General features: G+C 72.4%; 54 protein-coding genes and 4 tRNA genes (2 of these 58 only partly in view). 51 read left to right on the top strand and 7 right to left on the bottom strand.

What is annotated here, in order from left to right:
• On the top strand, positions 1–534 hold the 3' portion of the coding sequence (gene menD / locus GGQ55_RS05805; RefSeq protein WP_179715534.1) for a 2-succinyl-5-enolpyruvyl-6-hydroxy-3-cyclohexene-1-carboxylic-acid synthase. It extends 1158 nt beyond the left edge of the window; only the last 534 of its 1692 coding nucleotides appear in the window; its start codon lies beyond the left edge, outside the window; its stop codon occupies positions 532–534.
• On the opposite strand, the gene GGQ55_RS05800 is transcribed toward menD, so the two are convergent.
• Positions 531–1415, bottom strand: a complete 885-nt coding sequence (locus GGQ55_RS05800) for a DNA polymerase beta superfamily protein (protein ID WP_218859176.1) — start codon at positions 1413–1415, stop codon at positions 531–533. The genes menD and GGQ55_RS05800 overlap by 4 nt on opposite strands.
• A gap of 49 nt (positions 1416–1464) precedes the next feature.
• A complete protein-coding gene (locus GGQ55_RS05795) occupies positions 1465–2727 on the bottom strand; it encodes an isochorismate synthase (RefSeq protein ID WP_179715533.1) in 1263 nt (420 codons plus the stop codon).
• A gap of 35 nt (positions 2728–2762) precedes the next feature.
• Between GGQ55_RS05795 and GGQ55_RS05790 the strand changes: the two genes are divergently transcribed.
• From GGQ55_RS05790 to GGQ55_RS05695, 20 genes are all read left to right on the top strand, one after another.
• Positions 2763–3485, top strand: a complete 723-nt coding sequence (locus GGQ55_RS05790; RefSeq protein ID WP_179715532.1) for a demethylmenaquinone methyltransferase — start codon at positions 2763–2765, stop codon at positions 3483–3485.
• A gap of 9 nt (positions 3486–3494) precedes the next feature.
• Positions 3495–3641: a hypothetical protein gene (locus GGQ55_RS05785; protein ID WP_179715531.1), complete on the top strand. Its 147-nt coding sequence runs from the start codon at positions 3495–3497 to the stop codon at positions 3639–3641.
• A 15-nt stretch (positions 3642–3656) separates the two neighbouring features.
• Positions 3657–4328 (top strand): phosphoribosyltransferase, encoded by a 672-nt coding sequence (locus GGQ55_RS05780; protein ID WP_179715530.1) that lies wholly within the window; start codon positions 3657–3659, stop codon positions 4326–4328.
• A 112-nt stretch (positions 4329–4440) separates the two neighbouring features.
• Positions 4441–5724: a geranylgeranyl reductase family protein gene (locus GGQ55_RS05775; RefSeq protein WP_179715529.1), complete on the top strand. Its 1284-nt coding sequence runs from the start codon at positions 4441–4443 to the stop codon at positions 5722–5724.
• Positions 5725–5821: 97 nt separating this feature from the next.
• Positions 5822–6184, top strand: coding sequence for an NADH-quinone oxidoreductase subunit A (locus GGQ55_RS05770; RefSeq protein WP_179715528.1), 363 nt, complete (start codon positions 5822–5824; stop codon positions 6182–6184).
• 13 nt (positions 6185–6197) lie between these two features.
• Positions 6198–6890 (top strand): NuoB/complex I 20 kDa subunit family protein, encoded by a 693-nt coding sequence (locus GGQ55_RS26745; RefSeq protein ID WP_179715527.1) that lies wholly within the window; start codon positions 6198–6200, stop codon positions 6888–6890.
• Positions 6887–7627 (top strand): NADH-quinone oxidoreductase subunit C, encoded by a 741-nt coding sequence (locus tag GGQ55_RS05760; RefSeq protein WP_179715526.1) that lies wholly within the window; start codon positions 6887–6889, stop codon positions 7625–7627. The genes GGQ55_RS26745 and GGQ55_RS05760 overlap by 4 nt, the downstream gene beginning before the upstream one ends.
• A 13-nt stretch (positions 7628–7640) precedes the next feature.
• Entirely contained in the window at positions 7641–8963 is a 1323-nt protein-coding gene (locus tag GGQ55_RS05755) for an NADH-quinone oxidoreductase subunit D (RefSeq protein ID WP_179715525.1), read from the top strand.
• Complete coding sequence (gene nuoE, locus GGQ55_RS05750; protein ID WP_179715524.1) at positions 8963–9970, top strand: NADH-quinone oxidoreductase subunit NuoE; 1008 nt, start codon at positions 8963–8965, stop codon at positions 9968–9970. The genes GGQ55_RS05755 and nuoE overlap by 1 nt, the downstream gene beginning before the upstream one ends.
• 4 nt (positions 9971–9974) lie before the next feature.
• Entirely contained in the window at positions 9975–11303 is a 1329-nt protein-coding gene (gene nuoF, locus GGQ55_RS05745) for an NADH-quinone oxidoreductase subunit NuoF (RefSeq protein WP_179715523.1), read from the top strand.
• A complete protein-coding gene (locus tag GGQ55_RS05740) occupies positions 11300–13765 on the top strand; it encodes an NADH-quinone oxidoreductase subunit G (protein ID WP_179715522.1) in 2466 nt (821 codons plus the stop codon). The genes nuoF and GGQ55_RS05740 overlap by 4 nt, the downstream gene beginning before the upstream one ends.
• Positions 13762–15246: an NADH-quinone oxidoreductase subunit NuoH gene (gene nuoH / locus GGQ55_RS05735; protein ID WP_179715521.1), complete on the top strand. Its 1485-nt coding sequence runs from the start codon at positions 13762–13764 to the stop codon at positions 15244–15246. The genes GGQ55_RS05740 and nuoH overlap by 4 nt, the downstream gene beginning before the upstream one ends.
• Entirely contained in the window at positions 15239–15856 is a 618-nt protein-coding gene (gene nuoI, locus GGQ55_RS05730; protein WP_179715520.1) for an NADH-quinone oxidoreductase subunit NuoI, read from the top strand. The genes nuoH and nuoI overlap by 8 nt, the downstream gene beginning before the upstream one ends.
• Positions 15853–16728 (top strand): NADH-quinone oxidoreductase subunit J, encoded by an 876-nt coding sequence (locus tag GGQ55_RS05725; RefSeq protein ID WP_179715519.1) that lies wholly within the window; start codon positions 15853–15855, stop codon positions 16726–16728. The genes nuoI and GGQ55_RS05725 overlap by 4 nt, the downstream gene beginning before the upstream one ends.
• Entirely contained in the window at positions 16725–17024 is a 300-nt protein-coding gene (gene nuoK, locus GGQ55_RS05720; protein WP_179715518.1) for an NADH-quinone oxidoreductase subunit NuoK, read from the top strand. The genes GGQ55_RS05725 and nuoK overlap by 4 nt, the downstream gene beginning before the upstream one ends.
• Before the next feature lie 17 nt (positions 17025–17041).
• Positions 17042–18946: an NADH-quinone oxidoreductase subunit L gene (gene nuoL, locus GGQ55_RS05715; RefSeq protein WP_179715517.1), complete on the top strand. Its 1905-nt coding sequence runs from the start codon at positions 17042–17044 to the stop codon at positions 18944–18946.
• Positions 18947–19012: 66 nt separating this feature from the next.
• Positions 19013–20674, top strand: coding sequence for an NADH-quinone oxidoreductase subunit M (locus tag GGQ55_RS05710; RefSeq protein ID WP_179715516.1), 1662 nt, complete (start codon positions 19013–19015; stop codon positions 20672–20674).
• Positions 20674–22215, top strand: a complete 1542-nt coding sequence (nuoN, locus tag GGQ55_RS05705; RefSeq protein ID WP_179715515.1) for an NADH-quinone oxidoreductase subunit NuoN — start codon at positions 20674–20676, stop codon at positions 22213–22215. Before GGQ55_RS05710 ends, nuoN begins: the two co-directional genes overlap by 1 nt.
• A complete protein-coding gene (locus tag GGQ55_RS05700; protein WP_179715514.1) occupies positions 22215–23273 on the top strand; it encodes a polyprenyl synthetase family protein in 1059 nt (352 codons plus the stop codon). The genes nuoN and GGQ55_RS05700 overlap by 1 nt, the downstream gene beginning before the upstream one ends.
• Positions 23274–23293: 20 nt before the next feature.
• The gene (locus GGQ55_RS05695) at positions 23294–24472 is read left to right on the top strand and encodes a PQQ-dependent sugar dehydrogenase (protein WP_179715513.1); all 1179 of its coding nucleotides are present in this window, start codon (positions 23294–23296) and stop codon (positions 24470–24472) included.
• 32 nt (positions 24473–24504) lie between these two features.
• On the opposite strand, the gene GGQ55_RS05690 is transcribed toward GGQ55_RS05695, so the two are convergent.
• Together GGQ55_RS05690 and GGQ55_RS05685 are read right to left on the bottom strand one after the other, a co-directional pair.
• On the bottom strand, positions 24505–25605 hold the full coding sequence (locus GGQ55_RS05690; RefSeq protein WP_366488807.1) for a 2-oxoacid:ferredoxin oxidoreductase subunit beta: 1101 nt from the start codon (positions 25603–25605) through the stop codon (positions 24505–24507).
• On the bottom strand, positions 25602–27524 hold the full coding sequence (locus GGQ55_RS05685) for a 2-oxoacid:acceptor oxidoreductase subunit alpha (protein WP_179715512.1): 1923 nt from the start codon (positions 27522–27524) through the stop codon (positions 25602–25604). The genes GGQ55_RS05690 and GGQ55_RS05685 overlap by 4 nt, the downstream gene beginning before the upstream one ends.
• A 187-nt stretch (positions 27525–27711) precedes the next feature.
• On the opposite strand from GGQ55_RS05685, the gene htpX reads away from it, so the two are divergent.
• Together htpX and GGQ55_RS05675 are read left to right on the top strand one after the other, a co-directional pair.
• Entirely contained in the window at positions 27712–28581 is an 870-nt protein-coding gene (htpX, locus tag GGQ55_RS05680; protein WP_179715511.1) for a zinc metalloprotease HtpX, read from the top strand.
• 75 nt (positions 28582–28656) lie between these two features.
• On the top strand, positions 28657–29697 hold the full coding sequence (locus GGQ55_RS05675) for an MBL fold metallo-hydrolase (RefSeq protein WP_179715510.1): 1041 nt from the start codon (positions 28657–28659) through the stop codon (positions 29695–29697).
• Between the two features lie 143 nt (positions 29698–29840).
• On the opposite strand, the gene GGQ55_RS05670 is transcribed toward GGQ55_RS05675, so the two are convergent.
• Complete coding sequence (locus GGQ55_RS05670; protein ID WP_179715509.1) at positions 29841–30332, bottom strand: YajQ family cyclic di-GMP-binding protein; 492 nt, start codon at positions 30330–30332, stop codon at positions 29841–29843.
• Between the two features lie 91 nt (positions 30333–30423).
• Between GGQ55_RS05670 and GGQ55_RS05665 the strand changes: the two genes are divergently transcribed.
• Positions 30424–30505: transfer RNA gene (locus tag GGQ55_RS05665), tRNA-Tyr, on the top strand.
• 52 nt (positions 30506–30557) lie between these two features.
• Here the strand turns inward: GGQ55_RS05665 and GGQ55_RS05660 are convergent.
• On the bottom strand, positions 30558–31001 hold the full coding sequence (locus tag GGQ55_RS05660; protein ID WP_179715508.1) for a pilus assembly protein TadG-related protein: 444 nt from the start codon (positions 30999–31001) through the stop codon (positions 30558–30560).
• Between the two features lie 153 nt (positions 31002–31154).
• On the opposite strand from GGQ55_RS05660, the gene GGQ55_RS05655 reads away from it, so the two are divergent.
• The 9 genes from GGQ55_RS05655 to GGQ55_RS05615 all read left to right on the top strand — a co-directional run bounded on the left by GGQ55_RS05655 (position 31155) and on the right by GGQ55_RS05615 (position 39425).
• Positions 31155–31439, top strand: a complete 285-nt coding sequence (locus tag GGQ55_RS05655) for a hypothetical protein (protein WP_179715507.1) — start codon at positions 31155–31157, stop codon at positions 31437–31439.
• Positions 31436–33493 (top strand): hypothetical protein, encoded by a 2058-nt coding sequence (locus tag GGQ55_RS05650; protein ID WP_179715506.1) that lies wholly within the window; start codon positions 31436–31438, stop codon positions 33491–33493. Before GGQ55_RS05655 ends, GGQ55_RS05650 begins: the two co-directional genes overlap by 4 nt.
• Before the next feature lie 568 nt (positions 33494–34061).
• Positions 34062–36602: a putative bifunctional diguanylate cyclase/phosphodiesterase gene (locus GGQ55_RS05645; RefSeq protein ID WP_179715505.1), complete on the top strand. Its 2541-nt coding sequence runs from the start codon at positions 34062–34064 to the stop codon at positions 36600–36602.
• Positions 36603–36673: 71 nt separating this feature from the next.
• Positions 36674–36746: transfer RNA gene (locus GGQ55_RS05640), tRNA-Thr, on the top strand.
• Between the two features lie 15 nt (positions 36747–36761).
• A tRNA-Met gene (locus GGQ55_RS05635) sits at positions 36762–36835 on the top strand.
• Positions 36836–36929: 94 nt separating this feature from the next.
• Positions 36930–37094 carry a 50S ribosomal protein L33 gene (rpmG, locus tag GGQ55_RS05630; RefSeq protein ID WP_116451031.1) on the top strand — a complete coding sequence of 55 codons (165 nt, stop codon included), beginning with the start codon at positions 36930–36932 and terminating at the stop codon, positions 37092–37094.
• Between the two features lie 62 nt (positions 37095–37156).
• On the top strand, positions 37157–37603 hold the full coding sequence (locus GGQ55_RS05625; protein ID WP_179715504.1) for a MaoC family dehydratase N-terminal domain-containing protein: 447 nt from the start codon (positions 37157–37159) through the stop codon (positions 37601–37603).
• On the top strand, positions 37600–38007 hold the full coding sequence (locus tag GGQ55_RS05620) for a MaoC family dehydratase (RefSeq protein ID WP_366488802.1): 408 nt from the start codon (positions 37600–37602) through the stop codon (positions 38005–38007). The genes GGQ55_RS05625 and GGQ55_RS05620 overlap by 4 nt, the downstream gene beginning before the upstream one ends.
• Positions 38008–38012: 5 nt before the next feature.
• A complete protein-coding gene (locus GGQ55_RS05615; RefSeq protein WP_366488800.1) occupies positions 38013–39425 on the top strand; it encodes a M1 family aminopeptidase in 1413 nt (470 codons plus the stop codon).
• A gap of 3 nt (positions 39426–39428) precedes the next feature.
• Here the strand turns inward: GGQ55_RS05615 and GGQ55_RS05610 are convergent, their stop codons facing one another.
• A complete protein-coding gene (locus GGQ55_RS05610) occupies positions 39429–40679 on the bottom strand; it encodes a pyridoxal phosphate-dependent aminotransferase (RefSeq protein WP_179715503.1) in 1251 nt (416 codons plus the stop codon).
• A gap of 181 nt (positions 40680–40860) precedes the next feature.
• On the opposite strand from GGQ55_RS05610, the gene GGQ55_RS05605 reads away from it, so the two are divergent.
• The 18 genes from GGQ55_RS05605 to GGQ55_RS05520 all read left to right on the top strand — a co-directional run.
• Positions 40861–40936, top strand: a tRNA-Trp gene (locus tag GGQ55_RS05605).
• A 64-nt stretch (positions 40937–41000) separates the two neighbouring features.
• Positions 41001–41534 carry a preprotein translocase subunit SecE gene (secE, locus tag GGQ55_RS05600; protein WP_179715502.1) on the top strand — a complete coding sequence of 178 codons (534 nt, stop codon included), beginning with the start codon at positions 41001–41003 and terminating at the stop codon, positions 41532–41534.
• Between the two features lie 41 nt (positions 41535–41575).
• Positions 41576–42478 (top strand): transcription termination/antitermination protein NusG, encoded by a 903-nt coding sequence (gene nusG / locus GGQ55_RS26740; protein WP_179715501.1) that lies wholly within the window; start codon positions 41576–41578, stop codon positions 42476–42478.
• A gap of 51 nt (positions 42479–42529) precedes the next feature.
• Positions 42530–42961, top strand: coding sequence for a 50S ribosomal protein L11 (gene rplK / locus GGQ55_RS05590; protein WP_179715500.1), 432 nt, complete (start codon positions 42530–42532; stop codon positions 42959–42961).
• 44 nt (positions 42962–43005) lie between these two features.
• Positions 43006–43767: a 50S ribosomal protein L1 gene (rplA, locus tag GGQ55_RS05585; RefSeq protein ID WP_436277824.1), complete on the top strand. Its 762-nt coding sequence runs from the start codon at positions 43006–43008 to the stop codon at positions 43765–43767.
• A gap of 159 nt (positions 43768–43926) precedes the next feature.
• On the top strand, positions 43927–44556 hold the full coding sequence (locus GGQ55_RS05580; RefSeq protein WP_179715499.1) for a DUF6919 domain-containing protein: 630 nt from the start codon (positions 43927–43929) through the stop codon (positions 44554–44556).
• Between the two features lie 261 nt (positions 44557–44817).
• Entirely contained in the window at positions 44818–45450 is a 633-nt protein-coding gene (rplJ, locus tag GGQ55_RS05575) for a 50S ribosomal protein L10 (protein WP_179715498.1), read from the top strand.
• A 17-nt stretch (positions 45451–45467) separates the two neighbouring features.
• Positions 45468–45863, top strand: coding sequence for a 50S ribosomal protein L7/L12 (rplL, locus tag GGQ55_RS05570; RefSeq protein WP_179715497.1), 396 nt, complete (start codon positions 45468–45470; stop codon positions 45861–45863).
• 320 nt (positions 45864–46183) lie between these two features.
• Entirely contained in the window at positions 46184–47350 is a 1167-nt protein-coding gene (locus GGQ55_RS05565) for an ABC transporter ATP-binding protein (protein ID WP_366488798.1), read from the top strand.
• Positions 47347–48162, top strand: coding sequence for an MlaE family ABC transporter permease (locus tag GGQ55_RS05560; protein ID WP_246323767.1), 816 nt, complete (start codon positions 47347–47349; stop codon positions 48160–48162). The genes GGQ55_RS05565 and GGQ55_RS05560 overlap by 4 nt, the downstream gene beginning before the upstream one ends.
• Positions 48162–49031: an MlaE family ABC transporter permease gene (locus GGQ55_RS05555; protein ID WP_179715496.1), complete on the top strand. Its 870-nt coding sequence runs from the start codon at positions 48162–48164 to the stop codon at positions 49029–49031. The genes GGQ55_RS05560 and GGQ55_RS05555 overlap by 1 nt, the downstream gene beginning before the upstream one ends.
• Before the next feature lie 7 nt (positions 49032–49038).
• Positions 49039–50430, top strand: a complete 1392-nt coding sequence (locus GGQ55_RS05550; RefSeq protein WP_179715495.1) for an MCE family protein — start codon at positions 49039–49041, stop codon at positions 50428–50430.
• Entirely contained in the window at positions 50427–51479 is a 1053-nt protein-coding gene (locus GGQ55_RS05545) for an MCE family protein (protein WP_179715494.1), read from the top strand. Before GGQ55_RS05550 ends, GGQ55_RS05545 begins: the two co-directional genes overlap by 4 nt.
• Positions 51479–52513 carry an MCE family protein gene (locus tag GGQ55_RS05540; RefSeq protein WP_179715493.1) on the top strand — a complete coding sequence of 345 codons (1035 nt, stop codon included), beginning with the start codon at positions 51479–51481 and terminating at the stop codon, positions 52511–52513. Before GGQ55_RS05545 ends, GGQ55_RS05540 begins: the two co-directional genes overlap by 1 nt.
• Positions 52513–53754 (top strand): MCE family protein, encoded by a 1242-nt coding sequence (locus GGQ55_RS05535; protein ID WP_179715492.1) that lies wholly within the window; start codon positions 52513–52515, stop codon positions 53752–53754. Before GGQ55_RS05540 ends, GGQ55_RS05535 begins: the two co-directional genes overlap by 1 nt.
• Positions 53751–55004 (top strand): MCE family protein, encoded by a 1254-nt coding sequence (locus GGQ55_RS05530; protein WP_179715491.1) that lies wholly within the window; start codon positions 53751–53753, stop codon positions 55002–55004. The genes GGQ55_RS05535 and GGQ55_RS05530 overlap by 4 nt, the downstream gene beginning before the upstream one ends.
• Positions 55001–56281 (top strand): MCE family protein, encoded by a 1281-nt coding sequence (locus GGQ55_RS05525; RefSeq protein ID WP_179715490.1) that lies wholly within the window; start codon positions 55001–55003, stop codon positions 56279–56281. The genes GGQ55_RS05530 and GGQ55_RS05525 overlap by 4 nt, the downstream gene beginning before the upstream one ends.
• Positions 56282–56333: 52 nt before the next feature.
• Positions 56334–56745, top strand: partial view of a hypothetical protein gene (locus GGQ55_RS05520; RefSeq protein WP_179715489.1) — the 5' portion only. It continues 359 nt past the right edge of the window; 412 of the gene's 771 nt are visible here — the first part of the coding sequence; its start codon is at positions 56334–56336; its stop codon lies beyond the right edge, outside the window.

The raw sequence follows: 56745 nt of genomic DNA, 5'->3' as shown, positions 1-56745 counted from the left end.
GGATCGCTGCTCGTGCTCGGCTCGTCGACGCCGGTCCGCGACGTCGACCGGCTGGCCGTGCCCCGCGGCGACGTCACGGTGCTGGCCAACCGCGGCGTCGCCGGCATCGACGGCACGATCTCCACCGCGATCGGCGCGGCCGCCGTGCACGGCGGCCGCGCGTTCGCCCTGCTCGGCGATCTGACGTTCCTGCACGACGCGACCGGGCTGCTCGTCGGTGAGGGGGAGTCGCGGCCGGACCTCACGGTCGTCGTCCGGGACGACGACGGCGGCGGGATCTTCGCCCAGCTGGAGCCCGGCGAGGACCGGCACGCGACCGACTACCGGCGGGTGTTCGGCACCCCGCACGGCCGCGACCTGGTCGCGGTGGCCGAGGCGATGGGCTGGCCCGCGACGGCGGTGTCGACGCCCGACGAGCTGCGCGCCGCCCTGGCGCTCGGCGGCCCGCGGGTGGTCGTCGTCCGCACCGACCAGCGCGAGGAGGCGCGGCTCGCGCGCGAGCTCCGCGACGCCGCCGTCGACGCCCTCCGCTAGCCGCCGAGCGCCGCCCAGTACGCCAGGTACGAGCGGTGCAGCCAGTCGTCCACCCACGCCCGGTCGGGCTCGGGCGGGACGGCGCTGCCGGTCTGGAGCGCCGTCAGCCTCGCCTCGACGTCGGCGATCGCGGCCAGCACCTCGGGCAGCGCTATCTCGCCGCGGCGGACCGACCGCAGGTACGTCCGATCCGGCTCCGGGATGGGCAGGGTGATCTGCCCGGTGCTGAGCAGCTCGATGCCCTGCAGGCCCAACCGCAGCGCGTGCATCGCGAACTTCGAGTCGTACCCGTGCGCGGCGACCAGTTCCGGCCGGTTGGTCTTCGCGCCGACCTCCCCGGTCATCGCCGCCCGCTGCGCCTGCAGGTAGCCCAGGAACCGCCCGCCGGCCCGCTGCGAGACGAACCGGTCGGCGTGCGCCACGAGCTCGGCGCCGCACGCGTCGCGGAACACGACCTCGTCGTCCGGGACGAAGAGCAGCAGCAGGATCGACGGGTTGCCCTCGCAGGCCAGCCGGGCCCACTTGCGCGCCGAGTAGACGACGACGTCCAGATCACCCGCACCCGAGCGGTTGGCCAGCCCGCCGGGCCGGTCCCAGGCGGTGTGCCGGTGGTACTGCTGGAACCGGACGGTGGCGTGCGAGCCGGCGCCGGCCGGCACCTGTGCCAGACCGGTGACGAACGCGGCCGGCTCCAGGCACACGCCCATCTCGTCGCGGTCGTCCTGGCCGCTGATCGACGTGCCGTGCACCCCGGAGCCGACCTGCGCGCGCAGACCCGTGCCGGCCTCGGCGATCCGCCGCGCCTCCTCGGAGGCGTGCGGGTGGGCGTAGCCGGGCGGCAGCGAGCGGTCGCCGAGGATCACGGCGGGACGGCGGGTCACCCGGGCACTGTGCCTGCCCGGGGCCGTCCCGTCGCGGCATTTCCGCCGGTCAGCCCTCGAGGGCGGCCTGGAAGGCGGCGAACTTCACCTGGGTCTCGGCCAGCTCGGCGGCCGGGTCGGAGCCGGCGACGATGCCGCAGCCGGCGAACAGCCGCGCGGTGCACGGGTCGGCGGGGGAGATCTCGGCGCAGCGCAGCGCGAGCCCGAACTCGCCGTCCCCGCGGGCGTCGACCCAGCCCACCGGACCGGCGTAGCGGCCGCGGTCCATGCCCTCCAGCTCGCCGATCAGCGCGACCGCCGCCGCGGTCGGCGTGCCGCCGACCGCGGCGGTGGGATGCACGGCACCGATCAGCTCCAGCAGCCCGGCCCGGCTGCGCGGTCCGGTGCGCCGCTGGGTGCCGGTCACGTCGGTGGCCAGGTGCCGGACGTTGGCCAGGGTCAGGAGCTCCGGCTCCTCGGGAGCGCTGAGCGAGCTGCAGTACGGGGCCAGCGCGCCGACCAGGGAGTCGACGGCCAGCGCGTGCTCGGCGCGGTCCTTGGCCGACCCGAGCAGCGCCGCGGCCAGCCGCTCGTCCTCGGCGCCCGCGCCGCGCGGGGCCGTGCCGGCGAGCACCCGGGCCGAGAGCTCGCGGCCGGTGCGCCGCAGCAGCAGCTCCGGCGTCGCGCCGAGCAGCCCGTCGACGGCGAAGGTCCAGCAGTCCGGGAAGCGGTCGGCGAGGCGCCGCAGCAACCGCCGCGGGTCGAGGGGCTCGTCGGCCGCCACGATCAGGTCGCGGGCGAGCACGACCTTGGCCAGGTCACCGGCGGTGATCCGCTCGACGGCGGCCGCCACGGCGGCGCACCAGCGCACCGGGTCGAGCTCGCCGTCGGCGTAGCGCAGCCGGCCCGCGCCGCCGTCCGGCACCGGCCGGGGGGAGGGCAGCCGCCGCGAGCCGGCGCTGGTCACCCACGTGACGCCGTCCCGGCGCCCGACGACGACCTCGGGGACGACGAACACCGACGTCCCGGCCACCGGGTCGAAGGCGATGCTGGCGAACAGCACCGGACCCGAGCCGGGCACGCCGACGTGGTCCTCGACGGTCAGCTCGCCGGTGTAGGCCGACCACCAGGCCGCGGCGTCGGCGAGGGCGCCGGGACCGGTGACCTCCAGCCGGGCGGCCTCGCCCCAGCCGACCAGACCCTCGCCGCGGCGCACCCAGGACAGCGCGCCCTCGGCGGGCAGGTGGGCGAGCAGGTCGTGCGCGTCGTCGACCTTCCGGGAGACGAGCGTGCGCGCGGCGGCATCCGGCGAGGTCACGGCAGCCGCAGTCACGGGCCCAGCGTAGGAGCACGGGTAGCGTCCGTGCCGTGGGAGATCGTGGAGAGACCGCGCACACCAGTGGTGTGCGGGCGGGGCTGGACAAGCAGCCGGCCGAGGTCGCCGCGATGTTCGACCGGGTCGCCCGCCGCTACGACCTCACCAACACGGTGCTCTCCGGCGGCCTCGACGCCGGCTGGCGGCGCGCCACCCGCGAGGCGCTCGACCCGCGCCCGGGGCAGGTGATCCTCGACGTCGCCGCCGGAACGGCGGTCTCGACGGTGGAGCTCGCCGGCACCGGCGCGACCGCGATCGCCCTCGACTTCTCGCAGGGGATGCTCCGCGCCGGGGCCTCCCGCCCGGTGCCCAAGGTGGCCGGCGACGCGATGCGGCTGCCGCTGGCCGACGAGAGCGTCGACGGCGTCGTCATCTCCTTCGGCCTGCGCAACGTCGCCGATCCCGACGCCGCGCTGCGCGAGTTCCGGCGGGTCACCCGCCCCGGCGGCACGCTCGTGGTCTGCGAGTTCTCCAGCCCGACCTGGTCGCCGTTCCGGACCGTCTACACCGAGTACCTGATGCAGGCCCTGCCGCGCATCGCCCGCGCGGTGAGCAGCAACCCGGAGGCCTACGTCTACCTGGCCGAGTCGATCCGCGCCTGGCCCGACCAGCCGGCGCTCGCGGCCCGGCTGCAGGGTGCCGGCTGGTCCGACGTCGGCTGGCGGAACCTGACCGGCGGCATCGTCGCGCTGCACCGGGGCTACCGCCGGGGCTAGCGTCTCCGCATGACCTTGCCGCCACCCGAGCCTCCGGGCGGGCCGCAGCCGCCGACGCCGATCGACCCGTTGCCGCCGCCGGCCCCCGCACCCTCCCCGGTGCCCGACCCGGCCGACCCGATCGCGCCGCCGCCGTCCGGGCCGCAGCCCGTCTGAGCCGCGGCGCGGGCGATGAGCGGGCACCCGCCGTTCGCCGACCGACGCGACGCCGGCCGCGCGCTCGGCGCCGCGCTCGCCGGGCGGCTGGGCGAGGCCGCCGACGTCGTCGTCCTCGGCCTGCCGCGCGGGGGCGTGGTCGTCGCCGCGGAGGTCGCCGCCGCCCTGGGCGCCGCCCTGGACCTCGTCGCGGTCCGCAAGCTCGGCCTGCCCTGGCAGCCCGAGCTGGCCATGGGCGCCATCGCCGCCGCCGGGGACGCGGTCGAGGCGGTGCGCACCGATCAGGTCCTCGCGCGGGCGCACGTCGCCCCGGCGGCCTTCGAGGAGGTCCGGCAGCGCGAGCTCACCGAGCTGCGCCGCCGCGAGCAGGCCTACCGGGGGATCCGGCCGCCGGTCCCGCTGGCCGGCCGGACCGTCGTGGTGGTGGACGACGGCCTGGCCACGGGGGCCACGATGCGCGCGGCGGTGGCCGCGGTCCGCCGGTCGCACCCCGCCCGCGTGCTCGTCGCCGTCCCGGTCGGGTCGCCGCACACCTGCGCCGAGCTGGCCGCCTCGGTCGACGACGTGGTCTGCCTCTGGACGCCGGCGTCGTTCTCCGCGGTGGGGCAGGGCTACGGCGACTTCGGTGCGACCAGCGACGACGAGGTCCGGGAGGCCCTGGCGACCGGTGCGTCAGGCGGGAACTGAGCGACGAGTTCCCGGGGGCAGTGTTCGCTTCGTCACGTTGTCGGCCTAGACTCGGACGACGGACTTTGTGAACCATTTCACAAGCTCGCCCGAGACCCAGGGGGACCGCACCGTGCCGACGACCGGACGACAGACGGCCGCGCCCGAGCGCGCCGACGTCGTCGTCGTGGGAGCCGGTCCGGCCGGGTCGGCCGCGGCCTGGACGCTGGCCACCGCGGGACTCGACGTCGTCGTCCTCGAGAAGGCGCTGTTCCCGCGGGAGAAGGTCTGCGGCGACGGGCTGACCCCGCGCGGGGTCAAGCAGCTCGACGAGATGGGCATCGACACCTCACCGGCCGCGGGCTGGGTCCGGCACAAGGGGCTACGGGTGTTCGGCGGTGGTCAGGTCGTCGAGGTCGACTGGCCGACGCTGGGCAACTGGCCGGGCTACAGCCTGGTCTGCCAGCGCCGCGACCTCGACGCGATGCTCGCCCGGCACGCCGCCGCGGCCGGGGCGCGGGTGCACCACGAGGTCACCGTCACCGAGCCCCTCCTGGACGACGCCGGGCGGGTCGCCGGCGTGCGGGCGCAGGCCGGCCCCGGCAAGGAGTCGGCCGAGTGGCGGGCGCCGCTGGTGATCTCCGCCGAGGGGCTCTCCGGCCGGCTGGCCAAGTCGCTCGGCCTGGTCCGCCGGACCGACCGGCCGCTGGGCGTCGCCGTCCGCCGCTACATCGCGACGCCGCGGACCCACGACGACTACCTCGACATCTCCTTCGACCTGTCCGCCGACGGCCCCGACGCCGACTCCATGCCCGGCTACGGCTGGTCGTTCGGCATGGGTGACGGGACGGCGAACGTCGGCTTCGGCCTGCTCGACACCCGCCGCTCCGACGGCGACCACCGCGAGGTCTTCCGCCGGTGGCTGACCACCCTGCCGCCGGAGTGGCAGCTCGACGAGCAGCACGCGGTCACCCCGGTGCGCGGCGCGGGGCTGCCCATGGCGCTCAACCGAGGGCCGGCCTACACCCGCGGCCTGCTGCTGGCCGGCGACGCCGCGGGCACGGTCAACCCGTTCAACGGCGAGGGCATCAGCTACGCGATGGAGACCGGGCGGACCGCCGCCGAGACCGCGGTCGCCGCCCTGGCCCGCCCCGTCGGACCGGCGCGCGAGGAGGTGCTGCGGCGCTACCCCGAGCGGCTGCGCGAGGAGTACGGCGCGCACCACCGCCTCGGCACCGTGTTCCTCGCCCTGCTGGCCCGGCCCGACCTGGTCCGCTTCGCCACCACCCACGGGCTCAAGCGGCCGGCTCTCGTCCGCGGTGCGCTACGGCTCATGGGCAACCTCAGCGACGGCCGCCGCGGCGACGGGGTCGACCGCGCGCTCGCCGTCCTGCACCGACTGGCCCCGGCGGTATGACCGTGGCCGAACTCACACACCGGATACATGTCGACACGCAGCGTGCAACCAGGTCCGTTGTGCGAAACGTGATCGTCCTCACCGTAGGGTGCCGCTGATGCTCTCCCTCTACGTCCCGATCCTCGGGCTGTTCGCCCTGGGCGCGGCGTTCGCGCTCTTCTCGGTCACCGTCGCCCCGTTCGTCGGGCCGCGCCGGTACAACCGGGCGAAGCTCGAGGCGTACGAGTGCGGGATCGAGCCGGTCGACCAGCCGCTGGGTGGCGGCCGGTTCCCGATCCGCTATTACCTGACGGCGATGCTCTTCATCGTCTTCGACATCGAGATCGTCTTCCTCTACCCCTGGGCGGTCACCAACGACGCCCTCGGGGTGTTCGGACTGGTCGAGATGGTTCTGTTCATCGCCACCGTCTTCATCGCCTACGCCTACGTCTGGCGTCGCGGCGGCCTCGACTGGGACTGACAAGGGGCATCCGATGGGTCTCGAGGAAAAGATCCCCGGCGGCGTCCTGCTGACGACCGTCGAGAAGCTGGTCAACTGGACGCGCAAGTCGTCGCTGTGGCCGGCCACGTTCGGCCTGGCCTGCTGCGCCATCGAGATGATGGCCACCGGCGCCGGCCGCTACGACCTGGCCCGCTTCGGCATGGAGGTCTTCCGCGCCTCGCCGCGGCAGGCCGACCTGATGATCGTCGCCGGCCGGGTGAGCCAGAAGATGGCGCCGGTCCTGCGGCAGATCTACGACCAGATGCCCGAGCCCCGCTGGGTGCTGGCCATGGGCGTGTGCGCCAGCTCCGGCGGCATGTTCAACAACTACGCGGTCGTGCAGGGTGTCGACCACATCGTGCCGGTGGACATGTACCTGCCCGGCTGCCCGCCGCGGCCGGAGATGCTCACCGACGCGATCCTCAAGCTGCACCACAAGATCATGAACGAGCCGCTCGGCCCCAAGCGGGCGCGGCAGCTGGCGCGGGAGCAGGAGGAGGGCACCGCCCAGGACCTCCTGGTCGAGATGCCCTCGACCGTGCGCGCCGACAAGAAGCTGCGCAAGGCGTACGAGGAGGCGGCGGCCGAGGGCCGCACCGGCCAGTTCCTCATCGAGCAGCGCAACGGCAACGCCGTCCTGCTGCCCGAGGAGCGCCCGACCGGGCTCGGAAAGGCATGGCGATGACGGGTCCGGGCGACCGCAGCGGGCGCGACGACGCGGCAGAGGGCGCCAACGCGCCGAGCGGCGGCTTCCGCAAGGGCGCCTTCGGTGTCAGCGGCAGCGGCGACACCTCCGGCTTCGGCGGCCTGGTCCGCGTCGAGCCCGGCGGCGCGGTCGCGCTGCACTCCACCGACCGGCCCTACGGCGGCTACTTCGACGAGGTCACCGACGCGCTGATCGAGGCCGTCGGCCAGGCCACCTACGACGCGGCGGTGCTGCGCGTGCTCGTCGACCGCGGCGAGATCACCTACTTCGTCGTCCGCGAGCACCTGCTCACGCTGGCGCAGGCGCTCCGGGACGACGAGGCGCTGCGCTTCGAGCTGCTCTCCAGCGTCTCCGGCGTCGACTACCTCGACAGCGGCGGCCCGGTGGCGACGCCGGACCGCCCGCGGCTGCACGTCGTCTACCACCTGACGTCGATGACCTACCGCCGCCGGATCCGGCTCGAGGTCGCCGTCACCGCCGAGGACCCGCACGTCCCCTCGGTGACCGGCATCTACCCGACGGCCGACTGGCAGGAGCGCGAGACGTTCGACATGTTCGGCGTCGTCTTCGACGGCCACCCGTCGCTCACCCGGATCCTCATGCCCGACGACTGGGACGGGCACCCCCAGCGCAAGGACTACCCGCTCGGCGGCGTCCCGGTCGAGTACAAGGGCGCCACGATCCCGCCGCCGGACACGCGGCGCGCCTACCGGTGAAGAAGGTCCAGCCATGACCACCACGTCCGACCCGTACGCCGGCTCGTACGAGACCACCGAGGGCCGCGTCTACACCGTCACCGGCGGCGACTGGGACAGCACCCTCGGGGCCGACCCGATCGAGGCCGAGCGGCTCGTCGTCAACCTCGGCCCGCAGCACCCGTCGACGCACGGTGTCCTCCGGCTCGTCCTCGACCTCGAGGGCGAGACCGTCACCAAGGCGCGGGTGGTCATCGGCTACCTGCACACCGGCATCGAGAAGAACACCGAGTACCGCACCTGGACGCAGGGCACGACCTTCGTGACGCGGATGGACTACCTGTCCCCGCTGTTCAACGAGGCCGGCTACTGCCTGGCGGTCGAGAAGCTGCTCGGCATCGAGGCGCCGCAGCGGGCGCAGACCATCCGCGTGCTCGTGATGGAGCTCAACCGGATCGCCTCGCACCTGGTGGCCCTGGCCACCGGCGGCATGGAGCTCGGCGCCCTCACCGGCATGACCAACGGCTTCCGCGAGCGGGAGATCGTCCTCGACCTGCTCGAGGAGATCACCGGGCTGCGGATGAACCACGCCTACATCCGCCCCGGCGGACTGGCCCAGGACCTGCCCGAGGGCGCCGTCGAGCACATCCGCGAGTTCCTGCGGATCTTCCCGGCGCGCGTGGCCGGCCTGCACAAGTTGCTCACCGGCCAGCCGATCTGGCAGCGCCGGCTCAAGGACGTCGGTTATCTCGACGTCACCGGCTGCGTCGCGCTCGGCATGACCGGCCCCATCCTGCGGGCCGCCGGCCTGCCCTGGGACCTGCGCAAGGTCGAGCCCTACCTCGGCTACGAGACCTACGACTTCGACGTCCCGACCGCCGACACCGCCGACGCCTGGGGCCGCTACCTGGTCCGGGTCGCGGAGATCAGCGAGTCGCTGCGGATCATCGAGCAGGCCGTCGACCGGCTCGAGCCCGGCCCGGTCATGGTCGAGGACAAGAAGATCGCCTGGCCCGCGCAGCTGTCCCTGGGCGCCGACGGCATGGGCAACTCCCTCGACCACGTCCGGCACATCATGGGCCAGTCGATGGAGGCCCTGATCCACCACTTCAAGCTGGTCACCGAGGGTTTCCGCGTGCCGGCCGGCCAGGTCTACGTGCCGATCGAGTCGCCCCGCGGCGAGCTCGGCTACCACGTGGTCAGCGACGGCAGCACCCGCCCGTGGCGCGTGCACGTGCGCGAACCCAGCTTCGTCAACCTGCAGGCGACGGCCGCGATGAGCGAGGGCGGCATGATCGCCGACGTCATCGCCGCGATCGCCTCGATCGACCCCGTCATGGGTGGAGTGGATCGCTGATGAGTGCACTGCCAGGATCGGCCGAGGGGACGGCGGTCACCGGGCTCGACTCGAGCCCGGTCGACCCGGCTCCCGCCGACCTCGACCCCATCCCGGCCCGCGCGGTCGCGGAGGCGCGCGAGATCATCGCCCGCTACCCGCAGCCCCGCTCGGCGCTGCTGCCGATGCTGCACCTGGTGCAGAGCTACCAGGGCTACGTCACCCCGGAGGGCGTGCGGTTCTGCGCCGACCAGCTCGGCCTCACCATGGCCGAGGTCGGCGCGGTCGCGACCTTCTACACGATGTACAAGCGCCGCCCGACCGGCCGGCACCTGGTCAGCGTCTGCACCAACACGCTGTGCGCCGTCCTCGGGGGCCAGCGGATCTTCGACGCGCTGGCCGACGACCTAGGCGTGCACCACGACGAGACCGCCGCCGACGGCTCGATCACCCTCGAGCACGCCGAGTGCCTCGCAGCCTGCGACTACGCGCCCGTGGTCACCGTCGACTACGAGTTCTACGACCAGCAGGACGTCGAGAGCGCCCGCGAGCTGGTGGCCGCGCTGCGCCGCGGTGAGAAGCCGAGCCCCACCCGGGGGGCGCCGCTCACGGACTTCCGCGGCATCTCCCGCCAGCTGGCCGGCTTCTCGCAGCACGCCGACGCGGCCGCGGCCGACGCCGCGGTCGACGCGGACGACGAGCTCGGCCCGACGCTGGTCGGGCTCCGGCTGGCCGCCCAGCGCGGCGAGTCGGCGCCGTTCCTGCCGGGCGCGGACAAGCCGACCGAGCCGGTCGGACCCTTCGGCGCCGTCCGTCCCGCCGGGCCCGGCCAGACGACGGAGCAGAAGGCGGCCGACACCGCGCAGGCGGCGGCCGGCACCCCCGCCGAGCGCTCCGGCGCCGCCCAGGCGCACCCCGACGCCCCCGAGCCGGCCGGCCGAGCGCTGGCCGACAAGGACGACGGCACCGAGACCCCCGCAGGCAGCGAGCCGGGCACCTCCGGCCAGGGCCCCCGGAAGAAGGGCTGACCTCATGCCCCTGACACCCGTGCTCACCTCGCGCTGGGACGCCGACAAGTCGTGGCGGCTGGCCACGTACGAGGACCTCGACGGCTACGTCGGTCTGCGCAAGGCGCTGACCATGACCCCGGACGAGATCGTCACCATGGTCAAGGACTCCGGCCTGCGCGGCCGCGGCGGCGCCGGCTTCCCGACCGGCATGAAGTGGAGCTTCATCCCGCAGCCGAAGCCGGGGGAGACCCCCACCGGGCCGGCGGCGATGCCCAAGTACCTCGTCGTCAACGCCGACGAGGGCGAGCCGGGCACCTGCAAGGACCTGCCGCTGATGATGGCCGACCCGCACTCGCTCATCGAGGGCGTGATCATCGCGGCGTACGCCATCCGCTCGCACTTCGCCGCCATCTACGTGCGCGGCGAGGCGGTGCACGCCCACCGCCGCCTGGTCGCCGCCGTCCGCGAGGCCTACGACGCCGGCTACCTCGGCCGCGACGTCCTGGGCTCCGGCTTCGACCTCGACCTCGTCGTGCACGCCGGCGCCGGCGCGTACATCTGCGGCGAGGAGACCGCGCTGCTCGACTCGCTCGAGGGCTACCGCGGTCAGCCGCGGCTCAAGCCGCCGTTCCCGGCCGTGGCCGGGCTCTACGGGGCGCCGACGGTGATCAACAACGTCGAGACGCTGGCCAGCGTGCCGTTCGTGATCCGCGGCGGCTCCGACTGGTTCAAGGAGTTCGGCCCGGAGAAGTCGCCCGGCCCGAAGATCTACTCGCTGTCCGGTCGCGTCGTCCGTCCCGGCCAGTACGAGGCCCCCATGGGGACGACGATGCGCGAGCTGCTGGAGATGGCCGGTGGCGTTCGCCCGGGGCACGAGCTGAAGTTCTGGACGCCGGGCGGCTCCTCGACGCCGTACTTCACCGCCGAGCACCTCGACGTACCGCTGGACTTCGACTCGGTCGCCGCGGCCGGCTCGATGCTGGGCACCACGGCGCTCATGGTCTTCGACGAGACCGACTCGATCGTCGAGGCGACGCTGCGGTTCACCGAGTTCTACGCGCACGAGAGCTGCGGCAAGTGCACCCCGTGCCGCGAGGGCACGTACTGGCTGGTCCAGATCCTCGAGCGGCTGGTGCACGGCCAGGGGACGGCGGCCGACCTCGACCTGCTCATCGACACCTGCGACAACATCCTGGGCCGCGCGTTCTGCGCCCTGGGTGACGGCGCGACCAGCTGCATCGCCAGCTCGCTGAAGTACTTCAAGGACGACTACGTCGCCCTGCTGCCGCCGGAGGAGCAGGCCCGGCTGGGCCGCTCGCTCCGCCTCGAGCCCGTCGGAGCCGCCTCATGACCACGCCGACGTCCCCGGTCCCTGCTCCGGCGTCGCCGCCCGGCGCCCCTGGAGCGCACACCCCGCCGGACGCGGTGCACTGCACGATCGACGGCTTCGAGGTCGCCGTCCCCAAGGGGACGCTGATCATCCGGGCCGCCGAGATGATCGGCGTGCAGATCCCGCGGTTCTGCGACCACCCGCTGCTCGAGCCCGTCGGTGCCTGCCGCCAGTGCCTGGTCGAGGTCGAGGGCCAGCGCAAGCCGGTCGCCTCCTGCACCATGCCGGTCAGCGAGGGCATGGCGATCAAGACGCAGCTGTCCAGCGAGGTCGCCGACAAGGCGCAGCAGGGCACCATGGAGCTGCTGCTGATCAACCACCCGCTGGACTGCCCGGTCTGCGACAAGGGCGGCGAGTGCCCGCTGCAGAACCAGGCGATGAGCAACGGCCGTACCGAGAGCCGGTTCATCGACGTCAAGCGCACCTACCCGAAGCCGCTGCCGATCTCCTCGCAGGTGCTGCTCGACCGCGAGCGGTGCGTGCTGTGCGCCCGCTGCACCCGCTTCTCCCAGCAGGTCGCCGGTGACCCGTTCATCGAGCTGTTCGACCGCGGGGCGCTGCAGCAGGTCGCGATCTACGAGGACGAGCCCTTCGAGTCCTACTTCTCCGGCAACACCACGCAGATCTGCCCGGTCGGCGCGCTCACCAGCTCCGCCTACCGCTTCCGCGCCCGCCCGTTCGACCTGCGCAGCGAGCCGAGCGTCTGCGAGCACTGCGCCTCCGGGTGCGCCCAGCGCACCGACTACCGCCGCGGCACGGTCCAGCGGCGACTGGCCGGCGAGGACCCCGCGGTCAACGAGGAGTGGAACTGCGACAAGGGGCGCTACGCGTTCCGCTACGCCACCTCGAACGAGCGGCTCATGACCCCGCTGGTCCGCCGGGACGGCGTCCTCGAGCCGGCGTCCTGGCCCGAGGCGTGGGCCGCGGCCGCCGAGGGCCTGCGGCAGGCACGCGAGGACGGCGGGGTCGGCGTGCTGCCCGGCGGCCGGCTGACCCTCGAGGACGCCTACGCCTACGCGAAGTTCGCCCGCCTCGCGCTGCACACCAACGACGTCGACGCCCGCGCCCGGGCGCACTCGGCCGAGGAGCTGGCCTTCCTCGAGGCCGAGGTCGCCGGCACCGGTCCGGCGACCGGTGCGGTGACCTACGACGACCTGGCGGCGGCCCCGACCGTGCTGCTCGTGGCCTTCGAGCCCGAGGAGGAGTCGCCGATCGTCTTCCTGCGGCTGCGCAAGGCCGTGCGCAAGGGCACCCTCGCCGTCTTCGACCTCGCGCCGTTCGCCACCCGCGCCGCCGAGAAGCTGCAGGCCACCGTGCTCGCCACGCTGCCCGGCCAGGAGGCCCGCTCGCTGGCCGCCCTGGCCGACGGCTCCTGGGGCGGCGCGGCGGTCGATGCGCTGCGCCGGCCGGGTGCGATCGTGCTGGTGGGCGAGCGGCTGGCCGAGATCCCCGGCGGTTTCTCCGCCGTCGCCGCCCTCGCCCGCGCGACCGGCGCCCGCGTCGGCTGGGTGCCGCGGCGGGCCGGCGAGCGCGGCGCGGTCGAGGCCGGCGCACTGCCGACCCTGCTCCCCGGTGGCCGCAGCGTCGCCGACCCGGTGGCCCGCGCCGACGTCGCCGCCCGCTGGGGCGTCGACCCGGCCGAGTTGCCGGCCCGGCCCGGCCGCGACGTCACCGGCATCCTCACCGCCGTCCGCGACGCGGAGCTCTCCGGCCTGGTGGTCGGTGGGGTCGACCCCCTCGACCTGCCCGACCCGGCGCTGGTCGAGGAGGCGCTGCTCTCGGCGCAGTTCGTGGTCAGCCTCGAGATGTTCCCCAGCCGCGTGACCGAGTTCGCCGACGTCGTCCTGCCGGTCGCGGCTGCGCCGGAGAAGGCGGGCACGTACCTCGACTGGGAGGGCCGCCCGCGGACCTTCGACGCCACGCTGCACGGCACCGGCGCGCTGCCCGACGCCCGCGTGCTGCAGGGCCTGGCCGACGAGCTGGACGTGGACCTGCGCCTGGTCGACCCGCTGTTCGCCCGCGCCGAGCTCACCGCGCTGGGCGTCGCCCGCGGCGAGGCCGCCGCGCCGAGGCTGGCCGCGCCCGCCGGGCCGGAGCTGGCCGAGGACCAGGCGGTGCTCGCCTCCTGGCGGCAGCTGCTCGACCTCGGCACGCTGCAGCGCGACGAGCCGGCGCTGGCCGGCACCGCGCGTCCCCCGGTGGCCCGCCTCGGCAAGGACGCCGCCCGCCGGCTCGGCCTGGCCGACGGCGACCGGCTGACCGTCACCGGCCCGGCCGGCGCGATCAGCCTGCCGGTCCTCATCACCGAGATGCCCGACCAGGTCGTCTGGCTGCCGATGCGCTCGCCCGGCAGCGAGGTCCGCTCGCAGCTGGGCACCGGGCCCGGCGGCGTCGTGACCGTGAGCGCAGGAGGTGCCGCGTGAACGTCCTCGCCAGCCGGAACCAGCCGACGCTCGCCGACTTCGGGCACGACGTCTGGTGGATCGTGCTCATCAAGGTCGTCGGGATCTTCGTGGTCCTCGTGGTGATGACGCTGTTCGCCATCGTCTTCGAGCGCAAGGTCGTCGCGCGCATGCAGCAGCGGATCGGCCCCAACCGGGTCGGCCCCCGCGGCTACCTGCAGAGCCTGGCAGACGGGCTGAAGCTGGCGTTCAAGGAAGACATCATGCCGGCGCTGGCCGACAAGCCGGTCTACTTCCTAGCCCCGGTGATCTCCGCCGTCCCGGCCTTCCTCGCCTTCTCCGTCGTCCCGCTCGGGCCGGAGGTGAGCCTGTTCGGGCACTGGACGCCGCTGCAGCTCACCGACGCCCCGATCGGCGTCCTCATCGTCCTGGCCTGCTCGGCGATGGGCGTCTACGGCATCGTGCTGTCGGGCTGGTCGTCCGGTTCGACCTACCCGCTGCTCGGCGGGCTGCGCAGCGCCGCGCAGATGGTCAGCTACGAGATCGCGATGGGCCTGTCCATCGTCGCGGTGTTCCTCTACGCCGGCTCCATCTCCACCTCGGAGATCGTCGCCGCCCAGGCCGACGGCACCGAGCTGAACTTCTTCGGCGCGCACGTGACCGGCCCGAGCTGGTACGTGATCCTGCTGCCGGTCTCGTTCGTCATCTACTGCATCGCCGTCGTCGGGGAGACCAACCGGGCCCCGTTCGACCTCCCCGAGGCCGAGAGCGAACTGGTCGGCGGCTTCCACACCGAGTACTCGTCGCTGAAGTTCGCGCTGTTCTTCCTCGCCGAGTACATCAACATGGTCACCGTCTCGGCGCTGGCCGCGACGCTGTTCCTCGGTGGCTGGCGGGCCCCGTGGCCGATCTCGATCTGGGACGGCGCCAACACCGGCTGGTGGCCGATGCTCTGGTTCTTCCTCAAGGTCGTCGTCGCGCTGTTCGTGTTCATCTGGCTGCGCGGGACGCTGCCCCGGCTGCGCTACGACCAGTTCATGCGCTTCGGCTGGAAGGTGCTCGTGCCGACGGCGCTGGTCTGGATCGTGGTCGTCGCCGCGATCCGCACGATCTCCCGCGAGGGGAACCTGCAGACCGGCGAGGTGGCCCTGTACGTCGGCCTGCCGGTGGCGATCGTCGTCCTGGTCGCGCTGCTGCTCGCCGGCCGGACCAGCAACGCCGGCGCCCGCAAGATGGCCGCCGCCGCGGCGGCCGGGTCGGTGCACGTCACCGAGCCCGAGGCCGAGCCGCAGGTGCTCCCGCCGACCGGGCCGCGGCGCCGCGCGAGCGGGCCGAGCCGGGCCGAGGGCGGCTTCCCCGTCCCGCCGATGGACCTCGTCGTCCCGCCCTCGCCGCGGCTGCGCAGCCGCGAGCCGGTCGGGGCCACACCCGGCTCTGTCGTCGGCACCGGGCGACGCGGCACCACGACCACCACCGCTGCGGGGGAGAACGACGATGACTGACACCACCCCGGCGCGCCGGAGCGGCGGCGAGGTCGCCCGTCCCGGCAGGGACGCCAAGCCCCCGCGGCGCAGCGTGCTGCCCGCGCCCGGGCAGGGCTTCGGCCTCACCTTCGCGCAGATGTTCAAGAAGGTGACGACGGAGGAGTACCCGTTCGAGCCCAAGGTGACCAAGCCGCGCTACCACGGGCGGCACGTGCTCAACCGGCACCCCGACGGGCTGGAGAAGTGCGTCGGCTGCGAGCTGTGCGCGTGGGCCTGCCCGGCCGACGCCATCTACGTCGAGGGCGGGGACAACACCGAGGACGAGCGCTACTCGCCCGGTGAGCGCTACGGGCGCGTCTACCAGATCAACTACCTGCGCTGCATCTTCTGCGGGCTGTGCATCGAGGCCTGCCCGACCCGCTCGCTGACGATGAGCAACGACTTCGAGCTGGCCGACGACAACCGGCGCGACCTGATCTACACCAAGGAGCAGCTCATGGCGCCGCTGCTGCCCGGCATGGAGGCCCCGCCGCACCCCATGCGGCTCGGGGACGACGAGAAGGACTACTACGTGCGGACGCCGAACCCGGCCAACCCGGCCGAACCGGTCGTGGGGGAGAAGGTATGAGCGTCCTCGCCGCCGCCGCCGACACCTCGGTCCAGCTGGGCAACGGCGAGGCCGTCACCTTCTGGATCCTCGGCCCGCTCGCGCTGATCGGCGCCCTCGGCATGGTGTTCAGCCGCAACGCCGTCCACTCGGCGCTGTTCCTCGTCGTGACGATGCTCTGCCTGGGCGTCTTCTACGTCGTGCAGGAGGCGCCGTTCCTCGGCGCGGTGCAGATCATCGTCTACACCGGCGCGATCATGATCCTTTTCCTGTTCGTGCTCATGCTGGTCGGCCGCGACTCCTCCGACTCGGTCATCGAGACGCTGCGCGGCCAGCGGGTGGCGGCCACCGTGCTCGGCATCGGCTTCGCCGGCCTGGTCGGCGCGGGCATCGCCGAGGCCACCCGCGACACCCCGGCCACCGGGCTCGACGCCGTCCAGGGCGGCGACGTCAACAACATCGAGGCGATCGCCGCGCTGCTGTTCACCCGCTACCTGCTGGCCTTCGAGGTGACCAGCGCGCTGCTGATCACCGCCGCCGTCGGGGCGATGGTGCTCGCGCACGCCGAGCGCGAGCCCGGTACACGGCGCTCGCAGAAGGAGCTGTCGAAGGCACGCTTCCTCACCGACCGGCCCGGCACGCACAACGGGCCCGGGGTGTTCGCCCGCGGCAACTCGGTCGCCGCGCCGGCGCTGCTGCCCGACGGCCGCTACGCCGAGGAGAGCTTCGCCACCGGCATCGACCCGCAGGACATCGACCAGCTGCCGCGACCCGGCGGCCGCCGCGAGCTCGGCAGCCCGGACGACGCGCTCGGCACGCTCGAGGGCACCCCCAGCGCCGTGCCCGGCGGATACGGCGGCGGCAACCTCGACGAGGGGGAGAACCAGCGATGACGCTCTCGCACTACCTGGTGCTCGCGGCGATCCTGTTCACCGTCGGCGCGGTCGGCGTGCTGGTCCGCCGCAACGCGATCGTCGTCTTCATGTGCGTCGAGCTGATGCTCAACTCGGTCAACCTGACGCTGGTCACCTTCGCCCGCGCCACCGGGACCATCGACGGCCAGATCATCGCCTTCTTCGTGATGGTCGTCGCCGCCGCCGAGGTCGTCGTCGGGCTCGCGATCATCATGTCGATCTACCGGACCCGGCGCTCCGCCTCGGTCGACGACGCCAACCTCCTCAAGTACTGAGCGGACGGGACCCCTCGATGAATGCCGTGCCCGCCACCGGGCTGCTGTCCGCCTCCTGGGTGCTCATCGCGCTGCCGCTCGCCGGCGCCGCGGTGCTGCTGCTCGGCGGCCGGCGCACCGACCGCTGGGGCCACCTGCTCGGCACCGCGACCGTCGTCGTCGCCTTCGTCATCGCCCTGGTGAGCGTGTTCCAGCTGGCCGGCACCGACGGCCGCACGGTGGGGGTGGACCTGTTCACCTTCATCTCGGCCGGCACGCTCGACATCAAGCTCGGCCTGCTGCTCGACCCGCTGTCAATGGCGTTCTGCCTGCTGATCACCGGTGTGGGCGCGCTGATCCACATCTACTCGATCGGCTACATGGCGCACGACCCCGGCCGCCGGCGGTTCTTCGCCTACCTGAACCTGTTCGTCGCGGCGATGCTGCTGCTGGTCCTGGGCAACAGCTACCTGGCCCTCTACGTCGGCTGGGAGGGCGTCGGTCTGGCGTCCTACCTGCTCATCGCGTTCTGGTACACCCGCCCGGCCGCGGCCACCGCCGCCAAGAAGGCGTTCATCATGAACCGCGTCGGCGACGTCGGGCTGGCGCTGGCGATCTTCATCATGTTCGCCCAGTTCGGGACGACGTCGTTCGCCGGCGTGCTCGGCTCGGCGGACCTGCTGGCCGGCGGCATCGCGACCGCCCTGGGCCTGCTGCTCCTGCTCGGCGCGTGCGGCAAGTCCGGCCAGTTCCCGCTGCAGGCGTGGCTGCCCGACGCCATGGAGGGCCCGACCCCGGTCTCGGCGCTCATCCACGCCGCGACCATGGTCACCGCGGGGGTCTACCTGATCTGCCGGTCGGCGCCGATCTACGACCAGTCGCCGACGGCGCGCACCGTCGTCCTCGCGGTCGGCGCGATCACCCTGCTGATCGGCGCGATCGCCGGCTGCGCCTACGACGACATCAAGAAGGTGCTGGCCTACTCGACGGTCAGCCAGATCGGCTACATGTTCCTCGCGGCGGGCCTCGGGCCGGTCGGCTACGTCGCGGCCCTGGCGCACCTCTACGCGCACGGCTTCTTCAAGGCCGGGCTGTTCCTCGGCGCCGGATCGGTCATGCACGGCATGAACGACGAGGTGAACATGCGCCGCTTCGGCGGGCTGTGGAAGCGGATGCCGGTCACCTTCTGGACCTTCGCCCTCGGCTACGTCGCGCTGATCGGCCTCATCCCGTTCTCGGGCTACTGGACCAAGGACGCGATCATCGAGGCCACCATCGACCGCGGCGACGTGTGGGGGTGGATCCTCGGCGGCGTCGCCGTCCTCGGGGCCGGGCTCACCGCCTTCTACATGACCCGGCTGATGCTCATGACCTTCTTCGGCCGGCCGCGGTGGGAGGATGGCGTGCACCCGCACGAGTCCCCGCAGGTGATGCTCTGGCCGATGATCGTGCTGGCCGTCGGGTCGGTGGCCGCCGGGTTCCTGCTCGTGCAGGCCTTCCCGCTGTCGGACTGGATGCAGCCGGTGTTCGGGTCGGAGCAGGAGGGCGAGCACGTCATCGCGCCGCTGGCCTTCGGCATCGGCATCACCGTGGTCGCCGTCCTGGGCGTCCTGCTGGCCTGGCTGTTCGTCGGCCGGCGGGAGGTGCCGGTGGTCGCCCCGGCGCGGGTCACGCCGCTCGTCCGGGCCGCGCGCACCGGCCTCTACGCCGACGCGATCAACGAGTCGCTGTTCATGCGCCCCGGCCAGTGGCTGACCCGGGCGCTGGTCTTCTTCGACAACCGCGGCGTGGACGGCGCGGTGAACGGCCTGGCCGCCACGATGGGCGGCTCGTCGTCCCGGCTGGGCCGGCTGCAGACCGGGTTCGTGCGCAGCTACGCGCTCGGCATGCTCGGCGGCGCCGTCATCGTCGCGGGCGCCCTGCTGGCGGTGACCGCCGGATGACCGTCTCCCTGATCACCGGAAGGGCACGCACCGTGGCTGACGAGCCGAAGCTTGCGGAGGCGAGCAATGAGTGATTTCCCCTGGCTCGTCGTCATGGTGGCGCTGCCGGCCGTGGCCGCGGTCGGCGTCGCGCTGCTGCCGAAAGGCAGCGACGAGACGGCCAAGCAGATCGCGCTGGGCACCAGCCTCGTCGTCCTGCTGCTCACGATCCTGGCCACCGTCGCCTTCGACCCCGACGGGCCGCGCTTCCAGCTGACCACCTCGGTCTCGTGGATCCCCGTGTTCGGCGTGGACTTCGCCCTCGGCGTCGACGGCATCGCGCTGGTCATGCTGCTGCTGATCGCCGTCCTGGTGCCGATCGTGGTCGGCGCCTCGTGGCGCGACAAGCCCACCGGCCGGCGCTCGATGCGGACGTTCTTCACCTGGCTGCTGCTGCTCGAGTCGGCCATGATCGGCGTCTTCGCCGCCACCGACGTCTTCCTCTTCTACGTCTTCTTCGAAGTCATGCTCATCCCGATGTACTTCATGATCGGGAGTTTCGGCGGCCCCCGCCGGCAGTACGCCGCGATGAAGTTCTTCGTCTACAGCCTGGTCGGCGGGCTGGTCATGCTCGCCGCGGTGATCGGGCTGTACGTGGTGAGCACCGACGCGCTGGGCCACGGCACGTTCTCCTTCGCCCAGCTCAACCAGATCTCGATCGACGCGGGCGTGCAGCGGCTGCTGTTCCTCGGCTTCTTCCTCGCCTTCGCGATCAAGGCGCCGCTGGTGCCGCTGCACACCTGGCTGCCCGACGCCGGTGCCGAGGCCCCGATCGGCGGCGCGGTGCTGCTCGTCGGCGTCCTGGACAAGGTCGGCACCTTCGGCTTCCTCCGGTACTGCCTCCCGCTGTTCCCCGAGGCCTCCCGCGAGTTCGCCCCCTGGATCCTCGGCCTCGCCGTGGCCGGGGTGCTCTACGCGGCGCTGCTGGCGATGGGGCAGAGCGACATGAAGCGCCTGGTCGCCTACACGTCGGTCTCGCACTTCGGCTTCATCGCGCTGGGCATCTTCGCCTTCACCACCGAGGCGGCCACCGGCGCGGTGCTGTACATGGTCATGCACGGCATCACGATCGCGCTGCTGTTCATCGTGGTCGGGATGCTCATCTCGCGCGGTGGCTCGCGGCAGGTCGGCGACTACGGCGGCGTGGCCCGGTTCGCCCCGCTGCTGGCCGGCACCTTCCTGATCGCGGGCCTGGCCACGCTGTCGCTGCCGGGCACCAACAGCTTCGTCGCCGAGTTCCTGACGCTGATCGGCGCCTACCCGGTGCGGCCGGTGTACACGATCCTCGCGACGGTCGGCATCATCCTGGCCGCGATCTACGTGCTGCTCCTGTACCAACGGACGATGCACGGGCCGGCGCGCGGCGTGCTGCTGCAGACCGACCCCGCGGTGCCCACCGAGCCGCTGTCCGCCGGTTCCGGCGCCCACGACGGACACGGCGGGACGGCCACGCTGACCGCTCCGGCGCCGGCGGCGGCCCGGCTGAAGATCGCCGACCTCGACCGCCGCGAGCTCGTCGTCGTCGCGCCGCTGCTCGCGCTGATCATCTTCCTCGGCGTCTACCCGCAGCCGCTGATCGACCTCATCCGCCCCGCGGTGAGCGCCACGATCAGCGACGTCGGCGGCCAGGACGGGATCACCCCGCACACCACCGATGCCCGACCGACCTCCGAGCAGGGAAACAACTGATGCCGGACATCACCGCGCCGTCCATCTCGGTGGCGGCCCTCGCGCCGCTGATCTTCGTCTTCGGCGCCGCCGCCGTCGGCGTCCTGGTCGAGGCGTTCGCCCCGCGCGAGCAGCGGCACGCGATCCAGGTGAGCGTCGCGCTCGTCGGCACCCTCGGCGGGCTGGCCGCCACCCTGTGGCTGTCCGGCACCAACAAGGTCACCGCCGGCGACGCGCTCGCCATCGACAGCGCCGGGCTGTTCCTGCAGGCGATGCTGACCGCGTTCGGGGCGCTGTCGATCCTGCTGTTCGCCGAGCGGGCGCTCGACCCGGCCCGGTCGGCGTTCGTGGCGATGGCCGCGGTCCCGGCCGGCAGCCCCCGCGACCGCGAGCTGCTCACCAGCACCCGGGTGCAGACCGAGGTCTACCCGTTGGCGACCTTCGCGCTCGGCGGCATGATGCTGTTCGTCACCGCGAACGACCTGCTGATGATGTTCGTGGCGCTCGAGGTGCTCAGCCTGCCGCTGTACCTCATGTGCGGCCTGGCCCGCCGCCGGCGGCTGCTGTCGCAGGAGGCGTCGGTCAAGTACTTCCTGCTCGGCGCCTTCGCCTCCGGGTTCTTCCTCTACGGCCTCGCACTGGTCTACGGCGCGACCGGCAGCGTGCGGCTGTCGACGATCCGCGCCGCGGCCACCGACGACACCGGCATCCTGCTGGTCCTCGGTCTCGCGCTGCTCGTCGTGGGCCTGATGTTCAAGGCCAGCGTCGCGCCGTTCCACACCTGGACGCCGGACGTCTACCAGGGCGCGCCGACGCCGGTGACCGCGTTCATGGCCGCCTGCACCAAGGTCGCCGCCTTCGGCGCGATCCTGCGGCTGCTCTACGTCGCCTTCGGCACCAGCGAGTGGACCTGGCGGCCGATCATCTACGGCATCGCGATCGTCTCGATGGTCGTCGGCGCCGTCCTCGGCCTCACCCAGACCGACCTCAAGCGGATGCTGGCCTACTCCTCGATCGCGCACGCCGGGTTCATCCTCACCGGCGTGCTCGGGCTGGGCTCCGGTGCCAACGGGTCCGGGCTCTCCTCGACGATGTTCTACCTGCTCACCTACGGCGTGACGACGCTGGGCGCGTTCGCCGTCCTCACCCTCGTCCGGGACGGCGACGGCGAGGCCTCGCACCTGTCGCAGTGGGCCGGCCTGGCCCAGCGCTCGCCGCTGACCGCCGCCGTGATGAGCCTGTTCCTGCTCGCGCTCGCCGGGATCCCGCTCACCAGCGGCTTCACCGGCAAGTTCGCGGTGTTCCGGTCGGCCATCCAGGCCGGTGCCTGGCCGCTGGTCGTGGTGGCCGTGCTCGCCAGCGCGGTGGCCGCGTTCTTCTACCTGCGCGTGATCGTGCTCATGTACTTCTCGCCGCTGGCGGCGGACGGTCCGACGGTCGGCGTGCCCGGCCTGGGGACGACGATCGTCCTGGCCATCACGGTCACGGCGACACTCGTCCTGGGGATCCTGCCCGGGTCCGTGCTCGACCTGGCCGATCAGGCGGCTAGATTCGTCGGTTGATGACCGGAGCCGACACCGCCCTCGACGGCGGCACCGCCACCGAGGGGAGACACCGGATCTCCACACCGGCCTCGACGATCGGTTCCTGGCTGCCCGAGGGACCCCTGGGCAGCTCGCTGTCCGAGGGCCTGGTCCGGGTCGAGGCGGCGCTCGGCGCGGCCGTCGGCAGCGAGCACCCTTTCGTGCACGAGGCCGCCGGGCACCTCATGTCCGCCGGGGGCAAGCGGTTCCGGCCGATGCTCGCGCTGCTCGCCGCTCAGCTCGGCGACGCCACGGCGCCGGAGGTGGTGCGCGCCGCGGTCGTCTGCGAGCTGACCCACCTGGCGACGCTGTACCACGACGACGTCATGGACGAGGCCGCCGTCCGCCGCGGCGCCCCGAGCGCCAACAGCCGCTGGGGCAACAGCATCGCGATCCTCACCGGCGACCTGCTGTTCGCCCGCGCCTCCGACCTGCTCGCCGATCTGGGGCCGGACGCCGTCCGGATCCAGGCCCGCACCTACGAGCGGTTGGTGACCGGCCAGCTGCGCGAGACGGTGGGCCCGCAGGCGGGCGAGGACCCGATCGCGCACTACCTCGAGGTGCTGGCCGACAAGACCGGCTCGCTGGTGGCCACCAGCGCCCGGTTCGGCGCCTCCTTCGCCGGGGTCGGGCAGCCGCTGGTCGAGGCGCTGACCGCCTTCGGCGAGGAGGTCGGGGTGGCGTTCCAGCTCTCCGACGACCTGCTCGACATCGTCAGCGCCGACGGCACCTCCGGGAAGTCGCCCGGCACCGACCTGAGGGAGGGCGTGGCGACCCTGCCGGTGCTGTTCGCCCTCGCCGGCGACGACCCGGCCGAGGAGCGGCTGCGCGCGCTCGTCGCCGGGCCGATCACCGAGGCCGACGAGCACGCCGAGGCGCTCGCCCTGCTGCGGGCCTCGGACGCGCTGGCCCGGGCCACCGAGGTGCTGCGCGAGTACGCCGACCGCGCCCGCCGCCGTCTCGACGGCGTCCCGGAGGGCGACGTCCGCGACGCGCTCTCGGCACTCTGTGACTACGTCGTGACCCGTACCAGCTGAATTCCGCGCATGCTGGGGGCGTGCGCTCCCTGTTCGGCCTGGTCGCGGCTGCGGTGCTGGTCGCGGGCTGCACCGCGGAAGCCTCCGGTGAGGGTGCGCCCAGCGACCTGCCCGCCCCGACGTCGCCGCCGTCGGACGCGCCGGCGCTCGACGTCGCCGTGGTCGCCGACGGCCTGGACCACCCCTGGGACGTGGCCCAGGCCCCGGACGGCACGCTGCTGCTCGACGAGCGCGCCGGCGGCCTGACCGCCGTCCTGCCCGACGGCACCGTGCGGCCGCTCGACGCCGACTTCGACGACCTGTTCGCCCGCGGCGAGACCGGGCTGATGGGGCTGGTGCTCGACCCCGACTTCGACCACAACCGCCGCTTCTACACCTGCCAGGGGCGGCAGGCCGAGGAGACGCCCGACATCGCGGTGATCGCCTGGACCGTCGACACCGCCTGGCGCTCGGCCACCCGCATCGCCGACCCGCTGCTGGGCGGGATCCCGGTCAACTCCGGGTCGGGCCGGCACGGCGGGTGCCGGCTCCGCTTCGCCACGGACGGCTCCCTGCTGGTCGGCACCGGCGACAACGCGGTGGGCAGCAACCCGCAGGACCGCGACACCCTGGCCGGCAAGGTGCTGCGGATCGACGCCGGCACCGGGCAGCCCGCCGTCGGCAACCCGTTCCCCGGCCCCGGGCCGTCGGCCTACATCTGGAACTACGGCCACCGCAACGTGCAGGGGCTGGCGCTGCGACCGGGGACCGACCAGGTCTACAACGTCGAGCAGGGCACCTCGCGCGACGACGAGGTCAACCTCGTCGAGAAGGCCGCCAACTACGGCTACGACCCGGACGGCGCCGACGGCGGCTACGACGAGAGCGTCCCGATGACCGACCTCGACCTGCCGGACTCGGTCGCGGCCGTGTGGTCCTCCGGGGAGTCCACGATCGCCACCTGCGGCGGCACGTTCCTCGACGGCGACCAGTGGGGCGGCTACGACGGCCTGATGCTGCTCGGCGTGCTCAAGGACCAGGGGGTCCTCGCGCTGCGGCTCGCCGACGACGGTCACCTGCTCGAGCAGTTCCGGCTGCCCGAGCTCGAGGGTACGCACGGGCGGATCCGCACCGTGCAGCTCGGCACCGACGGCGACCTCTACGTCACCACCGACAACGGCGAGGACGACCAGCTGCTACGGGTGACCCCGAAGAGCTGAGCGCAGTCGGGGGACGGCACGTGGCCGCGGTGTCATCCGGAGGATGACGTTGTCACGGTCCAGGTGTCGTTGCCGGCGAGCAGGGCGGCGAGGTCGCCGGGCTCCTGCGTCCGGGCCTCGTCCAGCTGGTCAGCCATCATCCGGTCGTAGGTCGGCCGCGAGACCTTCCGGAACACGCCCATCGGCGTGTAGCGCAGGTCCTGCGAGGACAGCCGGGACAGCGCGAAGGCGTACGACGGGTCTTCGCGGGTGGCGTCGTGGACGACGATCTGCGCCGGGTCGACCTGGTTGGTCTCAGCGATGCGCAGGCCGCCGACCTCGTCGCGGACCACGCACGAGGCGCCGTCCGGGCCGAACACGAGCGGCTCGCCGTCCACCAGGGGGATGGTCCACTGCAGGCCGGTCGTCGGGTCCTTGAGCAGCTCGAAGGCGCCGTCGTTGAAGATGTTGCAGTTCTGGTAGATCTCCACCAGCGCGGTGCCCTGGTGCTCCGCGGCCTGGCGGAGCACCTCGGTCAGGCCCTTGCGGTCGGAGTCCATCGCGCGGCCGACGAACGTGGCGTCGGCGCCGATCGCCAGCGACACGGGGTTGAACGGGGCGTCGATCGAGCCCATCGGCGTCGACTTCGTGATCTTGCCGACCTCGCTGGTGGGCGAGTACTGGCCCTTGGTCAGCCCGTAGATCCGGTTGTTGAACAGCAGGATCGTCAGGTTCACGTTGCGGCGCAGCGCGTGGATCAGGTGGTTGCCGCCGATGGACAGCGCGTCGCCGTCGCCGGTGACCACCCAGACCGACAGGTCCGGCCGGGAGGCGGCCAGCCCGGTCGCGATCGCCGGCGCCCGGCCGTGGATCGAGTGCATCCCGTAGGTGTTCATGTAGTACGGGAAGCGCGAGGAGCAGCCGATGCCCGAGACGATGACCATGTCCTCGCGGGCGATCCCGAGCGAGGGCAGGAAGCTCTGGACCGCGTTGAGGATGACGTAGTCACCGCACCCGGGGCACCAGCGGACCTCTTGGTCGGTCTTGAAGTCCTTGGCCTTGAGCTCGGTCTGCTTGTCGCCGCCGGTCGCGGCGGCGATCGGGTCCGAGCCGGGCATGCCGAGGTCGTGCACGTGGGTCGGCGTCGTGGTCACTGGATGCCTCCGGTGCTGTCGATGACGTCCTGCAGGACCGAGGCCAGCTCGGCGGCGCGGAAGGGCAGCCCGCGCACCTGCGTGTGGCTCTGGACGTCGACGAGGTACTTGGCGCGCAGCAGCAGCGCGAGCTGCCCGAGGTTCATCTCGGGGCAGACCACGCGGTCGTACTGGGCGAGGATCTTGCCGAGGTCGGCCGGCATCGGGTTGAGGTGGCGCAGGTGGATCTGCGCGATCGAGCGGCCGGAGTTGCGCACCTGCCGGCAGGCCGCGCCGATCGGGCCGTACGTCGAGCCCCAGCCGATCACCGCCACCTTCGCGTCGCCGGCCGGGTCCTCGACCTCGGTGGGCGGCAGGGAGGCGGCGATGCCGTCGACCTTGGCCTGGCGGGTCCGGACCATGAAGTCGTGGTTGTCCGGGTCGTAGGAGATGTTGCCGGTGCGGTCGGCCTTCTCCAGCCCGCCGAGCCGGTGCTGCAGGCCGGCCGTGCCCGGGACGGCCCAGGCGCGGGCCAGGGTCTCGGGGTCGCGCAGGTAGGGGAGGAACTCGCCCTCGGCACCGTTGGGCTCGGTGGCGAAGTCGACCCGCAGCTCGGGCAGGCCGGCGACGTCCGGCACCGCCCACGGCTCGGCGCCGTTGGCGAGGTAGCCGTCGGACAGCAGGATCACCGGGGTGCGGTAGGTCAGCGCGATCCGCGCGGCCTCCAGCGCGGCGTCGAAGCAGTCGCCGGGGGAGCGGGGCGCGACCACCGGCAGCGGGGCCTCGCCGTTGCGGCCGAACATCGCCTGCAGCAGGTCCGACTGCTCGGTCTTGGTCGGCAGCCCGGTCGAGGGGCCACCGCGCTGGACGTCGACGACGATCAGCGGCAGCTCGAGCATGACGGCCAGGCCGATCGCCTCGGACTTCAGCGAGATGCCCGGGCCGGACGTCGTCGTCACGCCCAGCGCCCCGCCGAACGAGGCGCCGATCGCGGCGGAGACGCCGGCGATCTCGTCCTCGGCCTGGAAGGTGCGCACGCCGAAGTTCTTGTGCTTGGACAGCTCGTGGAGGATGTCCGACGCCGGCGTGATCGGGTAGGCGCCGAGGAACACCGGCAGGCCCGAGCGCTGCCCGGCCGCCACGATCCCGTAGGCCAGCGCCTGGTTGCCGGAGATGTTGCGGTAGGTCCCCGGGCTCATCGGCGCGGGCTTGACCTCGTAGGAGACCGCGAAGGCCTCCGTCGTCTCGCCGTAGTTGTAGCCGGCGCGGAACGCGGCGATGTTGGCCGCGGCGATCTCGGGCTTGCGGCGGAACTGCCGCTCGAGGAAGCGGATCGTGCCCTCGGTCGGCCGGTGGTACATCCAGCTGAGCAGGCCGAGCGTGAACATGTTCTTCGAGCGCTCCGCCTCCTTCTTGCCCAGGCCTGAGTCGGCCAGCGCGTCGAGGGTGAGGCTGGTCAGCGGCACGCTGACGACCTGCCAGCCCTCGAGGGAGCCGTCCTCCAGCGGGTTGGCCGCGTAGCCGACCTTGGCGAGGTTGCGCGGGGTGAACTCGTCGGCGTCGACGATGAGCAGGCCGCCGCCGGGGAGGTCGGCCAGGTTGGCCTTGAGCGCGGCCGGGTTCATCGCGACCAGCACGTCCGGCGCGTCGCCGGGCGTCATGATGTCGTGGTCGGCGAAGTGCAGCTGGAAGGAGCTGACGCCGGGCAGAGTCCCCGTCGGTGCGCGGATCTCGGCCGGGAAGTTCGGCAGCGTCGACAGGTCGTTGCCGAAGGACGCCGTCTCGCTGGTGAACCGGTTGCCGGTCAGCTGCATGCCGTCACCGGAGTCGCCGGCCAGCCGGATGACGACCCGGTCGAGGGTGACGACGCTCTTGACCAGGCCCCCGGGGGCCGAGCCGTTCGCCGTCGCGGAACCGTCGGGCGTGCTCGTGCTCGTCATCTGTCACCAACCTCCACCTGGCGAGGTTACGTGCGCGTGTCCACGCGTGGACGTGTGGCCGGACACCCCGATCGTGACTTCGGACGCAGGTGCGCCCGAACGGGTGCCTCGCCAGGGCTCCCCTCGTCCGGGGGAGGAGCCGCTGCCGCCCGGGAACGGCGGTCCCGACGGTCGCGTTGGTCCGGGCGTGCAGCGCTGGAACAACGGATTCAAGACCGCCCTGCTGCTGGGGCTCATGGGTGCGCTCATCCTCGCCGTGGGTGCTCTCGTCGGCGGTCCGCGCGGCCTCTTCATCGCACTCGTCATCGCGCTGGCGGTCAACGGTTTCGCCTACTTCAACTCCGACAAGCTGGCGCTGCGCGCGATGCGCGCCTTCCCGGTCACCGAGACCCAGGCACCGCAGATCTACTCGATCGTCCGCGAGCTGGCCACCGAGGCCCGGCAGCCGATGCCCCGGCTGTACGTCAGCCCGGCGCCGCAGCCCAACGCCTTCGCCACCGGCCGCAACCCGCGCAACGCCGCCGTCTGCTGCACGCAGGGCATCCTCGAGCTGCTCGACCGGCGCGAGCTGCGCGCCGTTCTGGCCCACGAGCTCTCGCACGTCTACAACCGCGACATCCTGATCAGCTGCGTCGCCGGGGCGATGGCCACGATCATCACCTACGCGGCGCACCTGGCGATGTTCGCCTCGCTGTTCGGTGGCCGGTCCGACGACCGGGACGGCGGCAACGCGCTCGGCAGCCTGCTGCTGATCGTGCTCGGCCCGATCGCGGCCGCGGTCGTGCAGCTCGCCGTGAGCCGCAGCCGCGAGTACCAGGCCGACGCCTCGGGTGCCGGCCTCAGCCACGACCCGCTGGCCCTCGCCAGTGCGCTGCGCAAGATCGAGCGCGGCGCCCAGGCGCTGCCGCTGCCGCAGGACGACCGGCTGGTCACCCAGAGCCACCTGATGATCGCCAACCCGTTCCGGGCGCAGGGCCTGGCCACCCTGTTCTCCACCCACCCGCCGATGGAGCAGCGCATCGCGAGGCTCGAGGCGATGGCCAGGGACATGGGGTGAGGGCCCCCTCGCCCCCCACCCCTCGCACGCTCGGGGCGGGCCGCTACGAGGGAGCCGACCACTAGGTTCTGGCGCATGTGCAGCGGCGACGAACCGGTCGGGACGACGGCTCCGCGCGCCGCGCCCGGCCCGGCGGTCGACCCGATCGCCCTGGAGCCGGTCGACGAGGTGGTGATCACCACCCTCGTCGACAACCTCTTCGACGCCCTGCTCACCGGGCGCGACGGGGTCGCCCGGGTGCCGATGTCCACCGGCCTCGTGAGCGCCCCCCAGTTCGAGGACGGCGCCACGGTCGCGGGGCTGCGCGCCGAGCACGGCTTCTCGGCGCTGGTCACCGTCCGCCGCGGGACGACGAGCACCACGCTGCTGTTCGACACCGGCGTCTCGCCCGACGGCATGGTCGACAACGCCGACCGGCTGGGCGTCGACCTCGGCGACGTGCAGGGCGTCGTCCTCAGCCACGGGCACTGGGACCACACCGGCGGCCTCGCCGCGCTCGCCGGGCGCCGGGGCGGCCTGCCGATGACGCTGCACCCGCTGGTCTGGACCCGGCGGCGGCTGGCGGTGCCCGGCGCCGACCCCGTCGAGCTGCCGACGCTCTCCCGCCGGGCGCTGGAGGCCGAGGGCTTCGCCGTGGTGGAACGCCGGCAGCCCTCGCTGCTGGTCGACGGCTGCGTGCTCGTCACCGGAGAGGTGGACCGGACGACGGACTTCGAGCGAGGCATGCCGCCCCCGCACCAGGCGTGGGACGGCGCCACGTGGCAGCACGACCCGCTGGTGCTCGACGACCAGGCGCTGGTGGTGCACGTGCGCGGGCGGGGACTCGTCGTCCTGACCGGGTGCGGTCATGCCGGCGCGGTGAACATCGCGCGGCACGCGATGCGGCTCACCGGGGTCGACCGGCTGTCCGCGCTGCTCGGCGGCCTGCACCTGTCCGGCCCGGCGTTCGAGCCGATCATCGCGCCGACGGTCGCGGCGTTCACCGAGCTCGCGCCCGATCTCGTCGTCCCGGGGCACTGCTCGGGCTGGCGGGCCCAGCACGCGCTGGCCGCGGCGCTGCCCGACGCCTTCGTGCCGAGCAGCGCCGGGACGCGCTACACGCTGGCCGCCGCCTGACCGAGGACCTTTCTGGATCCGCAATCTTGTGCACCACTCGAACGCGGACGACCCTCGGGACCGGCCGAGCTTTTTAGCAGTGGGGAGTACGGCCGTGGTGCCGTCCCCACTGTTGGTGGCGGGGACGGCACCACCTCGCACCCCTACCGGTAGTTGTCGAACTGCAGGGCGACGTCGAGGTCCTTGCCGCGCAGCAGCTGCTGCACCGCCTGCAGGTCGTCGCGCTTCTTGCCGCTGACCCGCAGCTGGTCACCCTGGATCTGCGCCTGCACGCCCTTCGGGCCCTCGTCGCGGATGATCTTGGCGATCTGCTTCGCCTTGTCCGAGGCGATGCCCTGCTTGATCGTCGCGGCGATCTTGTAGCTCTTGCCGGAGGACTGCGGCTCGCCGGCGTCCAGCGACTTCAGCGAGATGCCGCGCTTGATCAGCTTCTCCTTGAAGACCTCGAGCGCGGCGGTGACCCGCTCCTCGGTGTCGGCCTGCAGGGTGACCCCGTCCTCGCCGGCCCAGGCGATGCTGGCGTTGGTGCCGCGGAAGTCGAAGCGCTGGGAGAGCTCCTTGCCGGCCTGGTTCAGGGCGTTGTCGACCTCCTGGTGGTCGACCTTGCTCACGATGTCGAACGACGAGTCGGCCATGGCCTCTGTCTCCTCCGCTCTGGGGACGCGCCCCCTGGCACCTCGGGGGAGCGGTCCACCGCTCTTGTACGCTGCTCCGGTACCACCGCACGGCGGGTTGCCCGAGTGGCCAAAGGGAGCGGACTGTAAATCCGTCGGCTCAGCCTACGAAGGTTCGAATCCTTCACCCGCCACGCCTCGGTACGACGGCCCCCGACCGGTTCCGGTCGGGGGTCGTCGCCCTTCTCAGGGGATCGTCGGCGCGCGGGCGCTGGCCACGGCGGTGCGCTCCAGCGGCTCGCCGCCGAGGAACAGCCAGCCGAAGGCGATGTCGGCGTACCTGGTGCAGCGGACGGTCACCTCGACCCCGTCGGTGTCCACCGACCACGCGTCGAGGGCCGCGCGGCCACCGGCCAGCTGGTCGGCGACCGCGGCCTGCGCCGTCGTCCGGCTCAGCGGCAGGTGCGCGCCCACGCCCGCGGTGTAGACGACCTCCTCGTCCGCGCGGTCGGCCGCGGCCAGCGCGGCGCCGTCGCAGATCGACTGCACCTCCTGCTGCTCGAGGAAGGCGTCGGACGCGGCGATCGCGCCGAAGACCATCAGGGCGGCGACGAGCCAGCAGACGAGGACGAAGGGGAGCGTCGAGCCGCGCTCGCCGTCCCGTTCCGAGACACCTCCGTCCGCTCGCACGCGGGGGAGCGTAGAGGGTCGCCGGCGTCGTCCCCAGGTTGTGGACAGCACCTGTGGACGATGTGGACGGGAGACCACCCGTCCCGGTGAACGGCGGGTTCGCCCTGTGGACGACGCCGGAGCGGGATTCCCTTTCCGGTCACACTCCGGCCCATGACGATCGAGGTCCCGCCCGAGCAGCTCTACGCGCTCGCCGATGCCCTGCGCGCTCAGGGCGACGAGGCTGACGACGTCGCTGCACGGCTGGCCGGGGTGCGCGATGCCGAGGGGCCGCTCGCCGCGGCCGCCGGCGCGTTCCTCGAGGCGCACCGGGTGGCCGGCTGCGCCGTGGCGGGGGAGCTGCGCTGGCTGGGCGGGACGATCGCCGCCACCGCCGACTCGTGGTCGGGGCTGGACGGGTCGCTGCTGGCGCCGCGGGGCGAGGCGGTGCCCCGGTGAACCTGCCGGCACCCGTCCCGCTCGACCCGCCGCCCGGGGACCCGTCGGCGCTGGCCGACCTCGTCTCGGTGGTGACCGGTGCCGCGTTCGGCATGGGCGTCCTCGACGCGCACCTGGCCGGTCCGGCGACCTCGGCGCCCGGCTGGCTCGGCGCGGACGCCACCGCGGCCGCCGAGCAGGTGGTCACGGTGTCGGACCTGGTGCGGCGCCTGCACGAGACGCTGACCGCGGCGGAGCAGCGCCTGCGGCTGCACGCCCAGGTGCTCGACGACGCCCGGACGCGGATCGCCGCGCTGCGCCGCGACCAGGCCGAGGACTTCGCCGTCGCGTGGACACGGGTCGGGCAGTCCGACCCCGCGCTCGCGCAGCCGGTCATCCGGGAGCTGGAGGAGGCCGAGACCGATCGGCGCCGGGCGCACGCCGCGGCCGTCGCCGACGTGCTCGACGACGCCACGGCCACCGCGCAGGTGCTCGACGGCGCCACCACCGGCCTCGGCGGCACCGGCGCGCCGGGGCAGGAGGCCGCGGTGCTGGCGAACGTCGCGGTGCTCCTGCCCGGCTGGGGCGACGGCGAGCTGATCGCGCGTGCGTGGGCAGCGGCACGGGCTCTGGACGGTCCTGTGACCGCTGACGACATCGATGCGATCGCCCGCGAGGGTCTGCCGTTCGCCGGCGCCGCTACGTATGCCGGAGCGCTGCTGGCCGACCTGGACGAGGACGGGGTCCGCTGGCTGCTGGTGCACCTGGGGCAGGCGACCGAGCCGTCAGGGATCGTGGCCCAGTGGCTGGCCACCGCCTTCGGCGCCGCCAGTTCCCTCGGTGCGGCGAACGGCCCGCTCCGGGACGTCCTCGACGCGCGCTACATCGACCCCGCGTCGACCGATGGGACAGCCGACGAGGTCGTCTTCGGCCTCACTGCTCTGCTCGCCGCCGTGCCGGCGACCGCGGGAGGAGTGCGGAACGAGACGGCCGCTGCCTGGGGCGTGCAGATGCTGGGCCGTGAACGCCAGCAGGGCGTCACAGCCACCGACCGGCTGCGCAGGTGGGGGAGAGATCCGGTGACGGTCGTCGTCGACCGGCTGGCGGCGGCAGGCGACCGGGACGCAGCCGCGGTTCTCCTCGGCGGTCGGGAGGCATGGGACGCCTTGCTCGCCCGCTCGTGGGACGACGACGGCGCGGCCTTCGCCACACTCGTGCGGGATGCCGCGGCCGCTGGTCCGGCCGGCGAGGCCGCGGTCCGGTCCGGCCTCCAGGCGCTGGGGACCGGCCTGTCCCCGACCGACGTCGATGTCGCCTGGACCGTCGACCGGACGACGGCCGCGGAGCTGTCCCCGGCCCTCGGGGACGCGGTCGCCGCCCACCCTGGCGTCGTCACTGACGCTCTCGCCGCAGCCGGAGCGGGGCAGCAACTGTCCCCGACCGAAGACGCTGCCCTCCGGGGACTCGGATACCTGACCCTCGACGTCGCCACCGCGGCAATCGTGCAATCGGCCATCGACCAGGTGACAGGGGCTGAGCCGCTGGACCTGGCGGGGACGGATCCCACGACGCCTGCCAGGGCGGTGGCCATCCGCAGTGCGTTCGTGGCCACCCGGGAGTACGCCCAGCGGCTGGACCACGCGATCGACGGGTACCTCGCGATGTCCGACGCAGTCGACCGCCAGTTCAGCTACGACGTGTCCCTGCGGTTCCCCGTCTTCGCGTTCAGCAAGATCGCTGGACTGTTCCCCGGCACGTCCGGGCCCGCAAGCCTCGTCGAGGCGCTCGTCCAGGGCGGGGCCTCGCTGGTGAACGCGGACGGCAGTTGGGCGCTGGCTCCTGACAACGGGTTGGTCTTCGACCGCGAGGACGCAGCTGCCGCCGTAGCGCCGCTCGCCCCTGGCGCCGACCCCGCGACAGAGGAGCTGCTGGCCCGGCAGGCTCGGGCCGCCTTCGACCGGACCGCGCAGTTGCTCGGGCACCCCGAGCCGCCGGCCCCGCCTGACGAGTCAGTGCCGGACGACCCGGTCGACCTCAAGCGCACTCAGCTCGACCACGTGCCCGGTCACGACTGACGGCGGCGACACGCCGGACAGAGCCCTCGGGCCCTTCCCAACCGTCTCGCGGATGACACCGCTGTCTTTTCGCACGTACAGGCGTCGAAAGCTCGAAAACGGGGCGACGGACCCGCCGACGCGCGCCGTCACACCAGCCCCATATACCCCCGAAACGGTGACGTCTCGTCTGAGTTTGGTCACACAAAGTGACGGCACGACAGGGAGTCACACCATCGTGATCCTCGATGCTTGTCCCAAGGAGTGACGGGAAGCAATGTTCCCGGCGCGGTCCGTACCGAACGACGCTCTGCCCCCGCGCGTGGTGACTGCCGCACCACAGCAGTCAGTCATGCCTGAGGAGGCGTCATGAGCACGAAGCAGCAGCGCGGTGGACGTTGGAGCCGCGGCGGTCGTTGGAGCCGTGGGGGCCGCTGGAGCTGACGCTCGCGGTTTCCTGACGGAATTCGGAGGGGGCAGGCGGTCGACGACCGCCTGCCCCCTCCGAGTTGCTAGAACCGTGGCAGCGGGCCCTCGCGCTGTTAGCCTCGGCGCCACCTCTTCCCCTCCCCCAGAAGCGGGTTCTCCTTTGGCCGAATCGGAGTTGCGGGCGCCCGCGCGCGCCCAGGCGACGCGCAATCCGTGGACGGCCACCCTCCTCGCCTGCGCCCTGGCGGTGCCGGCGTTCGTCTACGTGCTGGCCGCCGACCGGCGCCCCGTCGCGGTGCTGCCGCTCATCGGTGTCTGCCTCGTCTTCGTGGTGACCGAATCGGTCCCGTTGCACTTCGAGTTCCGCGCGCAGACCTTCTCCTGGTCGGCGAACGAACTCGCCCTCGTCGTGGCGCTGCACGAGATCGGTGGCGCGTGGAGCGTCGTGGCGCGACTGGTCGCGCTCGCCGGCGTGCTGACCATCCAGCGCTACCCGGCGGTCAAGTACGGCTTCAACCTGGCGAACGCGGTCATCGAGATCGCCGTCGCCGTCGCGATCCTGGAACTGCTCTACGACGGACCGATCACGTCGCCGCTGACGTGGCTGTCCTACCTGCTCGCGGCGATGGGCGCCGACGTCGTCGGCGGTCTGCTCATCGCCGTCGCCATCTCGCTGACCCAGGGCTACCCCGGCCGGACGCTGTGGTCGACGCTGCTGGTCCCGATCGTGGTCGTCGCGCCGATGTGCGTCGTCGTCGGGCTGGCCGCCGTCCTGCTGCTCAGCCAGACGCTGTGGGCCTGGCTGCTGATCGTGCCGCTCGTCGGCGTCCTGGGCCTGCTCTACCGGCGCTTCGGGCAGGTGACGCGCGAGGGCGACACCCTGGAACGGGTCTACGACTTCGCCCGGCGGGTCGAGCAGATCCCCGCCGACGAGGACGGCGCCCGCCAGCTGGTCTTCGCCGTCCGCGACCTGCTCAACGCGGAGAAGGTCGCCCTCTGGCTGCCGCCCTACCTCGACGAGGAACCCCGCCTGGTCGTCGCCGCCGAGGACGGCGCCGTCTGGTACGACGGCCCCGGTGACCCGGACGACGTCTTCCGCCGGCGCGCCGTCGACGCGGCGGCCGAGGGGCCGGTGCACGCCTCGCTGGCCCGCTCCGACGACGTCGAGGTGTCCGCGCTGGGACGCCGTGGCGCCTCGGACCTGATCGGCGCGGCGATCGTCACCGCCGCCGGGGAGCCGGGCTATCTCGAGGTCTGCGACCGCCGCAGCGACGTCGTCACCTTCGCCGAGGGTGACCGGGCCGCGCTGGAGAGCGTGCTCACGCACGTCAACGCCGCGATCCGGCAGCAGCAGCTGCTCACCCAGATCCGCTACGACGCCGACCACGACCGGCTGACCGGCCTGCCCAACCGCCAGCGGCTGGCCTCGGAGATCGACGGCCTCCTCGCCGCCGACCCCGTGGCCGCACGGGTGGGGCTCATCCTCGCCGCGCTGGACAACTACACCGAGGTCACCGACACCCTCGGCCACGCGGCCAGCGACGAGCTGCTGCTCGTGACCGCCGGGCTGCTCCGCGAGCACGCCCCGCCGCAGGCCATGCTCGCCCGCATGGAGGGCGAGCAGTTCGCCGTCCTGCTGCCCGGGCTGTCGCTGGCCGCCACCGAGCGCGCCGCCCGCCGGCTGCGCGAGGCGGCCTCCACCCGCGCCCGGGTGGCCGGGCTGGACCTGGAGGTCACGCTGTCGATCGGCGTGGCCGCCGCACCGGTGCACGGCGCCGACGCCGGCACGCTCATGCAGCGCGCCGACGTCGCCCTGCTGGCCGCGTCCGGCTCCAGCGGCGTGGCCAGCTACCACCCGGTGCTGGACCAGCAGAGCCTGCGCCGGCTGCAGCTGGGCACCGAGCTCGAGCAGGCCATGGCCGACGGGCACATCTCCGTCGTCTTCCAGCCGATCATCGACGCCCGGAGCTCGGACATCGTGTCGGTGGAGACGCTGGTCCGCTGGGCGCACCCCCGCTACGGCGCCATCCCGCCGGACGACTTCATCCACCTGGCCGAGCAGATCGGCCGGATCGGGCCGCTGACCGACCACGTCCTGGACCTCGCGCTGGCCCGCTGCCGGCGCTGGCTGGACCAGGACATCGCGCTGTCGGTGGCGGTCAACCTCTCCGCCCGCTGCCTCACCGAGCCCGACCTGGTCGAGCGGGTGCGCCGAGCGCTGCGCCGCCACGGCGTGCCGGGGGAGCTGCTCACCCTCGAGCTCACCGAGGGCAGCGTCATCGACGACACGGTGCGCAACAGCTCCGTCCTCGCCGACCTGCACGCCCTGGGGCTGCGGCTGTCCATGGACGACTTCGGCACCGGCTACTCGTCGCTGTCCCAGCTGCGCCAGCTGCCGATCGACGAGGTCAAGATCGACAAGTCCTTCGTGCTGGGCATGTCGACCAGCCAGGGCGAGTCGTTCATCGCCCGGTCGATCATCGAGCTGGCGCACAACCTGGGCCTGCGGGTCGTCGCCGAGGGCGTCGAGGACGAGCTGACCCGCAACCTGCTGGCCGAGATGGGCTGCGACAAGCTCCAGGGCTTCCTGGTCAGCCGGCCGCTGCCCGACGAGCGGCTGGAGAGCTGGCTGCTGGCGCGCACCGGGGTCCGCTCCGCGGCGCCGGGCGCCACGCACCGCCGCCTGTTCGTCCGGACCTGACGGGGATCACAGCGGGTCCTCGAACAGCGGCCGAGAGGCGTCGGGTACAGTTCTCCTCGCCCAGTCGGCACGCCCCTTTAGCTCAGTCGGCAGAGCGTCTCCATGGTAAGGAGAAGGTCTACGGTTCGATTCCGTAAAGGGGCTCTGGACAGCACTCACGGCGGTGTAGCTCAGCCAGGCAGAGCAAGCGGCTCATAATCGCTGTGTCACCGGTTCAAATCCGGTCACCGCTACTCACGGACCCCCTCGGGGGTCCGTCGTCGTGTCGGCAATCCCGTCGGCACGCGGACCGCTCGCCGGTCCGACCGGCAAGGCTAGGAGCGCACCGTGGCAGCCACCGACATCCGTCCGAAGATCACCCTGGCCTGCCAGGAGTGCAAGAACCGCAACTACATCACCCGCAAGAACCGGCGCAACGACCCCGACCGGCTCGAGCTGATGAAGTACTGCCCCAAGGACCGCAAGCACACCTTGCACCGCGAGACCCGCTGACGCGGATCTCTGGCACCGCAGACACCCGCTGACCCAGCGGCCGTAGCGGAGAGGGCGGGAGCATGGCGCTGGACCCAGGACTGGTCGGGCGCAGCTACCCGCCCTCTGCCGTCTACGAGGTCGGCCGGGCCAAGATCGCCGAGTTCGCCGCCGCGATCGGTGATCCGGACCCCGTCTACCGGGACGCCGAGGCCGCCCGCGCCGCCGGCCACCCCGACGTGATCGCGCCACCGACGTTCGCCATCGTGGTCAGCCTCGACGCCGCCACCAGCGTGCTCGACGACCCCGAGGTCGCCATCGACTACAGCCGCGTCGTCCACGGCGAGCAGCGCTTCACCCACCACCGCCCGATCCGGGCCGGTGACCGGCTCGTGGCACGGACGACGATCGAAACCGTCAGGCACGTGGGCGGAAATGATCTGCTCACCACGCGGGTCGACCTGGCCACCGAGGATGGCGAGCCGGTGTGCACCGCCACCTCGATGCTCGTCGCGCGGGGGGAATCGTGACCGTCGAGGTGGGCACCGAGCTGCCCGAGCAGACGTTCCGGGTCACCCGCGCCGACCTGGTCCGCTACGCCGGGGCCTCGGGCGACTTCAACCCGATCCACTGGAACGAGCGCGTGGCGACGTCGGTCGGCCTGCCGAACGTCATCGCCCACGGCATGTTCACCATGGCGCTCGCCGGGCGCGCGGTCACCGCCTGGACCGGCGACGCCGCCGCCCTGACCGAGTACCAGGTCCGGTTCGGCCGGCCGGTCGTCGTCCCGGACGACGACGCCGGCGCCGAGGTCACCGTGCGCGGCAAGGTCGGCGCGGTCCTCGAGGACGGGCGGGTCCGGGTCGACCTGACCGTCACCAGCGCCGGCGAGAAGGTGCTCTCCCTCGCCCGCGCCGTCGTCGCCCTGCCGTGAGCCGGGTGCGGGCAGCGGCGGCCGCGGCCGCCCTGCTGGCGCTGACCGGCTGCACCTCGTTCACGTCCGTCCTGGACGGCTCCTCGCCGGCCGCGGCGTCGTCGTCCGCCCCCGCGCCGCAGGGGTTCGTCTGCCCCGCGCAGCGCGCGGAGCCCGACCCGCACCGACCGGTCATCGACTACGAGTTCCGGCTGGCCGACGACCGGGCGAGCGTGACCGGCACCGAGACCGTCACCTTCACCCCGGACCGGCCCACCGACCGGCTGGTCTTCCGGCTGGTGCCCAACGGACCCGGGTCGGCCGAGGCGGGCAACCGCCTGGTCGTCGACGAGATCCACGGGGACGACGTCGACCGGGCCGGCTACCTCCCGGCCGAGGCCGCCGACCCGGGTGGCCTGTACGAGGTCCGGCTGGACGGCGAGCTGGCCGCGGGGGAGTCGACGACGGTGGCGCTGGACTTCACGCTCACCCTCGGCGAGGGCACCTTCGACCGGTTCGGCACCGACGACGGCCTGGCCTGGTGGGGGAGCGGCGCCCCGCTGCTGGCCTGGGAGCCCGGCCTCGGCTGGGACGAGGACCCGTTCGTCCCCCTGCTCGGTGAGACCGCCAGCAGCACGGTCGCCGACACCACGATCAGCGTCTCGGTGCCCGAGGACCTCACCGTGCTCATGACCGGCGACCAGCAGCCGCCGTCGGCCGCCGCGGACGGCCGGCGCACGTGGACCTCCACCGAGCCGGTGGCTCGCGACGTCAGCGTGGTCGTGGGCGAGTTCACCACCGAGGAGCGCACCACGCCAGACGGCGTGCGGGTGACCGTCGGCGTCCTGCCCGGCGGCGACCTCCCGCTCGACCGGCTGGCCGACTGGACCGTGCAGGCGATCGCCGACCTCGAGGCCCGGTTCGGCGCGTTCCCGTACCGGACGCTGACCGTGCCGCTGCTGCCGGACTACGGCGGTGGCATCGAGTACCCCAGCAACATCCAGCTGGCCGCGGCGGACCAGGACGTGCTGGTCCACGAGGTCGCGCACATGTGGTTCTACGGCATGGTCGGTGACGACCAGTTCCGCGACCCGTGGCTGGACGAGGCGTTCGCCACTTACGCCGAGTCGGTCGACTTCGCGCCCCAGCCGGGCTACGTCCAGCGCGCGCTGCGGCTGCCCGGGGACGTGGGTGCGTCCATCGACCAGTTCGCCGATGACGGAGACTACTTCGGCATCGTGTACGGCAAGGGCGGCGCGGCGTTGCTGGCCGCCCGCGACGCCGCCGGGGCCGACGCGTTCGACCAGGCGATGCGCTGCTACATCGACGCCAACGCCTGGACGATCGCGACCCCGTCCGACGTCGCGGCCGCGTTCTCGCGCTTACCCGCGGCGGTCGACGTCCTCGTGGACGCCGGAGCGCTGCGCAAGACCCGGTAGGGGTCAGCCGGCCGAGCCGAGCAGCCGCTGCAGCCGGCCCACCCCCTCGGCCAGGTCGTCGTCGCCCAGCGCGTAGGACAGCCGCAGGTACCCCGGCGTGCCGAACGCCTCGCCGGGGACGACGGCGACCTCGGCCTGCTCGAGGATGATCTCGGCGAGCTCGACGGTGTCCTGCGCCGTGCGGCCGCCGATGTCGCGGCCGAGCAGGCCCTTCACCGACGGGTAGACGTAGAACGCGCCCTGCGGCTCGGGGCAGGCCACGCCCGGGATCTCCCGCAGCATCGACACGATGGTCCGCCGCCGCCGGTCGAAGGCCTCCCGCATGACGGCCACGGCCGAGAGGTCGCCGGTCAGCGCCGCGACCGCGGCGGCCTGGGAGACGTTCGCGACGTTGCTGGTCGCGTGCGACTGCAGGTTGGTGGCGGCCTTGACGACGTCCGTGGGGCCGATCACCCAACCCACCCGCCAGCCGGTCATCGCGTAGGTCTTGGCGACCCCGTTGACGACGACGGTGCGGTCGGCCAGCTCGGGGACGACGACCGGCAGCGACGGCGCGCTCACCCCGCCGTAGGTCAGGTGCTCGTAGATCTCGTCGGTGAGCACCCACAGCCCGTTGTCCAGCGCCCAGCGGCCGATCTCCTCGACCGCCTCGGCCGGGTACACCGCGCCGGTCGGGTTGGACGGCGAGCAGAACAGCAGCACCTTGGTCCGCGGGGTGCGCGCCGCCTCCAGCTGCGCGGCCGAGACCAGGTAGCCGCTCTGCTCGTCGGCGACCACCGGCACCGGCACGCCACCGGCCAGCCGGATCGCCTCCGGGTAGGTGGTCCAGAACGGCGCGGGCAGCAGCACCTCGTCGCCGGGGTCGAGCATGGTGGCGAACGCCTCGTAGACGGCCTGCTTGCCGCCGTTGGTCACGAGCACGTTGGCCGGGGTGATCGCCAGGCCGGAGTCGCGGGCGGTCTTGGCGACGATCGCGTCCTTGAGCGCCGGCAGCCCGCCGGCGGGGGTGTAGCGGTGCATGGCCGGCTGGCGGCAGGCGGCGACGGCGGCCTCGACGATGTAGTCCGGCGTCGGGAAGTCCGGCTCGCCGGCGCCGAACCCGATGACCGGCTTGCCGGCGGCCTTGAGCGCCTTCGCCTTCGCATCGACGGCGAGGGTCGCCGACTCGGTGATCGCCGCGATGCGGCGCGAGATGCGGCGCTGCGCGGGCGGCAGCTCGGACAGGGCGGGCTCCGACGAGGAGACAGCGGTCATGCGTTCATGGTGTCAAAGACCGGGGCCGCCGCGCCCGCGAGTATCGGCACGCGGCGGACGTTGGCTGTCCGGTGACGCGGTCCCGTACACTGGCTGTCCTGGGGCAGTTGACCCCGCCACCGGCGTGCCCCGGAACCACTCCCGCGGGCCTGGCGTGCCGTGGCGGGGCCGGGGTCCTCATAGGGGTGTAGCTCAATTGGCAGAGCAGCGGTCTCCAAAACCGCAGGCTGCAGGTTCAAGTCCTGTCACCCCTGCCATGCACGACAGCGACAGACGGTCTCTCCGCCGGAGCGGCCACCACCACGAGGCGAGCGAGGCGCAGTGAGCGACGAGAAGCGGGAACGCGACGACGTCTCCGACGCCGAGCTGACCGACGAAGAGCTCGACGCGGAGGCCCCGGGCGTGGACGACGCGGCCGAACTGGAGGCCGCCGAGGCCGAGGTGGCCGCCGAGGCCGAGGACGACGAGGACAAGGTCGTGTCGGCCCGCCGTCGCCGTGGCCGCATCACCGCCGCCGGTGAGGACGACGAGGACGAGGACGACGACGAGGCGACCCCGCGGTCCCGCCGCGCGGCCCGCGAGCGCACCCCGTCGCGACCGGCCACCCGCACCGGGACGGGCACGCGCTCCCGCGCGGCTGCGGAGAAGGCGAAGGCCGGTGAGCAGCGCCAGCGGCGCAGCCTCCGCCGGTTCCTGCGCGAGGTGGTCGCCGAGCTGCGCAAGGTCATCTGGCCGGGCCGGCGCGAGCTGATCACCTACACCACGGTCGTCATCGTGTTCGTGGCGTTCATCGTCGCGCTGGTGGCCGGCCTGGACATCCTGTTCGCCAAGGGAGTGCTCGCCGTCTTCGGCTGAGCACCCGACCACACGCCCGAGAAGACGAGGAAGAGAACTTCGTGACCGATCCCCGCGAGCCCTTCGACACCGACAGCGCCGTCGAGAGCACCGACCTCGACGACGCGCGGTTCGACGTGCGCGGATCCGTGGACGTCGACACCGACGCCGGCGAGCCCGGCACGGCGGAGAGCTCCAGCGACACCGCGGACCTCGACACCGCCACGGAGGTGGCCGACGCGACCCCGGAGGTCGAGAGCGGCGACCCCGACAGCCTCGTCACCGACCCGCTGACCGCGCCCGCGCCGTCGTCCGACGACGCCCTCGACGAGGACGACGAGACCGCCGACCCGGCCGAGGCGATGCGCAAGAAGCTGCGGATCCTGCCCGGCGACTGGTACGTCGTGCACTCCTACGCCGGCTACGAGAACAAGGTGAAGACCAACCTCGAGGCGCGGATCCAGTCCTTGGACGTGGAGGACTACATCTACCAGATCGAGGTGCCCACCGAAGAGGTCACCGAGATCAAGAACGGCAAGCGCGCGCAGGTCAACCGCAAGGTGCTGCCCGGCTACCTGCTGGTCCGCATGGAGCTCAACGACGAGTCGTGGGGCGCCGTGCGCAACACCCCCGGCGTCACCGGTTTCGTGGGTGCCACCTCGAAGCCCTCGCCGCTGACCGTCGACGAGGTCGTCAAGATCCTCGCCCCGACGGTGGCCCCCCAGGCGGCCAAGACGCCGGAGGCCGCGGCGGCCGGCGGCGGCGCCGCCGCGACCGGCACCACCACGGCCGTCGTCGACTTCGAGGTCGGCGAGTCGGTCACCGTCATGGACGGGCCGTTCGCGACCCTGCCCGCGACGATCAACGAGATCAACGCCGAGCAGCAGAAGCTGCAGGTGCTCGTCTCGATCTTCGGCCGGGAGACGCCGGTCGAGCTCTCGTTCACCCAGGTCGCGAAAATCTGATCTGGCCCTCAGCGCCCAACGACGCTCGAGCGATACACACAGAAGGAAGTCATGCCCCCCAGGAAGCGGTTGACCGCGGTCATCAAGCTCCAGATCAACGCCGGTGCGGCCACCCCCGCGCCGCCCGTCGGTCCGGCGCTCGGCCAGCACGGCGTCAACATCATGGAGTTCTGCAAGGCGTACAACGCCGCGACCGAGTCGCAGCGCGGCAACGTCATCCCGGTCGAGATCTCGGTCTACGAGGACCGCTCGTTCACCTTCGTCACCAAGACCCCGCCGGCCGCGCGCATGCTGCTCAAGGCCGCCGGTGTGGAGAAGGGCTCGGGCGAGCCGCACAAGACCAAGGTCGCCACGGTCACCCGTGACCAGGTCCGCGAGATCGCGCAGACCAAGATGGCCGACCTCAACGCCACCGACCTGGACCAGGCCGAGAAGATCATCGCCGGCACCGCCCGGTCGATGGGCATCACCGTCCAGGGCTGAAGCACCCAGAACAGTGGGAGGGCCACGCCAGGCCCGTCAACCACGTGAGCTCCCGGCTCGACGAGCCGGGGGAGAGGAACACCCCCATGGCGAAGCACGGCAAGAAGTACCAGCAGGCCGCGGCCAAGGTCGACCGCGAGAACCTGTACTCCCCGCTGCAGGCGGCGAACCTGGCCAAGGAGACGTCGCCGACCAGCTACGACGCGACCGTCGAGGTGGCCATGCGGCTCGGGGTCGACCCCCGCAAGGCCGACCAGATGGTCCGCGGCACGGTCAACCTGCCCCACGGCACCGGCAAGACCGCGCGCGTCATCGTCTTCGCGACCGGTGACAAGGCCGCCGAGGCCGAGGCCGCCGGCGCCGACGTCGTCGGCTCGGACGACCTGATCGAGCGCATCCAGGGCGGCTTCCTGGACTTCGACGCCGCGATCGCGACCCCCGACCAGATGGCCAAGGTCGGCCGCATCGCGCGCATCCTCGGTCCCCGCGGCCTGATGCCGAACCCGAAGACCGGCACCGTGACCCCCGACGTCACCAAGGCCGTCAACGACATCAAGGGCGGGAAGATCAACTTCCGCGTCGACAAGCAGGCCAACCTGCACCTCGTGATCGGCAAGACGTCGTTCGACGACACCAAGCTGGTCGAGAACTACGCCGCCGCCCTCGACGAGGTGCTGCGGGCCAAGCCGGCCGCGGCGAAGGGTCGGTACCTCAAGAAGGTCACCATCTCCACGACGATGGGCCCGGGCATCCCGGTCGACCCGAACCGCACCCGCAACCTCACGGTGGACGAGCCCACCGCCTGAAAAACACCCCCTGCCCCCCTCCAGTCGCAAGCTCGTGGCGGGACCTTGCAGGGGGCCGGGCCCCGTCGCGCGCTGCGCGGCGGGGCCCTCTCGCGTTCCGTCCACAGACCGGCCCTGTGGACGACGCCGGCGATCCGTCGAGCACCGCACGCTCGTCGCATGCCCGCGCACCTGCACGACAGCGACGACACCTGCCCGGCCTGTCTCCCGGCCTGGCAGCAGGCCGGTTCCGTCTCCCGGCTCCGGGAACTGACCGCCCGGTTCATCGAAGGCCGGTTGCGCGCCCATCCGCACTACCTGGGCGCCACGGTGGCGGGCGAGACCGAGCACCTGGTCGACGTCCTGGCCGAGATCAACCGTGCCGGCCTCCTGACGCACAACTCGCAGCCGGGGGAGGACGATGAGGGCTGGCTCCAGCGGGCGTGGGTGCACGGATACGCCACCGAGGCCGTCGTCGACGCCCTGGCCGCGGGCTGTCTCGGCACCGACCTCCTGGTGCTCGCCCTCCCGCCGGGGGTGCTGGACGGCGCTCGGGTGTGCGTGACCCGCGACGGTGCGCACGAGGGCACCTGGGCGGGCGCGTTCGACGATCCGGTGTCGGTGTTCGGGACGGGGTCGGGCCAACTGGCGGCCCAGCTCGCCCGGCTGTGGTGCGTCGACGTCATCGATCCCGTGTGGGGGCGGGACGACGTGCTGTGGGCAGCGGTCCGGCGAGCACTCGCCGCACGACCGGCGCGACGTTTCCTCCTCGAGCCGGGTGAGGGCCACGCGTGCAGCGTGCACTCCTGAGCCGGGCGGCCGATGGCTCGTCGTCTCGGGCGTGTACCCTTGTCGACGTTCCCCCCAAGACCGCTGGTCGTCGCACGTCCTCGTGTGATCGAAGGTCCCGGAGTTCCGGGCGGCCCGCGCAGGAGGACGGTCCGATCGGTGGGCGCTCGCGCGTCCCGCCTCTCGCCCCGTGCGCCTGCGCCGGGGCGTTTCTCGTCTCCAGGCCTCGCTCTCCGTCGTCGCGCCTCCTCCGGTGGTCGCCCGACCGACGAGAGGAGGCCCATGCCCACGCAGGCCAAGGCCGCCGTGATCGACGAGATCACCGAGCGGTTCCAGAAGTCCAGCGCGGCCGTGCTCACCGAGTACCGCGGGCTGACCGTGGCCCAGCTGACCCAGCTGCGCCGCTCCCTCGGTGAGGGCAGCAGCTACGCCGTCGTCAAGAACACCCTGACGAAGCGGGCGGCGGAGGAGGTCGGCTACTCCGACCTGTCCCCGCTGCTCAACGGCCCGACCGCCATCGCCTTCATCGAGGGCGAGCCGGTCAACGCCGCCAAGGCGATCCGGGACTTCGCCCGGGCCAACCCGCTGCTCGTGGTCAAGGGTGGTGTGGTCGACGGGCGGACGGTGTCCCCCGCCGAGATCACCCGCCTGGCCGACGTCGAGCCGCGCGAGGTCCTGCTGGCCAAGCTGGCCGGCGCGATGAAGGGCAACCTGTCCAAGGCCGCGGGTCTGTTCCAGGCCCCGCTCGCGCAGGTCGCCCGGCTGGCTGCCGCGCTGCAGGAGAAGAAGCCCGCGGAGGCCGCACCTTCGGGTGACACGGCCGCCGCGGACGAGGCTCCCGTCGCCGACGCCGCTGCTGACTCCACCCCCGACACCGACTCCGCTGCCGCCGACGACGCGGCCAGCACCGACTGACCCAGAAGGAGAGAACCATGGCCAAGCTGTCCACCGCGGACCTGCTCGACGCGTTCAAGGAGATGACGCTGCTCGAGCTGTCCGACTTCGTGAAGCAGTTCGAGGAGACCTTCGAGGTCACCGCCGCTGCCCCGGTCGCCGTCGCGGCCGCTGCCCCCGCCGGTGGCGGCGGTGGCGGTGGCGAGGAGGCCGCTGCCGAGCAGGACGAGTTCGACGTCATCCTCGAGAGCGCCGGCGACAAGAAGATCCAGGTCATCAAGGAGGTGCGCGGCCTGACCTCGCTCGGCCTCAAGGAGGCCAAGGACCTGGTCGACAACGCGCCGAAGCCGGTCCTGGAGAAGGTCGCCAAGGACGCCGCCGACAAGGCCAAGGCCGCCCTCGAGGGCGCCGGCGCCACGGTGACCGTCAAGTAAAGGACCCCGCTGCCCCCCCACGCCTCGCAAGCTCGGCGCGGGACCCTACAGCAGGGCCGTAGAACCACCGCACGTCCCGCAGGGGCCGTCCTCCACCGGAGGGCGGCCCCTGCGGCCTTCTCCGGCACGAGACCGGCGTCACCGTTTCCAGGTGACACACGTAACCTGTTCGCGGTTCCGTCGTTACTGACGAGTAGTGAGCAATACGGGGCTCGGCCGTCCGGATGCGAAGTCGCAGCCCAGGCCGCAGACTGCCGATCGCTCACCGATCATGGTGGGCCGGGTCACCGGCACCGCTGCCGGAGCACGGGAGGTCGTTCGTGGGCGTCGCGGTGGAGGTCCAGGGGCTGACGAAGTCGTTCGGCAGCCAGAACATCTGGAGCGACGTCACGCTCACCCTGCCGCCGGGGGAGATCTCGGTGCTGCTGGGTCCCTCCGGCACCGGGAAGTCGGTCTTCCTGAAGTCGCTCGTCGGGCTGCTCAAGCCCGAGCAGGGGTCGATCACCATCGAGGGCACCGACATCGTGCGGGCCGGCGAGCACGACCTCTACGAGATCCGGAAGCTGTTCGGCGTCCTGTTCCAGGACGGCGCCCTGTTCGGCTCGATGAACCTCTTCGACAACATCGCCTTCCCGCTGCGCGAGCACACGAAGAAGGGCGAGTCGGAGATCCGCAGCATCGTGCTGGAGAAGATGGAGATGGTCGGTCTCCAGGGTGCCGAGGGCAAGCTCCCCGGCGAGATCTCCGGCGGTATGCGCAAGCGGGCCGGCCTGGCCCGCGCCCTCGTGCTCGACCCGGAGATCATCCTGTTCGACGAGCCGGACTCCGGCCTCGACCCGGTCCGCGTCGCCTACCTCAACCAGCTGATCGTCGACCTCAACGCGCAGATCGACGCGACGTTCCTGATCGTCACGCACGACATCGGCACCGCCCGGACCGTGCCGGACAACCTGGGCCTGCTGTTCCGCCGCAACCTGGTCATGTTCGGCCCGCGCGAGCAGCTGCTCACCAGCCAGGAGCCCGTGGTCCGGCAGTTCCTCAACGGCCGCCGCGAGGGCCCGATCGGCATGAGCGAGGAGAAGGACGTCGCCCAGGTCGAGGCCGAGATGGCCGCGCTCGAGGCGCGTGGCGGCGACTCGCACAACGGCGTCGGTCCGAAGGGCGCCAGCGGTGGGGACGCCGTCCCGCCGCAGCTCGAGCCGACCGAGGGCCTGCCCGAGCGCAAGGCTCAGCGCCGCCGCCAGGAGCGGGTCGCCCGGATGCTGCACGAGTTCGACGAGGACACCGCCGAGGCGATCCGCGCGTCGCTCCCCGAGGACCTCCTGGCCCACGTCGACTCCGGCACCTTCCGGCCCACCGAGGACGCCGGCGGCCGGCACTGGGCGCCCGAGCCCGACGCCGCACCTCGCACCGAGCCCGTCGGCGAGCCCGCCGGTGCCGGGGCCAGCAACCCCTGGTGGGCCGGCGGGTCGCGGGGGAACGAATGACGGCCACCGGCAAGCCCAAGGCCCCGGGCCTGTTCGACGGCAAGCTCTCGCCGACCCGGCCGCTGGCCGCCGCCGGCAACCTGTTCGCCTTCGCGCTCGACACCCTCCGGGCGCTGCCGCGCCGGCCGTTCCAGCTGCGCGAGTTCGTGCAGCAGACCTGGTTCATCGCCAGCGTGACGATCCTGCCGACCGCGCTGGTCGCGATCCCGTTCGGCGCGGTCATCGCGCTGCAGCTGGGCTCGCTGACCCGGCAGCTCGGCGCCCAGTCGTTCACCGGCTCGGCCTCGGTGCTGGCGGTGCTGCGCGAGGCCAGCCCGATCGTGACCGCGCTGCTCATCGCCGGCGCCGGCGGCTCGGCGATCTGCGCCGACCTCGGCGCCCGCAAGATCCGCGACGAGATCGACGCGATGGAGGTGCTGGGGATCAGCCCGATCCAGCGCCTCGTCGTCCCCCGGGTGCTCGGCTGCATGATCGTGGCCACCCTGCTCAACGGCCTGGTCAGCGTGGTCGGCGTCGCCGGCGGCTACTTCTTCAACGTGATCCTGCAGGGCGGCACCCCGGGCGCCTACCTCGCCTCGTTCAGCGCGCTGGCCCAGGTGGCCGACTTCTGGACCGGTGAGATCAAGGCGCTGATCTTCGGGGCGATCGCGGCGATCGTCGCGGCCTACAAGGGCCTGCGCGCCGGCGGCGGTCCCAAGGGCGTCGGCGACGCGGTCAACCAGTCCGTCGTCATCACGTTCCTGCTGCTGTTCGCGGTGAACTTCGTGATCACCGCGATCTACTTCCAGCTCGTCCCGCCGAAGGGGCAGTGATGGCCACCCTGCTCTCGCCGGCGGACCGCATCCGCCTCGGCATCCGGCGCATCCGCCGGGTCGGCCGCAAGCCGCTGGAGGTCCTCGACGACCTCGGCGACCAGCTCAGCTTCTACGGCCGCGCCCTGGCCTGGACGCCGCGGACGCTGCGCCGCTACAAGAAGGAGACGATGCGGCTGCTGGCCGAGGTCACCTTCGGCACCGGGGCGCTGGCCGTCATCGGCGGCACGGTCGGCGTCATCGCCTTCCTGTCCTTCTTCACCGGTACCGAGGTCGGCCTGCAGGGCTACGCCGCGCTCGACCAGCTGGGCACCTCGGCGTTCACCGGGTTCCTCTCCGCCTACTTCAACACGCGCGAGATCGCGCCGCTGGTGGCCGGCCTGGCGCTGTCGGCGACGGTCGGCTGCGGCTTCACCGCGCAGATCGGCGCGATGCGGATCAACGAGGAGATCGACGCGCTCGAGGTCATGGGCGTGCCGTCGCTGCCGTTCCTCGTGACCACGCGCATCGTCGCGGGCTTCATCGCCGTCATCCCGCTCTACGTGCTGGGCCTGCTCACCAGCTACTTCGCCACCCGGACCATCGCCACCCAGGCGTACGGCCAGTCCGCGGGCACCTACGACCACTACTTCAACCTGTTCCTGCCGCCGCAGGACGTGCTGTGGTCGTTCGTCAAAGTGCTGATCTTCTCCGTCGTGATCATCCTGACCCACTGCTACTACGGCTACCGGGCCAGCGGCGGCCCCGCCGGCGTCGGCCTGGCCGTGGGCCGCGCGGTGCGGTTCTCGATCGTCGCGGTGAACATCATCGACCTGTTCCTGTCCCTGGCCATCTGGGGTTCCACGACGACCGTCCGGATCGCGGGGTGAGCCGGCGATGAGCTCGAAGCGGGGGCGGACCGTCCGACGGCGGCTGCAGGGGGTGGCGTTCCTCGTCGTCCTGGCGGCCCTGCTCGGGCTGTCGGTCGCCTTCTACAACAAGGCCTTCGCCGACGTGGCGACGGTGACGCTGAAGACCGACACCGCGGGCAACCAGCTGCAGGAGGCCTCCGACGTCAAGGTCCGCGGCGTCATCGTCGGCGAGGTGCGCGACGTGAAGGCGGACCTGGACGGCGCCACGATCACCCTGGCGATCAACCCGCAGTACCTGCCGGAGATCCCGGACAACGTCACCGCCCGGCTGCTGCCCAAGACGCTGTTCGGCGAGCGGTTCGTCAGCCTGGTCCCGCCGCAGGACCCGTCCACCAAGCCGCTCGCCGACGGCGCGGTCATCGGCCAGGACCGCACCAAGGACGCCATCGAGCTGCAGAAGGTCATCGACGACCTGCTGCCGCTGCTGCAGGCCGTGCCGCCGCAGGACCTCTCCTACACCCTCGGCGCGGTCGCCGACGCGCTGCGCGGCCGCGGCGACCGGCTGGGGGAGAACCTGGTCAGCACCGGCACCTACGTCGGCCAGATCAACACGGTGCTCCCGCAGCTGCAGGCCGACATCTCCGGCCTGGCCGATGTCAGCGACACCTACAACTCCGCGGCCGACGACCTGCTCGCCGTCCTGGACAACCTGTCGATCACCAACTCCACGATCGTCGACCAGGCCGAGCAGCTGAAGCGGACGTTCACCGTGGTCGGCAGCTCGGCGACCACCGGCGCGCAGTTCCTCGAGCAGAACGAGTCGAGCCTGATCTCGCTGGCCGAGACCTCGCGGCCGGTGCTCGGCGTCTTCGCCAAGTACTCGCCCGAGTACCCCTGCCTGCTCAACGGGCTGACCCGCTTCGAGCCGATGATCAGCGAGGCCTTCGGTGCCGACGGCGACCCGGCGCTGAACCTCAACATCTCGGTGTCGCTGCCGCCGCGCAACCCCTACCAGCCCGGGGACCAGCCCGCCTACCTCGACAAGTCCGGGCCGGACTGCCGCGGGCTGACCAACATCGACGCGATCATCGCCGCCGCGCAGCACGGCGAGTACTACTGCCCGACCCCGCCCGCCGACGGCGTCGACTCGACGGACAACCCGGTGTCGGGCAACCCGCACTGCATCGGCGGCAGCGGGCCGAACGACGTGCCGGCGGGGGCCGGCAACCCCAACGCGAGCCCCACCGGCAGCGCCGGGCAGTCGGCGAACTTCTCGCTGGCCGGATCGACGGCGGAACTGGACTTCGTGAAGAGCATCCTCGGCTACCAGACCGGGACCGACCCCGGCGACGTCTCGGACCTCGCCGCCTCGACGATGGCGCCGTTCCTGCGGGGCACCCAGGTGGTGATCCCGTGAGGAGCCTCGCCGGGCCGCTGACCAAGCTGGCCGTCTTCGCGCTGGTCACGATCCTGGCCAGCTACGTGCTGGTCTCGACGATCACCAACGCCGGTTACGGCGAGCAGGTGACCTACCGGGCCCAGTTCACCGACGTGGCCGGGCTCGTGAAGGGCGACGAGGTGCGGATCGCCGGCGTGCGCGTCGGTCAGGTCACCGGCATCGAGCTGTCCCCCGCCAAGGAGAAGCCCGTCGCCGTCGTCGAGCTCGAGGTGGAGAAGGACGTCCCGCTGCCCGAGGCGGTGCAGGCCACGATCCGCTACCGCAACCTGGTCGGCCAGCGCTACATCTCGCTGACCGAGGGGCAGGGCTCGGCCGGGCGCACGCTGCAGGCGAACGCGGTCATCCCGCTCAAGCAGACCCACCCCGCGCTGGACCTCACCGTGCTCTTCGGCGGGTTCCAGCCGCTGTTCCAGGCCCTGTCGCCGGCCGACGTGAACCGCCTGTCCTTCGAGGTCATCCAGGTCTTCCAGGGCGAGGGCGGCACCGTCGAGAGCCTGCTGTCGCACGTGGCCTCGCTGTCGTCGTCCCTCGCCGACAAGGACCAGGTGATCGGCAGCGTCATCGACAACCTGACGAAGGTGCTCGGCACCGTCGCCGCCCGCGACCAGCAGCTCAACGACCTGATCATCAGCCTGCAGCAGTTCGTCAGCGGGCTGGCGGCCGACAAGGACGCCATCTTCAACTCGCTGCAGACCGTCGACACCCTGGCCGACACCACCGCCGGCCTGCTCGAGCAGGCGCGGCCGCCGCTGCAGGCCGACATCCAGCAGCTGCAGGTCCTGGCCGGCAACGTGGCCGCCGGCGGCGACCAGCTCCAGCAGTTCCTCCAGCTCGCGCCGACCAAGCTCGACCTGATCACCCGGACGGCGATCAACGGCAGCTGGTTCAACTTCTTCCTGTGCGGGGCCTCGGGCTTCATCGTCCTCCCGGGCACCGACCCGACCACGACCAACGGGATCACCGTCCCGGCCGGCGGGCTCAACAACGGAGAGGCGGGGTGCAGCTGATGGCCCGGCACTCCAAGCCCTTCCGCGACCGCAACCCGGTCGTCATCGGCGCGATCAGCCTGGCGGTGATCGCCGCGCTCGTGCTGCTGGCGTTCAACGCCCAGTCGCTTCCGCTGATCGGCGGCGGCACCGTCTACAAGGCGCAGTTCTCCGAGGCCGCCGGCCTGCAGCCCGACGACCCGGTGCGCGTGGCCGGCGTCAAGGTCGGCAAGGTCGAGAGCCTCTCCCTCGAGCACGGCGCGGTGATGGTCGAGTTCCGGGTGAAGGACGCCTTCGTCGGCGACCAGTCCGAGGCGGCCATCAAGATCGAGACGGTGCTCGGCGCCAAGTACCTGGCGCTGGTGCCGCGCGGTCAGGGCGAGCTCGACCCGGACAGCCCGATCCCGCTCAGCCGCACGGCGTCGCCCTACGACGTCGTCGAGGCCTTCGCCGACCTGTCGACCACCATCGACCAGATCGACACCACGCAGCTGGCGAACTCGTTCGAGGTGCTCTCGCAGACCTTCAGCAACACCCCCGACGACGTGCGCACGTCGCTGCAGGGGCTGTCCCGCCTCTCGGAGACGATCGCCTCGCGCGACCAGCAGCTGAAGACCCTGATGGCGGCCACCCGCCAGGTGACGCAGGTGCTGTCCGACCGCAACGGGGAGTTCACCCAGCTGATCGTCGACTCGAACACCCTGCTGCAGGAGGTGCAGAAGCGCCGGCAGCTGATCGACTCGATCCTGACCAACACCCAGAAGCTGTCCACCCAGCTCTCCGGCCTGGTCGCCGACAACCGCGAGGCGCTCACCCCGGCGCTGCAGCAGCTCGGCGCGGTGACCGACATCCTCGAGCGCAACCGCTCGGCGCTGGGGGAGACGGTGAACAAGCTGGCGCCGTTCGTCCGCGTCTTCACCAACACCCTGGGCAACGGGCGCTGGTTCGACAGCTTCGTCGAGAACCTCATCCCCGGCGTGCTCGGCTCCGCGCTCTGCGGCGGTGCGTCGCAGACGCCCCTGCCCGTCGGCTGCAGCTCGGGGGGTGGCAACTGATGACGGGGACCCTGCAGCGGGGGGTGGCGATCGGCGCCGCCGCGATCCTGCTCATCGCGATCGGCTGGACCGTGCTGCGGCCGGTCGGCGCGTACCGGGTGACGGCGTACTTCACCCAGACCGTCGGCCTCTACAAGGGCTCCGACGTGCGCATCCTCGGCATCCCGGTCGGCACGATCACCGACGTCGAGCCGATGGGCGACCGGGTCCGGGTGGACATGGAGATCGACGACACCTACGCGATCCCGGCCGACGCCAACGCCGTCGTGCTCGCCCCGTCGCTGGTCTCCGACCGCTACGTGCAGTTCGCCCCGGTCTACGACGGCGGCGCGAAGATGAAGGACGGCGCGACGCTGTCGCTCAAGCGCACCGCCGTCCCGGTGGAGCTCGACCAGGTCTACGGCGCGCTCGACGACCTCTCCTCGGCCCTCGGCCCGACCGGCGCCAACAGGAACGGCGCGCTGTCGGACCTGATCGGCACCGGCGCGGCCAACCTCGACGGCAACGGCGAGCTGCTCAACCAGACGCTGACCGGCTTCTCGCAGGCCGTGCAGACCCTGGCCGAGAACCGCGACGACCTGTTCGACTCGCTGGACAACCTGCAGCGGTTCACCACCGCGCTGGCCACGGTCGACACGCAGGTCCGCCAGTTCAACGACAACATGGCCGCGGTGGCCGAGCAGCTCGCCGGCGAGCGCCAGGACCTGCAGCAGGCGGTCTCCCTGCTCAACCAGGCCCTCGCCGACGTCGCGACGTTCGTCCAGGACAACACCGCGCTGCTGACCAGCAACGTGGACAAGCTCGCCGACGTGACCCTCACCCTGGTCCAGCAGCGGCAGGCGCTGGCCGAGGTGCTCGACGTCGCGCCCGCGGCCCTGGGCAACCTCTCGCACGCGTACAACCCCGACACCGGGACGCTGGACACCCGCGACAACTCGCTGGGGTCGACCAACGCCGACGTGATCGTCTGCCAGGTGCTCGCGCAGACCGGCCGGCTCACGTTCCCGGCCGGGTTCAACGTCAACGACCTCACCCAGCTGCTGGCGCTGCCGCCGGTCGGGCAGATCTGCGCCCGGCTGCTGTCCGGCGACGCCAACGCCGACAACCAGCTCGACGACCTCAACGGCAACGGCGTCCCCGACCTGCAGGAGCTGCTCACGGCGATCTTCGGCTCGGGGGGCGGCACCGGCGGCGGCAGCCAGTTGCCCGGTCTGCCCGTGGTGGGAGGTGGTTCGCAGTGACCGGCCTGGGACGACGCCTGGGCGCCCTCGGGGCGGGCCTGGTCCTGCTGTCCGGCTGCGGCTTCCGCGGCGCGTACTCGTTCAACCTGCCCGGCGGCGCGGACGTCGGCGACGACCCGTACACGGTGCAGATCCAGTTCGCCGACGTCCTCGACCTGGTGCCGCAGTCCGGCGTCCGGGTGGCCGACGTCCCGGTCGGCCGGGTCACCGGCATCAAGCTCAAGGACGACTGGACGGCGGTCGTGACCGTCACCGTCAACGGTGGGGTCGACCTGCCGGCCAACGCGACCGCGGCGATCCAGCAGTCCTCGCTGCTCGGCGAGAAGTACGTCGAGCTCGCCAAGCCCACCGGTGAGGCACCGCAGGGCCGCCTCGAGGACGGCGCGCTCATCCCGCTGGACCGCACCGGCCGCAACGTCGAGGTCGAGGAGCTGCTCGGCGCGATGTCGCTGGTGCTCAACGGCGGCGGGCTGGAGAAGCTGCAGACGATCAACCGCGAGCTCGGCGTGGCCATGCAGGGCCGGGAGAGCGAGCTGAAGAACACCCTCGACCAGCTCGACACCTTCATCGGCGGCCTGGACCAGCAGAAGGAGGAGATCAACCGGGCGCTGGACAGCGTGAACGCCCTCGCCGCGACCCTGGCCCAGCGCACCGGCACGATCGAGAACGCGCTGGACACCATCGGGCCCGGGCTCGACGTCCTCAACCAGCAGGAGGACATGCTGGTCTCGATGCTGCAGAGCCTCGACCGGCTCGGCCAGGTCGGCACCCGGATCATCAACCAGGCCGGGCAGAACACCGTGGCCGACCTGCAGCTGCTCCAGCCGATCATCAGCCAGCTCGCCGCGGCCGGCTCGGACCTGACCGGGTCGCTGGACCTGCTGCTGACCTACCCGTTCCCGGCCAGCTCGCTGACCGCCCTCAACTACCGGCCCGACTCCCGGACCGGTGGCTACGGCCTGTTCACCAACATGACCGCCACGCTGAACCTGGACCTGCGCGAGATCCTCTGCCGCTACGTCGTCGACCCGGTGACCGGCGCGCTGAAGATCGCGCCGCAGGACGTGGTCGGCACCCAGTGCGGCCAGGCCGGCACGCCGCCGGGCAACCAGCAGAGCACCACGACCACCACGACGACGACCCTCGTCCCGCTGCCGGGCCTGGACGGCGTCACGGGAGCCATCGCCGGCGTCACCGGCGGCACCGCGGGCCTGCCCGGGCTCCCGATCATCTCGGGGGGCTCGCAGTGATCACGCGCAAGACGAAGCTGAAGCTGATCGCGTTCGCGATGCTCGCCGTCGTCGGCATGGCCTATCTCGGGTTCAAGTACGTCGGCCTGGACCGCGTGCTGCTCGGCACCGGTTACGACGTCGCGGCCGACTTCAAGGACTCCGGCGGCATCTTCGTCAACGCCGAGGTCACCTACCGCGGCGTCGCGGTCGGCCGGGTCTCGGACATGAAGCTCACCGACGACGGCGTCCGGGTGGTGCTGACCATCAACCCGGACGCCAAGCCGATCCCGGCGGCGGCCAAGGCGGTCGTCGCCAACCGCAGCGCGGTGGGGGAGCAGTACGTCGACCTGCGTCCGGACAGCGACAAGGGGCCGTTCCTCAAGGACGGCTCGGTGATCCCGCAGAGCCGCACGTCGATCCCGATCCCGGTCGAGCAGCTGCTGCTCGACGTCGACCAGCTGGTCGGGTCGCTGAACACCGACGACCTGCGCACCGTCGTCGACGAGCTCGGCAAGGCGTTCGCCGGCTCCGGTGACGACCTGACCCGGCTGATCGACAACGGCGACCTGCTGCTGACCCGCGCGGAGCAGTCGCTGCCGCAGACGCTGCAGCTGATCACCGACGGCGAGACCGTGCTGAACACCCAGGTGGCCAGCCGCTCGGCGATCCAGGACTGGGCGCAGAACCTGCGGCTGGTCACCGACACGCTCGTGCAGATGGACCCCGACCTGCGCGAGCTCGTGGTCAACGCCCCCGACGCCGCGGCCGCGCTGCAGGACCTCGTGAACAACGCCGGCCCGGGGCTCGGCTCGCTGGTCCGCAACCTCGACATCCTGAACAAGGTCACCATCCCGCGGCTCGACGGGGTCGAGCAGCTGCTGGTGACCTACCCCGACGTCGTCTCCGGCGGGTTCAGCGTGCTGCGCAACGACGGCGGGGTGCTGCGGGCCCACTTCGGCTTCGTGCTCAACAACGGCGACCCGCGGGCCTGCACCAGCGGCTACATCTCCACCGGCCAGACGCCGAGCCCCGACGCGGTCGCCAGCACGGACACCAGCGGGATCCAGTGCCAGGTGATCAACGGGGTCGACCCGAACCCGGGCGACGGCATCGACGAGTCGGGCTCGGACATCCGCGGTTCCCAGAACATCGGCGGCAGCGGGGGCGTCGGCTCGCCCGGCCCGACCGGTGGGGTGACCGGGAGCGCGAACCCGCTGTCCCCGCTGACCGACGCCGTCAACCAGCTGCTGAGCGGCCTGCTGTCGGCCAACCCCGTCGCGAGCTCGATCGGGTGATCGCCGCGATGTCGAGAAGCGCAAGGAACGGACGATCGAGAGGATGTCTCGGGTGACCAGCGAAGCGCGCGAACGCGCGCTGGCCGAGGACGACACCGTCCTCGTGACCGACGCCGAGGAGCGGTCGGGCGACGAGCCCGCCGCCGAGGAGGCGCGGTCGCAGGCCGACGAGCCGACCGAGAAGGCCGAGGAGACGGCTCTCCAGGACCAGGACGACGAGGTCGCCGAGCCGGCGAAGGGGCGGCGCGGCCTGCGCCGCCGGCGCGCGGCGGCCGCCGACGAGGAGGACGCCGAGGAGCTCGAGCCCGCCGACGACGAGGACGACACCGACCGCAGGCGCCGGGGCGCCGGTGCCCTGACGACGGGGCTCGCGGTCCTGCTGGTCCTGCTGCTCGCCGGCGGGGCGTGGCTGTGGTTCACCCGGCCCAAGACCTCGTCGGTGCACACCGGTGACTACGTCGCCG

This window comes from Petropleomorpha daqingensis, from assembly GCF_013408985.1.
In the GTDB taxonomy this organism is placed as follows: domain Bacteria; phylum Actinomycetota; class Actinomycetes; order Mycobacteriales; family Geodermatophilaceae; genus Petropleomorpha; species Petropleomorpha daqingensis.
This window is presented reverse-complemented; position numbering and strand designations above follow the sequence as displayed.

What these genes read in the sequence shown, in the direction of transcription:
- GGQ55_RS05785 (WP_179715531.1), top strand. Translation starts at nt 3,495, where the DNA reads ATGACCTTGCCGCCACCCGAGCCTCCGGGCGGGCCGCAGCCGCCGACG.
- GGQ55_RS05780 (WP_179715530.1), top strand. Translation starts at nt 3,657, where the DNA reads ATGAGCGGGCACCCGCCGTTCGCCGACCGACGCGACGCCGGCCGCGCG.
- GGQ55_RS05770 (WP_179715528.1), top strand. Translation starts at nt 5,822, where the DNA reads ATGCTCTCCCTCTACGTCCCGATCCTCGGGCTGTTCGCCCTGGGCGCG.
- GGQ55_RS26745 (WP_179715527.1), top strand. Translation starts at nt 6,198, where the DNA reads ATGGGTCTCGAGGAAAAGATCCCCGGCGGCGTCCTGCTGACGACCGTC.
- GGQ55_RS05760 (WP_179715526.1), top strand. Translation starts at nt 6,887, where the DNA reads ATGACGGGTCCGGGCGACCGCAGCGGGCGCGACGACGCGGCAGAGGGC.
- GGQ55_RS05755 (WP_179715525.1), top strand. Translation starts at nt 7,641, where the DNA reads ATGACCACCACGTCCGACCCGTACGCCGGCTCGTACGAGACCACCGAG.
- nuoE (WP_179715524.1), top strand. Translation starts at nt 8,963, where the DNA reads ATGAGTGCACTGCCAGGATCGGCCGAGGGGACGGCGGTCACCGGGCTC.
- nuoF (WP_179715523.1), top strand. Translation starts at nt 9,975, where the DNA reads ATGCCCCTGACACCCGTGCTCACCTCGCGCTGGGACGCCGACAAGTCG.
- GGQ55_RS05740 (WP_179715522.1), top strand. Translation starts at nt 11,300, where the DNA reads ATGACCACGCCGACGTCCCCGGTCCCTGCTCCGGCGTCGCCGCCCGGC.
- nuoI (WP_179715520.1), top strand. Translation starts at nt 15,239, where the DNA reads ATGACTGACACCACCCCGGCGCGCCGGAGCGGCGGCGAGGTCGCCCGT.
- GGQ55_RS05725 (WP_179715519.1), top strand. Translation starts at nt 15,853, where the DNA reads ATGAGCGTCCTCGCCGCCGCCGCCGACACCTCGGTCCAGCTGGGCAAC.
- nuoK (WP_179715518.1), top strand. Translation starts at nt 16,725, where the DNA reads ATGACGCTCTCGCACTACCTGGTGCTCGCGGCGATCCTGTTCACCGTC.
- nuoL (WP_179715517.1), top strand. Translation starts at nt 17,042, where the DNA reads ATGAATGCCGTGCCCGCCACCGGGCTGCTGTCCGCCTCCTGGGTGCTC.
- GGQ55_RS05710 (WP_179715516.1), top strand. Translation starts at nt 19,013, where the DNA reads ATGAGTGATTTCCCCTGGCTCGTCGTCATGGTGGCGCTGCCGGCCGTG.
- nuoN (WP_179715515.1), top strand. Translation starts at nt 20,674, where the DNA reads ATGCCGGACATCACCGCGCCGTCCATCTCGGTGGCGGCCCTCGCGCCG.
- GGQ55_RS05700 (WP_179715514.1), top strand. Translation starts at nt 22,215, where the DNA reads ATGACCGGAGCCGACACCGCCCTCGACGGCGGCACCGCCACCGAGGGG.
- GGQ55_RS05685 (WP_179715512.1), bottom strand. Translation starts at nt 27,524, where the DNA reads ATGACGAGCACGAGCACGCCCGACGGTTCCGCGACGGCGAACGGCTCG.
- GGQ55_RS05675 (WP_179715510.1), top strand. Translation starts at nt 28,657, where the DNA reads ATGTGCAGCGGCGACGAACCGGTCGGGACGACGGCTCCGCGCGCCGCG.
- GGQ55_RS05670 (WP_179715509.1), bottom strand. Translation starts at nt 30,332, where the DNA reads ATGGCCGACTCGTCGTTCGACATCGTGAGCAAGGTCGACCACCAGGAG.
- GGQ55_RS05655 (WP_179715507.1), top strand. Translation starts at nt 31,155, where the DNA reads ATGACGATCGAGGTCCCGCCCGAGCAGCTCTACGCGCTCGCCGATGCC.
- GGQ55_RS05625 (WP_179715504.1), top strand. Translation starts at nt 37,157, where the DNA reads ATGGCGCTGGACCCAGGACTGGTCGGGCGCAGCTACCCGCCCTCTGCC.
- GGQ55_RS05610 (WP_179715503.1), bottom strand. Translation starts at nt 40,679, where the DNA reads ATGACCGCTGTCTCCTCGTCGGAGCCCGCCCTGTCCGAGCTGCCGCCC.
- rplK (WP_179715500.1), top strand. Translation starts at nt 42,530, where the DNA reads ATGCCCCCCAGGAAGCGGTTGACCGCGGTCATCAAGCTCCAGATCAAC.
- GGQ55_RS05580 (WP_179715499.1), top strand. Translation starts at nt 43,927, where the DNA reads ATGCCCGCGCACCTGCACGACAGCGACGACACCTGCCCGGCCTGTCTC.
- rplJ (WP_179715498.1), top strand. Translation starts at nt 44,818, where the DNA reads ATGCCCACGCAGGCCAAGGCCGCCGTGATCGACGAGATCACCGAGCGG.
- rplL (WP_179715497.1), top strand. Translation starts at nt 45,468, where the DNA reads ATGGCCAAGCTGTCCACCGCGGACCTGCTCGACGCGTTCAAGGAGATG.
- GGQ55_RS05560 (WP_246323767.1), top strand. Translation starts at nt 47,347, where the DNA reads ATGACGGCCACCGGCAAGCCCAAGGCCCCGGGCCTGTTCGACGGCAAG.
- GGQ55_RS05555 (WP_179715496.1), top strand. Translation starts at nt 48,162, where the DNA reads ATGGCCACCCTGCTCTCGCCGGCGGACCGCATCCGCCTCGGCATCCGG.
- GGQ55_RS05550 (WP_179715495.1), top strand. Translation starts at nt 49,039, where the DNA reads ATGAGCTCGAAGCGGGGGCGGACCGTCCGACGGCGGCTGCAGGGGGTG.
- GGQ55_RS05540 (WP_179715493.1), top strand. Translation starts at nt 51,479, where the DNA reads ATGGCCCGGCACTCCAAGCCCTTCCGCGACCGCAACCCGGTCGTCATC.
- GGQ55_RS05535 (WP_179715492.1), top strand. Translation starts at nt 52,513, where the DNA reads ATGACGGGGACCCTGCAGCGGGGGGTGGCGATCGGCGCCGCCGCGATC.